The 57,356-nt window shown below is 68.4% G+C and carries 54 protein-coding genes (1 of these 54 running past the window's edge); 21 read left to right on the top strand and 33 right to left on the bottom strand.

Going from position 1 to position 57,356, the window contains the following annotated elements; translation table 11 throughout:
* The 13 genes from ABZ789_RS21070 to ABZ789_RS21010 all read right to left on the bottom strand — a co-directional run.
* Positions 1-136 carry the start of a DNA-3-methyladenine glycosylase gene (locus tag ABZ789_RS21070; RefSeq protein WP_358428050.1) on the bottom strand. It extends 515 nt beyond the left edge of the window, so the window shows 136 of its 651 coding nt (coding positions 1-136); its start codon is at positions 134-136; its stop codon lies off the left edge, out of view.
* Positions 121-342, bottom strand: coding sequence for a Trm112 family protein (locus ABZ789_RS21065; RefSeq protein WP_358428047.1), 222 nt, complete (start codon positions 340-342; stop codon positions 121-123). The genes ABZ789_RS21070 and ABZ789_RS21065 overlap by 16 nt, the downstream gene beginning before the upstream one ends.
* Before the next feature lie 57 nt (positions 343-399).
* Positions 400-3,399: an alpha/beta fold hydrolase gene (locus ABZ789_RS21060; protein WP_358428044.1), complete on the bottom strand. Its 3,000-nt coding sequence runs from the start codon at positions 3,397-3,399 to the stop codon at positions 400-402.
* A 120-nt stretch (positions 3,400-3,519) separates the two neighbouring features.
* On the bottom strand, positions 3,520-4,941 hold the full coding sequence (gene argH / locus ABZ789_RS21055) for an argininosuccinate lyase (protein ID WP_358428041.1): 1,422 nt from the start codon (positions 4,939-4,941) through the stop codon (positions 3,520-3,522).
* A 2-nt stretch (positions 4,942-4,943) separates the two neighbouring features.
* Complete coding sequence (locus ABZ789_RS21050; protein WP_358428038.1) at positions 4,944-6,143, bottom strand: argininosuccinate synthase; 1,200 nt, start codon at positions 6,141-6,143, stop codon at positions 4,944-4,946.
* Between the two features lie 47 nt (positions 6,144-6,190).
* Positions 6,191-6,700, bottom strand: a complete 510-nt coding sequence (locus tag ABZ789_RS21045) for an arginine repressor (RefSeq protein ID WP_358428035.1) — start codon at positions 6,698-6,700, stop codon at positions 6,191-6,193.
* Positions 6,701-6,702: 2 nt separating this feature from the next.
* Positions 6,703-7,632 (bottom strand): ornithine carbamoyltransferase, encoded by a 930-nt coding sequence (gene argF / locus ABZ789_RS21040; protein ID WP_358428032.1) that lies wholly within the window; start codon positions 7,630-7,632, stop codon positions 6,703-6,705.
* 6 nt (positions 7,633-7,638) lie between these two features.
* Positions 7,639-8,826, bottom strand: a complete 1,188-nt coding sequence (locus ABZ789_RS21035) for an acetylornithine transaminase (RefSeq protein ID WP_358428029.1) — start codon at positions 8,824-8,826, stop codon at positions 7,639-7,641.
* Positions 8,823-9,761: an acetylglutamate kinase gene (gene argB, locus ABZ789_RS21030; RefSeq protein WP_358428026.1), complete on the bottom strand. Its 939-nt coding sequence runs from the start codon at positions 9,759-9,761 to the stop codon at positions 8,823-8,825. Before argB ends, ABZ789_RS21035 begins: the two co-directional genes overlap by 4 nt.
* Positions 9,758-11,008, bottom strand: coding sequence for a bifunctional glutamate N-acetyltransferase/amino-acid acetyltransferase ArgJ (gene argJ / locus ABZ789_RS21025; protein WP_358428023.1), 1,251 nt, complete (start codon positions 11,006-11,008; stop codon positions 9,758-9,760). The genes argB and argJ overlap by 4 nt, the downstream gene beginning before the upstream one ends.
* The gene (argC, locus tag ABZ789_RS21020; RefSeq protein WP_358428021.1) at positions 11,005-12,078 is read right to left on the bottom strand and encodes an N-acetyl-gamma-glutamyl-phosphate reductase; all 1,074 of its coding nucleotides are present in this window, start codon (positions 12,076-12,078) and stop codon (positions 11,005-11,007) included. The genes argJ and argC overlap by 4 nt, the downstream gene beginning before the upstream one ends.
* A gap of 58 nt (positions 12,079-12,136) precedes the next feature.
* On the bottom strand, positions 12,137-12,568 hold the full coding sequence (locus ABZ789_RS21015) for a hypothetical protein (RefSeq protein ID WP_358428018.1): 432 nt from the start codon (positions 12,566-12,568) through the stop codon (positions 12,137-12,139).
* A 59-nt stretch (positions 12,569-12,627) separates the two neighbouring features.
* Entirely contained in the window at positions 12,628-13,002 is a 375-nt protein-coding gene (locus ABZ789_RS21010) for a DUF6223 family protein (RefSeq protein ID WP_358428015.1), read from the bottom strand.
* Between the two features lie 218 nt (positions 13,003-13,220).
* Between ABZ789_RS21010 and ABZ789_RS21005 the strand changes: the two genes are divergently transcribed.
* Both ABZ789_RS21005 and ABZ789_RS21000 read left to right on the top strand, forming a co-directional pair.
* The gene (locus ABZ789_RS21005) at positions 13,221-14,480 is read left to right on the top strand and encodes a sensor histidine kinase (RefSeq protein WP_358428013.1); all 1,260 of its coding nucleotides are present in this window, start codon (positions 13,221-13,223) and stop codon (positions 14,478-14,480) included.
* Entirely contained in the window at positions 14,477-15,169 is a 693-nt protein-coding gene (locus tag ABZ789_RS21000) for a response regulator transcription factor (protein WP_358428010.1), read from the top strand. Before ABZ789_RS21005 ends, ABZ789_RS21000 begins: the two co-directional genes overlap by 4 nt.
* On the opposite strand, the gene ABZ789_RS20995 is transcribed toward ABZ789_RS21000, so the two are convergent.
* Genes ABZ789_RS20995 through ABZ789_RS20985 form a run of 3 tightly spaced genes read right to left on the bottom strand, consistent with a single transcriptional unit; the run spans position 15,135 to position 18,357 of the window.
* Positions 15,135-16,130 carry an SDR family oxidoreductase gene (locus ABZ789_RS20995; protein ID WP_358428007.1) on the bottom strand — a complete coding sequence of 332 codons (996 nt, stop codon included), beginning with the start codon at positions 16,128-16,130 and terminating at the stop codon, positions 15,135-15,137. The genes ABZ789_RS21000 and ABZ789_RS20995 overlap by 35 nt on opposite strands.
* The gene (locus ABZ789_RS20990) at positions 16,127-17,038 is read right to left on the bottom strand and encodes a bile acid:sodium symporter family protein (protein WP_358428004.1); all 912 of its coding nucleotides are present in this window, start codon (positions 17,036-17,038) and stop codon (positions 16,127-16,129) included. Before ABZ789_RS20990 ends, ABZ789_RS20995 begins: the two co-directional genes overlap by 4 nt.
* Positions 17,035-18,357, bottom strand: coding sequence for an NAD(P)/FAD-dependent oxidoreductase (locus ABZ789_RS20985; protein WP_358428001.1), 1,323 nt, complete (start codon positions 18,355-18,357; stop codon positions 17,035-17,037). Before ABZ789_RS20985 ends, ABZ789_RS20990 begins: the two co-directional genes overlap by 4 nt.
* 77 nt (positions 18,358-18,434) lie before the next feature.
* Between ABZ789_RS20985 and ABZ789_RS20980 the strand changes: the two genes are divergently transcribed.
* Positions 18,435-19,490: an Lrp/AsnC family transcriptional regulator gene (locus tag ABZ789_RS20980; protein ID WP_358427998.1), complete on the top strand. Its 1,056-nt coding sequence runs from the start codon at positions 18,435-18,437 to the stop codon at positions 19,488-19,490.
* Here the strand turns inward: ABZ789_RS20980 and pheT are convergent.
* From pheT to infC, 6 genes are all read right to left on the bottom strand, one after another.
* The gene (pheT, locus tag ABZ789_RS20975; RefSeq protein ID WP_358427995.1) at positions 19,479-21,965 is read right to left on the bottom strand and encodes a phenylalanine--tRNA ligase subunit beta; all 2,487 of its coding nucleotides are present in this window, start codon (positions 21,963-21,965) and stop codon (positions 19,479-19,481) included. The genes ABZ789_RS20980 and pheT overlap by 12 nt on opposite strands.
* 59 nt (positions 21,966-22,024) lie before the next feature.
* Complete coding sequence (gene pheS, locus ABZ789_RS20970; RefSeq protein ID WP_358427992.1) at positions 22,025-23,095, bottom strand: phenylalanine--tRNA ligase subunit alpha; 1,071 nt, start codon at positions 23,093-23,095, stop codon at positions 22,025-22,027.
* 86 nt (positions 23,096-23,181) lie between these two features.
* Positions 23,182-23,994 (bottom strand): RNA methyltransferase, encoded by an 813-nt coding sequence (locus ABZ789_RS20965; RefSeq protein WP_358427989.1) that lies wholly within the window; start codon positions 23,992-23,994, stop codon positions 23,182-23,184.
* 38 nt (positions 23,995-24,032) lie between these two features.
* Complete coding sequence (gene rplT / locus ABZ789_RS20960) at positions 24,033-24,413, bottom strand: 50S ribosomal protein L20 (protein ID WP_006553977.1); 381 nt, start codon at positions 24,411-24,413, stop codon at positions 24,033-24,035.
* Between the two features lie 66 nt (positions 24,414-24,479).
* Positions 24,480-24,674: a 50S ribosomal protein L35 gene (gene rpmI, locus ABZ789_RS20955; RefSeq protein ID WP_006553978.1), complete on the bottom strand. Its 195-nt coding sequence runs from the start codon at positions 24,672-24,674 to the stop codon at positions 24,480-24,482.
* A gap of 70 nt (positions 24,675-24,744) precedes the next feature.
* Complete coding sequence (gene infC, locus ABZ789_RS20950) at positions 24,745-25,458, bottom strand: translation initiation factor IF-3 (RefSeq protein ID WP_358427984.1); 714 nt, start codon at positions 25,456-25,458, stop codon at positions 24,745-24,747.
* A gap of 318 nt (positions 25,459-25,776) precedes the next feature.
* On the opposite strand from infC, the gene ABZ789_RS20945 reads away from it, so the two are divergent.
* Complete coding sequence (locus ABZ789_RS20945; protein WP_358428059.1) at positions 25,777-26,142, top strand: DUF1844 domain-containing protein; 366 nt, start codon at positions 25,777-25,779, stop codon at positions 26,140-26,142.
* 31 nt (positions 26,143-26,173) lie between these two features.
* Here the strand turns inward: ABZ789_RS20945 and ABZ789_RS20940 are convergent, their stop codons facing one another.
* Both ABZ789_RS20940 and uvrA read right to left on the bottom strand, forming a co-directional pair.
* Positions 26,174-27,979, bottom strand: coding sequence for a pyruvate kinase (locus ABZ789_RS20940; RefSeq protein ID WP_358427981.1), 1,806 nt, complete (start codon positions 27,977-27,979; stop codon positions 26,174-26,176).
* 99 nt (positions 27,980-28,078) lie between these two features.
* Positions 28,079-31,081 (bottom strand): excinuclease ABC subunit UvrA, encoded by a 3,003-nt coding sequence (gene uvrA, locus ABZ789_RS20935; RefSeq protein WP_358427978.1) that lies wholly within the window; start codon positions 31,079-31,081, stop codon positions 28,079-28,081.
* A gap of 143 nt (positions 31,082-31,224) precedes the next feature.
* On the opposite strand from uvrA, the gene ABZ789_RS20930 reads away from it, so the two are divergent.
* Positions 31,225-31,914 (top strand): MBL fold metallo-hydrolase, encoded by a 690-nt coding sequence (locus ABZ789_RS20930; protein WP_358427975.1) that lies wholly within the window; start codon positions 31,225-31,227, stop codon positions 31,912-31,914.
* A 316-nt stretch (positions 31,915-32,230) separates the two neighbouring features.
* On the opposite strand, the gene ABZ789_RS20925 is transcribed toward ABZ789_RS20930, so the two are convergent.
* Positions 32,231-32,638: a hypothetical protein gene (locus ABZ789_RS20925; RefSeq protein WP_358427972.1), complete on the bottom strand. Its 408-nt coding sequence runs from the start codon at positions 32,636-32,638 to the stop codon at positions 32,231-32,233.
* Between the two features lie 73 nt (positions 32,639-32,711).
* Between ABZ789_RS20925 and ABZ789_RS20920 the strand changes: the two genes are divergently transcribed.
* From ABZ789_RS20920 to ABZ789_RS20895, 6 genes are all read left to right on the top strand, one after another.
* Complete coding sequence (locus ABZ789_RS20920; protein WP_358427969.1) at positions 32,712-33,071, top strand: hypothetical protein; 360 nt, start codon at positions 32,712-32,714, stop codon at positions 33,069-33,071.
* Positions 33,072-33,308: 237 nt separating this feature from the next.
* Positions 33,309-33,941, top strand: coding sequence for an ATP-binding protein (locus ABZ789_RS20915; RefSeq protein WP_358427966.1), 633 nt, complete (start codon positions 33,309-33,311; stop codon positions 33,939-33,941).
* Positions 33,942-34,324: 383 nt separating this feature from the next.
* On the top strand, positions 34,325-36,676 hold the full coding sequence (locus ABZ789_RS20910; RefSeq protein ID WP_358427963.1) for a xanthine dehydrogenase family protein molybdopterin-binding subunit: 2,352 nt from the start codon (positions 34,325-34,327) through the stop codon (positions 36,674-36,676).
* Positions 36,673-37,542 (top strand): xanthine dehydrogenase family protein subunit M, encoded by an 870-nt coding sequence (locus ABZ789_RS20905; RefSeq protein ID WP_358427960.1) that lies wholly within the window; start codon positions 36,673-36,675, stop codon positions 37,540-37,542. The genes ABZ789_RS20910 and ABZ789_RS20905 overlap by 4 nt, the downstream gene beginning before the upstream one ends.
* Positions 37,539-38,024 (top strand): (2Fe-2S)-binding protein, encoded by a 486-nt coding sequence (locus ABZ789_RS20900; protein ID WP_358427957.1) that lies wholly within the window; start codon positions 37,539-37,541, stop codon positions 38,022-38,024. The genes ABZ789_RS20905 and ABZ789_RS20900 overlap by 4 nt, the downstream gene beginning before the upstream one ends.
* Positions 38,025-38,121: 97 nt before the next feature.
* Positions 38,122-39,486: a cytochrome P450 gene (locus tag ABZ789_RS20895; RefSeq protein ID WP_358427954.1), complete on the top strand. Its 1,365-nt coding sequence runs from the start codon at positions 38,122-38,124 to the stop codon at positions 39,484-39,486.
* 9 nt (positions 39,487-39,495) lie between these two features.
* Here ABZ789_RS20895 and ABZ789_RS20890 read toward each other — a convergent pair whose 3' ends face one another.
* Entirely contained in the window at positions 39,496-39,735 is a 240-nt protein-coding gene (locus ABZ789_RS20890; RefSeq protein ID WP_358427951.1) for a hypothetical protein, read from the bottom strand.
* Positions 39,736-39,950: 215 nt separating this feature from the next.
* Between ABZ789_RS20890 and ABZ789_RS20885 the strand changes: the two genes are divergently transcribed.
* The 4 genes from ABZ789_RS20885 to ABZ789_RS20870 all read left to right on the top strand — a co-directional run bounded on the left by ABZ789_RS20885 (position 39,951) and on the right by ABZ789_RS20870 (position 45,832).
* Complete coding sequence (locus ABZ789_RS20885) at positions 39,951-41,648, top strand: alkaline phosphatase D family protein (RefSeq protein WP_358427948.1); 1,698 nt, start codon at positions 39,951-39,953, stop codon at positions 41,646-41,648.
* 164 nt (positions 41,649-41,812) lie between these two features.
* On the top strand, positions 41,813-42,841 hold the full coding sequence (locus tag ABZ789_RS20880; RefSeq protein ID WP_358427946.1) for a DoxX family protein: 1,029 nt from the start codon (positions 41,813-41,815) through the stop codon (positions 42,839-42,841).
* 235 nt (positions 42,842-43,076) lie between these two features.
* On the top strand, positions 43,077-45,341 hold the full coding sequence (locus tag ABZ789_RS20875) for an ATP-binding domain-containing protein (protein WP_358428056.1): 2,265 nt from the start codon (positions 43,077-43,079) through the stop codon (positions 45,339-45,341).
* Positions 45,342-45,412: 71 nt separating this feature from the next.
* Positions 45,413-45,832, top strand: coding sequence for a DUF732 domain-containing protein (locus tag ABZ789_RS20870; RefSeq protein ID WP_358427943.1), 420 nt, complete (start codon positions 45,413-45,415; stop codon positions 45,830-45,832).
* A gap of 4 nt (positions 45,833-45,836) precedes the next feature.
* Here the strand turns inward: ABZ789_RS20870 and ABZ789_RS20865 are convergent, their stop codons facing one another.
* The 3 genes from ABZ789_RS20865 to uvrB all read right to left on the bottom strand — a co-directional run bounded on the left by ABZ789_RS20865 (position 45,837) and on the right by uvrB (position 49,529).
* Positions 45,837-46,289 carry a universal stress protein gene (locus tag ABZ789_RS20865; RefSeq protein ID WP_358427940.1) on the bottom strand — a complete coding sequence of 151 codons (453 nt, stop codon included), beginning with the start codon at positions 46,287-46,289 and terminating at the stop codon, positions 45,837-45,839.
* A gap of 165 nt (positions 46,290-46,454) precedes the next feature.
* Positions 46,455-47,327, bottom strand: a complete 873-nt coding sequence (locus ABZ789_RS20860; RefSeq protein WP_358427937.1) for a hypothetical protein — start codon at positions 47,325-47,327, stop codon at positions 46,455-46,457.
* A 42-nt stretch (positions 47,328-47,369) separates the two neighbouring features.
* Positions 47,370-49,529, bottom strand: a complete 2,160-nt coding sequence (uvrB, locus tag ABZ789_RS20855; RefSeq protein ID WP_358427934.1) for an excinuclease ABC subunit UvrB — start codon at positions 49,527-49,529, stop codon at positions 47,370-47,372.
* Positions 49,530-49,626: 97 nt separating this feature from the next.
* Between uvrB and ABZ789_RS20850 the strand changes: the two genes are divergently transcribed.
* From ABZ789_RS20850 to ABZ789_RS20840, 3 genes are read left to right on the top strand one after another with little or no spacing between them, the layout of a single operon-like run.
* Entirely contained in the window at positions 49,627-50,136 is a 510-nt protein-coding gene (locus ABZ789_RS20850) for a DUF402 domain-containing protein (protein WP_358427931.1), read from the top strand.
* Positions 50,097-50,798, top strand: coding sequence for a hypothetical protein (locus tag ABZ789_RS20845; RefSeq protein ID WP_358427928.1), 702 nt, complete (start codon positions 50,097-50,099; stop codon positions 50,796-50,798). The genes ABZ789_RS20850 and ABZ789_RS20845 overlap by 40 nt, the downstream gene beginning before the upstream one ends.
* Entirely contained in the window at positions 50,795-50,926 is a 132-nt protein-coding gene (locus tag ABZ789_RS20840; protein WP_358427925.1) for a putative transporter small subunit, read from the top strand. Before ABZ789_RS20845 ends, ABZ789_RS20840 begins: the two co-directional genes overlap by 4 nt.
* A gap of 3 nt (positions 50,927-50,929) precedes the next feature.
* Here the strand turns inward: ABZ789_RS20840 and ABZ789_RS20835 are convergent, their stop codons facing one another.
* Positions 50,930-51,571 (bottom strand): response regulator transcription factor, encoded by a 642-nt coding sequence (locus ABZ789_RS20835; protein ID WP_358427922.1) that lies wholly within the window; start codon positions 51,569-51,571, stop codon positions 50,930-50,932.
* A complete protein-coding gene (locus ABZ789_RS20830; protein ID WP_358427919.1) occupies positions 51,568-52,668 on the bottom strand; it encodes a histidine kinase in 1,101 nt (366 codons plus the stop codon). The genes ABZ789_RS20835 and ABZ789_RS20830 overlap by 4 nt, the downstream gene beginning before the upstream one ends.
* 110 nt (positions 52,669-52,778) lie before the next feature.
* On the opposite strand from ABZ789_RS20830, the gene ABZ789_RS20825 reads away from it, so the two are divergent.
* Positions 52,779-53,531: an ABC transporter ATP-binding protein gene (locus tag ABZ789_RS20825; protein ID WP_358427916.1), complete on the top strand. Its 753-nt coding sequence runs from the start codon at positions 52,779-52,781 to the stop codon at positions 53,529-53,531.
* The gene (locus ABZ789_RS20820) at positions 53,528-54,301 is read left to right on the top strand and encodes an ABC transporter permease (protein ID WP_358427913.1); all 774 of its coding nucleotides are present in this window, start codon (positions 53,528-53,530) and stop codon (positions 54,299-54,301) included. Before ABZ789_RS20825 ends, ABZ789_RS20820 begins: the two co-directional genes overlap by 4 nt.
* 16 nt (positions 54,302-54,317) lie before the next feature.
* Here the strand turns inward: ABZ789_RS20820 and ABZ789_RS20815 are convergent, their stop codons facing one another.
* Both ABZ789_RS20815 and coaE read right to left on the bottom strand, forming a co-directional pair.
* Positions 54,318-55,460, bottom strand: a complete 1,143-nt coding sequence (locus ABZ789_RS20815; RefSeq protein ID WP_358427910.1) for an LLM class flavin-dependent oxidoreductase — start codon at positions 55,458-55,460, stop codon at positions 54,318-54,320.
* A gap of 98 nt (positions 55,461-55,558) precedes the next feature.
* Positions 55,559-56,776 carry a dephospho-CoA kinase gene (gene coaE / locus ABZ789_RS20810; RefSeq protein WP_358427907.1) on the bottom strand — a complete coding sequence of 406 codons (1,218 nt, stop codon included), beginning with the start codon at positions 56,774-56,776 and terminating at the stop codon, positions 55,559-55,561.
* Positions 56,777-56,992: 216 nt separating this feature from the next.
* Here coaE and ABZ789_RS20805 point away from each other — a divergent pair, with 216 nt between their 5' ends.
* Positions 56,993-57,205: a hypothetical protein gene (locus tag ABZ789_RS20805; protein ID WP_358427904.1), complete on the top strand. Its 213-nt coding sequence runs from the start codon at positions 56,993-56,995 to the stop codon at positions 57,203-57,205.
* Positions 57,206-57,356 lie beyond the last annotated feature (151 nt).

Here is a 57,356-nt window from a genome sequence, read left to right as displayed (position 1 = left end):
CGACCTCGGTGAGTCGGACGGCGGTCTCCCCCACCCGCACGGTCGCTCCGAGCAGCGCCTCGGCTGCCTCGATGGGAGTGAGTGCCTCGAGATCGGCTCGGACAGATCGGCAGCCGCGTTTCAGTCCGCGGTCCATCCGGCGACACCGCGCGAGGTGAAGTCGTCGTGCTCGGCGTCGGTGACCTCGCGGGCCTCGTCGACGAGGAGTACCGGGATGCCGTTCTCGATCGGATACGCCCGCCGCAGGCGCGGGTTGTACAGGACCGCGTCGTCGACGAGAAGCAACGGCCCCTTGTCCTCGGGACAGGCCAGAATGCTCAGCAACGTGGGATCGACAGCCACGGATGTCCTTTCGAAGGCGGAACCGAACCGGACCCCAGGCTACCGCGCGCCCGCCGGCTATCCTGCCGTGCCCGCCTTCCATGCGGCGGCGACGGCCTTGGTGAATCGCTTGTAGGTTCCGGTGTCCGGATTCAGGTACCAGGTGCGGACCGTCGGGTCGGGCAGTCCCTGTTCGCGGAGCCGATCGGCGGATGGGCGATACGAGGGCCCCAATGGGATGCGGGGAACGACGTGTACGAGATCCGGGCGTTCCTCGGGCGGTATCGCGTCGAATGCCGCGGTGATCTCGGCGGCTGTCGGCGCCCGGTTCTCGCGCAACGTACACGCGGCGACCGCGATGTGGCGGGGGCCGACAGTGAGGCCGTAGGCGACGGCAAGGTCCACACGGGGGATCGATTCGAGCACATCCGCCACGCACTGGGTGAACACCGGTCCGTGGACGGTCTGGATCACGGTTCGGCGGCTGTCGATCAGCCAGTAATCGCCGTCGGCGTCGCGCCGGAACAGGTAGTCGGTGGGCACCCACACGTCGCCGGGTTCGAACACTCCGCGCATCACGCCCACGATCGCCGAGTTGGCCGGGCCCGGCTTGCCCAGCAGCAGTCCGACCTCACCGACCTGTGCCTCTCGCACGAACCCGCGCGCGTCCTCCACGAGTCGGCCCGTTTCTGCGTCGTAGGTCGCGAGCCGCACCTCGGCACTGCCGGGCAGCGGCCGGCCCTTCGAGCCTATTTTGGATCCGGAGACATTCGCGAGTACGACGTTCCCCTCGGTCGAGGCGTAGAACTCGAGGACGCGGGCGGGCGCGAATCGTTCGAGTGTGCGTCGCCACAGCCCCGGAGGCATGCCGGAGCCGATGAACAATCGGATGGGATGAATGGTGTCGATGTGCAGTGAGGGGCTGTCGAGCACCTCGCGCATCATCGACCAGGTGTAGGTGACGACGGTGACGCCGTAGCGATGGACTTCTTCGCTGAAGAGCGAGGGGTCGAGTCCACGTGAGAGAGCGATGCGCGCGCCGCCCGCCAGGGCGCCACCGAAACTTACGAGCAGACCGGACGAATGATGCAGTGGCGCAAGGCAGTACATGGTGTCGCCACGACCGAGCGAGGCCGCGGTGGCCGTACCGAAGGCAGACAGCGCCCATCGATAGTTGGTGACCCGCCGCACCGCGAGGGTCTCTCCGCTGCCGGAGAAGAGCACGAAGGCGAGTTCGCGGGCGAGTCCGGGATCCGGGACGTACCAACCCGGCAACTGCACCGACGCGATGTCGAGTCGTTCGAGGTCGACGACATCCGCGCCGGGTTCGATGTCGAGATCGCGGACGTCTCCACCGCCGAGCACGAGCACGGGCAGTCCGGTCTCGACCGCCGCATCGAGGTTCTCGGGGTCGGCGATGATCTTCTCGACACCGCCGAGCCGGACGGCTTCCGGCACGTCCGGCCCTGGCGGGATCAGTACCGAGACTCCTCCGAGGCGGGAGATCGCCGCGACCGCCGCCATCGCGCTGGGGCGGACGTCCATGAGGACCCCCACATGCATTGCGGGACGGATACCGTTGTCGACGAGCCCGAGCACGATGTTGTCGATACGCCGGTTGACGGCGTCGAAGGTGTAGACGCGGTCCTCGAAGATGAAGCACTCACGCTTCGGCGACTTGCGGCCGATCTCGGCGAGCAGCCCGCCGACGGAGATACGGGTGCGCGATTGGATCTGACCGAGCCGCGCGAGCCGCGGCAGAGCGCGGGCCGCCTCACCGGTGAGGTCGCGTGCGCCGCGGACAGCGCCTACGGCGACTCCGGCGACTCCCCTACCGAAGTCGGTTCCCACATCCGCGAGGGTCGCGACGGTGTGGGTGAGCCGCGAGGCTACCGAGACACCGGTGCCCTCCTTCTCCGGATCGGGCATCACCATCGGCGCGATGCCGACGGGGCGATCCCCGGTGCCCTCGCGCCACTGCACCCATTCGGCGACCGACGGCCACGTCTGCTGACCTGCCAGGCTTCCCACGACCAGCCCGAAATGCCCTGCGCGCAATGTGTATTCGTAGACCTCGGCGCGGGGGGCCGCCTTTCGGATGCCGCGCACGGCGAGCGGTTGCCCGATGTCGTCGACCTCGCCGACGAAAGCGAGGACCGGACAGGTGATCTCGGCGAGGCTCACCGCCCTGTCGTTGATGACGAACCCGCCACTCATCATGCGGTTGTGGGCGATGAACTGGCGCAGCACTTCGGCGACGGCCGGTCCGGACCAGGCCACCCATCCTTCCGTGTCGAGGAACCGACGTTGCGGCTCCCGGGGCAGCAGTGCTTCCCGGTCGTGAAGCTGGAGGAGGAAATCGACGCGTGAGCGAAGCGTCTTGACGGGGTCGAGCAACTGGAAGCCGGTACGCGCCATCCATCCGGTGATCGCGAGCCGGTTGAAGACGTGGTCGGCGAGAAAATCCGCGGAGCGGGTCGCGACGATCTCGGGAATCCCGAAGGGCAGAGCGGCGAGTGTGTCGACCGGGCTGCCGAAGGTGATCAGACTCGCGATGCCACGGCTTCGCCGATAGGCCGCCGCCTGATAGCAGAACATTCCACCCTGCGAGTACCCGCCGAGATGGACGTCGCGGCCGGTATAGGCGCGCACGCAGTCGACGATCTCGTCGAGCGCGAGGAGGTGATCGGTGAGGGTGCGTTTCCAGCCACCCTCCTCCTGATCCGGCGAGCCGAAATCCACGACCCAGGGGTCGAGACCCGCTTCGTGGAGGGTGCCGACAGCGCCGGCGTCCCGGGTGACGTCGTACACCTCGGCGGAGACCATCATCGGCGGTACGAGGATGACCGGAAAACCGGTCGAGGCCGTGTCCGACTCGGGAAAGTACCGGCGGAGCCGGTACATGGGTGTGCGCTCGACGACCTGGTACGGGGAGGACGACGCGCCTGGTTCGAGGCCACCGAAACGCAGGACTTCGAGACCGTTCTGGGCCGTGGCGACCAGGCGTCGCACCGACTCGGTCACTACATCGCTGTCAAGTCCCACGGCCCACTCCCCTTTTCGACGACGTGTCCGCATCGGCCCCCGGCACCTGCGGTTCTACACCGGTACCCGCCGCATGCCGAGAGTATGTGCCAGCCTGCCACACCCTGGGGACCGTCCCGGGCAACTCGAGGTGTACCCGGGACGGGTGGCGTGTCAGCCGCGAACCCAGCCGCGCAACTGCGTCGCCGCTTCGCGAACGCGTCCGAGCTGTTCGGCGACCCGTACGCCGGCGGTGCCGCCGCGCGCATCGCGCGAGGCGATCGATCCTTCGACGGTGAGCACTTCCCGGACCTGCGGGGTCAGTGCGGGATCGACACCGGCCAGGTCGTCGTCCGTGAGGTCCTCGAGACCGACGCCGCGACCTTCCGCGACACGCACGCAGGCACCGGCTGCTTCGTGAGCGACCCGGAACGGCACGCCCTGACGAACCATCCATTCGGCGATGTCGGTGGCGAGGGTGAAGCCGGCGGGAGCGAGTTCGGCCATGCGCTCGGTGTGGAAGGTCAACGTGGAGACGAGGCCCGCGATGGCCGGAAGCAGCAGTTCGAGCTGCGCCACGGAATCGAAGACCGGCTCCTTGTCCTCCTGCAGGTCGCGGTTGTAGGCCAGCGGTTGTGCCTTGAGCGTCGCCAGCAGACCGGTGAGGTTACCGATGAGGCGACCGGCCTTACCGCGGGTGAGTTCGGAGACGTCGGGGTTCTTCTTCTGCGGCATGATCGACGAACCGGTCGACCATTCGTCCGCGAGGGTGACGTAACCGAACTCGGGGGTGCTCCACAGGATGACCTCCTCCGCCATGCGGGAGAGGTCGACGGCGATCTGCGCGAACACGAACGCCGCTTCGGCCGCGAAGTCGCGGGAGCTGGTCGCGTCGATCGAGTTGTCGGCGGCGGAATCGAAGCCGAGATCCGCCGCGATCGCGTCGGGGTCGAGACCGAGCGACGAACCGGCGAGTGCTCCCGATCCGTACGGGGACACCGCTGCCCTCTTGTCGAAGTCGCGCAGCCGATCGACATCGCGCAGCAGCGGATGCGCGTGGGCGAGCAGGTGGTGCGCGAGCAGCACGGGTTGCGCCGCCTGCAGATGCGTCTTGCCCGGCATCACGGCCTCGGGGTGGGCTTCGGCCTGCCCGGCGATCGCGTCGACGACGTCCAGGACACCGTCGGCGATCCGCCGCGCGCTGTCGCGCAGCCACATGCGGAACAGCGTCGCGACCTGGTCGTTGCGGGAGCGGCCCGCGCGGAGTCGACCGCCGACCTCGGGCCCGACCCGCTCGATGAGGCCGCGTTCGAGGGCTCCGTGGACGTCCTCGTCCGACTCGGCGGGACCGAACGCACCCGAGGCCACGTCGGCGGCGAGGCGCTCGAGGCCGTCGAGCATCGTGGCGAGGTCGTCGTCGGTGAGGAGTCCGGCGCGGTGCAGGACCTTGGCGTGGGCCTGCGACGCGCGCACGTCGTACGGGGCGAGTGCCCAGTCGAAGTGTGTGGACTTGCTCAGCGCCGCCATGGCGGCGGCCGGTCCGGACGCGAACCGGCCGCCCCACAGGGCACCTTCGTTGGTGCCGTGAGCAGTCATGGCTACAGGCCCAGATCGCGCTTTGCGGCGACCTTCGAGGACAGGCCGTGGATCTGCACGAAGCCCTTGGCGTTGGACTGGTCGAAGCTGTCGCCCTCGTCGTAGGTGGCGAGGTTGAAGTCGTAGAGCGACTCCGGGCTGCGACGTCCGTTGACGGTGATGTGGCCACCGTGGAGCACCATGCGGATATCGCCGGTGACGCGCTCCTGCGTGTTCTTGATGAAGGCGTCGAGGGCGTTCTTCAGCGGCGAGAACCACAGGCCGTCGTAGACCAGTTCGCTCCAGCGCTCCTCGACGCGCCGCTTGTAGCGGCCGAGTTCGCGCTCGAGGGTGACGTGCTCGAGTTCCTGGTGCGCGGTGATGAGGGCGATGGCGCCGGGGGCCTCGTAGATCTCGCGGCTCTTGATGCCGACGAGGCGGTCCTCGACCATGTCGAGGCGGCCCACGCCCTGGGCTCCGGCGCGCTTGTTGAGTTCCTGGATGGCCTCGAGGACGGTGACGTGCTTGCCGTCGATGGCGACGGGGCGGCCGGCCTCGAAGCTGACGATCAACTCGTCCGGTGCCTGCCAGTGTGCCGTGGGGTCCTCGGTGTAGTCGTAGACGTCCTTGGTGGGGGCGTTCCACAGGTCCTCGAGGAAGCCGGTCTCGACGGCGCGGCCCCAGACGTTCTGGTCGATGGAGAACGGCGAGCGCTTGGTGACGTTGATCGGCAGGCCGTGCTCCTCGGCGAAGGCGATGGCCTTCTCGCGGGTCCAGGCGTAGTCGCGAACCGGGGCAATGACCTGGAGGTCGGGTGCGAGGGCGCCGAAGCCGACCTCGAAGCGCACCTGGTCGTTGCCCTTGCCGGTGCAGCCGTGGGAGACGACGGTGCCGCCGTGCTCGCGGGCGGCCTGGACGATGTGCTTGACGATCAGCGGCCGGCTGATGGCCGAGACGAGCGGGTAGCGATCCATGTAGAGCGCGTTGGCCTGGACGGTGGGCAGGCAGTACTCGTTGGCGAACTCGTCCTTGGCATCGACGACGATCGATTCGACGGCTCCGCAGTCGAGGGCGCGCCGGCGCACGACCTCCATGTCCTCGCCACCTTGGCCGAGGTCGATGGCCACGGCGACGACCTCCTTGCCGGTCTCCTTGCCGATCCAGCTGATGGCGACGGAGGTGTCCAGCCCGCCCGAATAGGCGAGTACGACGCGTTCAGCCATTATCTTTGTGCTCCTTTGTATTTCGACGTGCGTCTATTAGTGGTAGGTCAGGCGAGTGATTCGATTTTCGCGGCCAGTTCGGCTCCCGTCGTCGGTTCGCGGGCGATGACCGCGATGGTGTCGTCGCCGGCGATCGTTCCGACCACCTCGGGTAATGATGCCCGATCGAGTGCGCTGGCCAGATAGTGCGCCGCCCCGGGCGGGGTGCGCAGCACCGCGATGTTGCCGCTCGAGTCCGTCGAGACCAGCAGTTCGCCGAGCAGTCGGGACAGCCGGTCGGTGCCTCCGGTCACTCCGCGGACCGGGCTGCCGTCCTCCGGGACGACGTACACCCCGGCTCCCCCGTCGGCCCCGCGGAGCTTGACGGCACCGAGTTCCTCGAGATCGCGTGACAGGGTGGCGGTGGAGACCTCGATGCCGTCGGCGGCGAGCAGGGTGGCCAGTTCGGTGTGGCTGCGTACCGGGTGGGTGGCGAGCAGCGCGACGATACGGGCCTGCCGCGCGGCGCGCGTCGGTGCGCTCGCCGTGCTGTCCGTGTGGTTCGCCGCGGTGCTCACGGTCAGCTCCGGCCGTGCTCGAGCAGCCACACGAGCAGGGCCTTCTGGGCGTGCAGTCGGTTCTCGGCTTCGTCCCAGACCACCGAGCGCGGTCCGTCGATGACATCCGCCGTGATCTCCTTGCCGCGGTAGGCGGGCAGGCAGTGCAGCACGATCGAATCGGGATCGGACAGGGAGACGAGCTCGTCGTCGAGCTGGAACGGCCGGAAGGGCGCCTCGCGGTCCTTGCCGTCGTCCTCCTGTCCCATCGAGACCCAGGTGTCGGTGACGAGCACGTCGGCTCCGGTGGCGCCGGCGCGCGGGTCGTCGGTGAGGGTGACGCTGCCGCCGGTCTGCTCGGCCCGCGCTCGGGCTGCGGCAACCACCTGTGGGTCGGGGGTGAAGCCCGCGGGCGACGCGACGGTCACGTGCATGCCGGCGGTCACGCCGCCGAGCAGGAGCGAGTGCGCCATGTTGTTGGCGCCGTCCCCGAAGTAGGTCATGCGCAGCCCCGCGGTGTCGCCCTTGTGTTCGCGGACGGTCTGCAGGTCGGCGAGGACCTGGCAGGGGTGGAAGGTGTCGGTGAGCGCGTTGACGACGGGCACGGTCGAGTGCGCGGCGAGCGTCTCGATGCGGTCCTGGCCGTAGGTGCGCCAGACGACCGCTTCGGTGAACCGGGAGAACATCCGCGCGGTGTCCTCGAGCGTCTCGCCCTTGCCGATCTGGGTGGCCCCGGTGTCGACGACGATGGCGTGTCCACCGAGTTGGGCGATGCCGGCATCGAAGGAGAAGCGGGTGCGGGTGGAGGTCTTGTCGAACAGTACGGCGACGCTCAGGGGGCCTTCGAGGGGCCGGCGGGACAGCGGCGCCTTCTTGAGTTCGGCGGCGAGTTCGAGCACCTCGGTCTGTTCGGCCGGGGTGAGGTCGTCGTCGCGCAGGAAGTGGCGGAGCACGGGTCGTCAGTTTCCTTCCCGGTCGGCGGTGTCGAGGATCGTCGGCAACGCGGTCACGAAGCTCTCGGCCTGCTGGTCGGTGAGGATCAGCGGGGGTGCGAGGCGGATGACGTCCGGCGCGGCGGCGTTGACGAGGAATCCGGCTTCGCGGGCGGCGGTTTCGACGGCCGGCGCCTTCGTGGCGGTGAGGACGACGCCGAGGAGCAGTCCGGAGCCGCGCACGTGCGAGACGAGCGGATGTCCGAGTTCTTCGATGCCGGCGGCGAGGGTCTTGCCGACGGCGTTCACGTGATCGAGCAGACCCTGTTCGTCGATGGTGCGCAACACCGCGAGGGCAGCCGCCGCGCACACCGGATTGCCACCGAAGGTGGTGCCGTGCTTGCCGGGCTGGAACAGTTCGGCTGCGGGGCCGGTGGCAAGGACTGCTCCGATGGGCAGGCCACCGCCGAGTCCCTTGGCGAGGGTCATCACGTCGGGGACGATTCCCGCCGCCTGGTGGGCGAAGAAGGTGCCGGTGCGGGCGATGCCGGTCTGCACCTCGTCGAGCACGAGCAGGGCGCCGCGCTCGGTGGTGATGCGACGCGCGCCCGCGAGGTAGCCCTCGGGCGGGACCACGACGCCGGACTCGCCCATGATCGGCTCGAGGAAGACGGCGGCGGTGTTCTCGTCGACGGCGGCGTCGAGGGCGTCGAGGTCACCGTAGGGCACGAATTCGACGCCGGCGGGCATGGGCTCGAAGGGTGCGCGCTTGTCGGGCTGGCCGGTCAGTGCGAGCGCGCCCATGGTGCGGCCGTGGAATGCCTTCTCGCACGCCACGATCTTCGGTCGCCCGGTCAGGCGTGCGATCTTGAATGCCGCTTCGTTCGCCTCGGTGCCGGAGTTGCAGAAGAAGGCTCGGCCCTCGTGCCCGAATCGGTCGAGGAGTTTCTCGGCGAGTTCGAGCACCGGCGGGGAGGCGTACAGATTCGAAACGTGCCCGAGCTGGTTCAGCTGTGCGGTCACGGCCTCGATGATGGCCGGGTGACGGTGGCCGAGACTGTTGACGGCGATGCCGCCGAGCAGGTCGAGATACTGCTTGCCGTCGGCGTCGGTGAGGACGGCGCCGTCGCCTGCGACGAGTGCGATCTTGGGCACGCCGTAGTTGTTCATCAGGGAACCCGCCCAGCGCTGCTGGAGGTCGGACGTGCCGGTCATGCGGGACCTTCCTGGTCGGAGGCCGGCACCACCATGGTGCCGATGCCTTCTTCGGTGAACAGTTCGAGGAGCACGGAGTGCGGTTGGCGGCCGTCGATCACGTGCGCGGTGGGCACTCCGCCGTGCACGGCGCGCAGGCACGCCTCCATCTTGGGGACCATGCCGGAGTCCAGCGAGGGCAGCAGCGCGGCGAGGGAGTCGGCGTCGATCCGCGAGGTGAGCGAGCTGCGGTCGGGCCAGTTCGTGTAGAGCCCTTCGACGTCGGTGAGCACGACGAGTTTCTCGGCGCCGAGCGCTTCGGCGAGAGCCGCCGCCGCGGTGTCGGCGTTGATGTTGTGCACCACGCCGTCCACGTCGGGTGCAATCGTGGAGACCACGGGGATGCGGCCGGCGGCGATGAGGTCGAGTACGGCGGTGGGATCGACGGACGTCACGTCACCGACGAGCCCGATGTCGGTCTCCTCACCGTCGACGACGACCGTGCGGCGGCTGGCGGTGAACAGTCCGGCGTCCTCTCCGGAGGTACCGACGGCGTAGGGACCGTGGCTGTTGATCAGCCCGACGAGTTCGCGGCCGACCTGACCGAAGAGCACCATCCGCACGACGTCCATCACTTCGGGGGTGGTGACGCGGAAACCGCCGCGGAACTCGCCTTGCATGCCGAGTCGCTTCAGCATGGCGTTGATCTGCGGGCCACCGCCGTGGACGACCACGGGGTGGATGCCGACGGTGCGCAGGAAGGCCATGTCGGCGGCGAAGGCGGCCTTGAGGGCGTCGTCGATCATGGCGTTGCCGCCGTACTTGACGACGACGATCTTGTCGCGGAACTTCTGCAGCCACGGCAGCGCCTCGGCGAGCACGAACGCCTTCTGGTGCGAGCTGAGGTCCGCGATCAGCGCGTCGGTCACGTCGTCTCCTGTGCTGGTTCCGGTCACGACGAGTACGCCGAGTTCTCTTCGACGTAGGCGTGCGAGAGATCGGTGGTGCGGATGGACACCTGTGCGTCGCCGATGCCGAGGTCGATGTCGAGGGCGATGTCGGCGGCCGAGAGGTCGACCTCGCGGGCGCCGGGCGCACCGACGCCGTCGACGCACACGGGGTTGCCGTTGAACGACACCGAGATCTTGTCGGGGTCGAGTTCGATCGGGGCGATGCCGATGGCGGCGAGGACACGACCCCAGTTCGGGTCGGAGCCGAACAGAGCGGTCTTGACGAGGCTGTCGCGGGCGACGGTGCGGGCACCGATCAGCGCGTCGGCTTCGCTCGCGGCACCGCGGACGGTGACGGTGACGCGCTTGGTGACACCTTCGGCGTCGGCCATCATCTGGTCGGCGAGGTCGTCGCAGACGGCGAGGACGGCGGCGTTCAGTTCGTCCTGGCTCGGGGCGATCCCGCTGGCGCCGGAGGCGAGGAGCAGCACGGTGTCGTTGGTGGAGGTCGCGCCGTCGACGTCGAGGCGGTCGAAGGTGAGCCGGGTGGCGTGGCGCAGCGCGGTGTCGAGCTGTTCGGCGGTGGCGACGGCGTCGGTGGTGACCACGCACAGCATGGTCGCCAGGGCGGGGGCGAGCATGCCGGCACCCTTGGCCATGCCGCCGACGTTCCACTTGCCGGCGTGATGCAGGGCCGCCTGCTTGGGGACGGTGTCGGTGGTCATGATGGCGTGGGCGGCGTCGGTGCCACCGGAGATACCGCCGGCGAGTTCGTGGACGATCTCTCGCACGCCGGACAGAACCTTGTCCATCGGCAGGCGGTCGCCGATCAGCCCGGTCGAGCACACCGCGACTTCACCGGCGCCGGTCTCGGTGCCCCAGTTGCTGAGCGCGGCGGCGACGGCCTCGGCGGTGGCGTGGGTGTCCTGGAAGCCGCCGGGCCCGGTGCACGCGTTGGCGCCACCGGAGTTGAGGATCACCGCACGCAGCGCGCCGGCGGTGAGGACCTGCTGCGACCACAGGACGGGGGCGGCTTTGACCTTGTTGGTGGTGAAGACACCGGCGGCGGTCAGTTCGGGTCCCTCGTTGACCACGAGGGCGAGGTCCTGCTTGCCGGAGGCCTTGATGCCCGCGGGAATGCCGGCTGCCCGGAATCCGGCGGGAGCGGTCACGCCCTGGCTGCGGATCAGCCGCCCGCCGGCGATCTCGGGGGCGCCGGTGTAGACGTCGTCGGCGTACTTGTTCTCGGTCACGGGGCCACTCCCACGGTGGACAGGCCGGCGGTCTCGGGCAGGCCGAGTGCCAGGTTCATCGATTGCACGGCGGCACCGGCGGTGCCCTTGGTGAGGTTGTCGAGCGCGGCGATGACGACGAGCAGGCCGGCATCGGCATCGACGGTGACGGCGATCTGCACGGCGTTGGAACCGACCACCGCGCCGGTGGCGGGCAGCGCGCCCTCCGGCAGCAGCTGGACGAAGGGTTCGTCGGCGTATGCCTTCTCGTAGACGGCGCGGGCCTCCGCGAGGGTCGCGGTGGTGGGTGCGGTGCAGGTGGCGAGGATGCCGCGCGGCATGGGGGCGAGGACGGGCGTGAAGGACACCCGCACGTCGGTACCGGCGAGCGCGGACAGGTTCTGCCGGATTTCGGGGGTGTGCCGATGGGCCCCGCCGACCCCGTAGGCGCGGACCGAGCCCATGACCTCGGAACCGAGAAGGTCGACCTTCGGGGACTTGCCAGCCCCGGAGGTACCGGAGACGGCCACGATCTGCACGACCGGTTCGACGATGCCGGCGGCGACGGCCGGGGCGAGGGCGAGCGAGGCGGACGTCGGGTAGCAGCCGGGGACCGCGATGCGGGTCGCGCCGACGAGGGCGTCGCGTTTGCCGGGCAGTTCCGGCATACCGTAGGGCCACGTGCCGGCGTGGTCGCTGCCGTACCAGCGCTGCCAGTCGGCGGCGTTCTCGAGCCGGAAGTCGGCGCCGCAGTCGATCACGACCGTGGTGTCGGGCAGCTGTTCGGCGAGGGCGGCGGAGTGGCCGTGCGGGAGGCCGAGGAAGACGACGTCGTGCCCGAGCAGGGTGTCGAGGTCGGTGGCTCCGAGGACACGGTCGGCCAGCGGCAGCAGGTGGGGGTGGAACTCACGCAGCGAGGCGCCGGCGTTGCCGCCGGCGGTGAGCGCGCCGATGACCAGGGATCCGTCCTGACAGGCGGGATGGCCGAGGAGCAGGCGCAGGATCTCGCCGCCCGCGTAGCCGCTGGCGCCGGCTACGGCGACCCGCAGCGGCGACTCGGGGGTGGCGGTGAATGCCGGTGAAATACCCATACGAATGATTATGCACTCTCATGCAAATCGTTTCATCGCGGGTGGCCCCTCCGGCCGTTCACTCCGAACGCAGCGACCGCCGGATCTCCGCGAGCCGATCCGCCGCGGCCGCCTTGCGATCCTCGTACTGCTCGTCGAGGGTCCGGCCGGGGCCGGTCACACGAGCGAGTTCCTCGGCGCCGAGCGCCGTGGCCGAGCGCTGGTCGATCTTCTCACGCACCGAATCGAAGGTCGGCACCCCGTCCGCGGTGTATCCGGTGATCTCCTCGATCGTGGGAGCGCGCACCCCGCCGGCCGGGTTCTCCCCCGGGTCCGGCACCGGCTCCGGCTCGATCGGGGGCACATCGGGGACGTCCGGACCCGGAGGCACGTCCGGCACCGTCGGCGTCTCCGGGCCCGCCGGAGTCACGTCGGGTACAGGTTGCTCCGGTGCATCCGGCCGGTCCGGGCTCGTGGACGAGGGCACGCGGTCGAGCTCATCCTCACTCATATCCTCAGGCTACGTCGCCCGCTGCGTCCTCGGGTATCGGCGCGGAAGTCCGCACCGGTTCAGGGCGTCGGCCTGTCGCCGAACCGCACGGCGCGGTGAGAGCGCACGACCGCAGACACCGCGAGGGCCGTGCCGGCGACGCCGAGGGCCACCGCGAGGACCGCCCCGACCATCCCGTTACCGGTGCCGGGGCCGCCGGCGGAGTTGGCCCCGTGCAGTGCGCCGACGATCACGCTCACCTGCCCGAGTGTCAGAGCGATGCCGACCCACGACCGCGCACCTCGACGGGAACGGGTCAGGGCGAGACCCCCGGCGACGACGGCGACGAACCCCAGCACGGCTGCCGTGGTGGGCACGGCCCGTCCCACGCCGAGTTCGTACGCGGCAGCGGTCGTGTCGGCGGGCCCCGGCACAGTGAATGCGAGCGACGACATGGCGGATCCTTTCGAGCGTTACGACGGCCGGCCGAGGCCTCCGTCATGGAGGGACACCCTCGATGGTCGCGTCTGGGCCCGGGGGCCGTCCTCACCCGCCGAGCGGCAGCGCATACGTCATCCGGCGTAGCGCCTGCCCGGGAATGTGCGCTCCTCGCCGTAGGCGGTGACAGCGGAGAACGGAGTCGTCACCGAGCCCGGAAATCTATGATCACGTCATGCGCGCTCGCGTCACGCAGGTCCGTCCGCCCGCGTGGGCACAGGACTCGATGGTGGCGGTTTTCGTCACCGTGATGCAGGTCCAGGGCACCGTCGTCCGCAATGACGGACAGCCCGAGTCGGTGCTGCGCCCGCTCTCCGATCTGGGGAATCTCGGCTACCTCCTGCTGATCGTCAGCGGCGCGGTCGTGGCGTTGCGCCGCGTGTGGCCCGTGCCGGTCTTCGTCGTCACCGCGGTCGCCAGCGCTGTGTACTACGCCCTCGGTTTTCCCGACGGGCCCGGCTGGCTGGGTCTGTTCGTGGCCATCTACACGGTGACCTCCCGCGGAGACGGCCACCGTTCGCTGCTGACGGTCTCGGCCGGGATCACCGTCCTGACCGTGATCTGGCTGATCGCTGCCGCCCACATCGAGCCGCCGGCCGCCGTGGGCTGGGTGTTCTTCCGGATCGGGGCCTCGGTCATGAGCGCTGCGCTCGGCGAGAGTGTCAGGTCGAGAAAGATCATTGCGGCCGAAGCGCTCGAACGCGCCGAGCAGGCCGAGCGCAGTCGCGAGGAACGAGCCCGCGCGCTCGTCGACGAAGAACGCCTCCGGATCGCGCGCGAAGTGCACGACACGGTCGCGCACGCGGTCGCCATCATCAATGTCCAATCCGGGGTCGCGGCGCATGTCCTCGACAAACGGCCGGAACGGACGAGACACACCCTCGAGGTGATCGAACAGACCAGTTCCCGTGCGCTGCAGGAGATGCGAACGATCCTCGGAGTCCTCCACGACGACGGTGGCGCACGCACCCCGCCCGCGGGACTCGGGCAACTGGACGAACTCACCGAACAGGCGCGTGAGGCCGGCCTCGAAGTCGATCTCGAGACGACCGTGCCCCCACCGCACATTCCCGATGCTGTCGGCAGAGCCGTCTATCGGATCCTGCAGGAGTCGATCACCAACGTGATCCGCCATGTGGGCCGGTCACGGGTTGCGATCGCGGTGACCTACGGTGTCGACACCGTCGACGTCCGCGTGACGGACGACGGCGGGCGCGTGGATGACGGGCGGGTGGCTTCGGAGATTCTCGGCGCGGGCGGGCGCGCGGCGCCGGACGGTGCGGTCGTCTCGGACGACGGTGGGCGCGGCATCGCCGGGATGCGTGAACGGTGCCGACTGCTCGGCGGCGACCTCCGTGCCGGTCCTGTTGCCGGCGGCGGTTTCGCCGTCGACGCTCGAATTCCGGTGATGCCCGGACGAACGGCGGCGCTGTGAACACCGGGGCCGGCGCAGCCCTCGAGCATCGGCCGATCAAAGTGCTCATCGTCGACGACGAGCATCTCGTGCGCTCCGGTTTCCGGATGTTGCTCGACGTCGAGGACGACATCGAGGTGGTCGGGGAAGCGACCACCGGAGCGGAGGCAGTGGAGCTGGCTCGTGCACTGCGACCGGATGTCGTGCTCATGGACATCCGGATGCCGAAGATGGACGGTATCGAGGCCACTCGCTCGATCGCCGCGACGAGTGGGCTTCACGGCGTTCGCATCCTGATCCTGACCACCTACGACACCGACGAGTACGTTGCCGAGGGCCTGGAGGCGGGTGCCGGTGGATTCCTGCTCAAGGACGCCGGCCCGGCCGAACTCCTGCACGGGATCCGCGTCCTCGCAGCCGGTGAATCACTGCTCGCGCCGCGGATCACCCGTCGGCTCATCGCCCGGTTCACCGCGCAGCGCACAGCGGACCGGCTCGCCGAGGATCGTCTTTCGGTGCTGACCGGCCGGGAGCGCGAGGTGCTGGCCCTGGTCGGGCAGGGATTGAGCAACGCGGAGATCGGCGCCGAGCTGTGCCTGAGCCCCGCCACCGCCCGCACCCATGTCAGTCGTGCCATGGGCAAGCTCGGTGCCCGCGATCGCGCCCAGTTGGTGGTCATCGCCTATCGGACCGGGCTGGTCCGGCCGTAGCGGCCGGGACGTCCTGTTCGGCGCGGGCGCGCAGATACGCTTCGAGGGCCTGCCGGCTCGTGTAGCGGGGCTGCGCTCCGAGTTCCTCGCACATCCGGCGGTTGTCGAGAACCGGGCGGTACTGCAGGAAGCCGACCCGTTCCGGGCCGTGCTCGGTCAGCCCGAGGGCGCGGCCCACCCGCAACGCGATCTTCAGGACCGGGGCGGGCACGGTCAGCGTCTTCCTGCCCGTCATCGCCGCGATCTCGGGCACGGTGACGACGCCGTCGCCCGCGATGTTGAAGATGCCGGTGACAGGACCGGCCACCGCTTCGGCGAAGGCCTCGGCGACGTCGGTGTGCCAGACGAACACGAACGGACTGTCACTGCCGGCCACGACGAGCAGCCGCTTGCGGTCGAGCAGCGCGGTGATCTGGTTGCGGACAGTCTCGCCGAGGATCGTGCCGATCCGCAGGATCACCTGTTCGAGTTCGGGGTGGGCAGCGCGGGTGTCGGCGAGCATCTCCTCGACGAGACGTTTGTTCCGGCTGTAGGAGAACTCGTCGTTGCCGCGGAGCGGGTGGTCCTCGGTGAGCGGGAGGGGATTGTCGGCGTGATAGCCGTAGGCGGCCCCCGAGGAGGCCACCACCAGGCGGCGCACGCCGTGCGCCAGCGCGGCGTCGACGACGTTGCGTGCGCCCTCGACGTCGACGGCGTATTCCTCCTCCTCGGTGGTGTCGCGTCCGGGGTTGACGATCGAAGCCAGGTGCACGACGACGTCCGGACGATGGGTGGCGATCACCTCGGCGATCCGGTCGCGGCGGCGGACGTCGGCGATCTCGTAGGTCACCGTGCTCGCGGGACGGGCCGGCTCGTAGAGGTCGGTACTGATCACCCGGACACCGCGGGAGCGCAGGGCGGTGACGACGGCGCTGCCGAGGAAACCGTTGCCGCCGGTGACGAGAGCGGTCGGAAGGGTCATGCGGCTACCTTTCGGGTTGCGGGGCGGCGGGACCACAGGGTGGCGAGGATCAGTCCGGCGACGATGTCCCAGATGCCCCACCAGCCGGCGACGATCGCCATGCCGCCGAGGCCGTCGAAGAAGGTCATCACGAGGCCGAGGCCGAGGCCGGCGTTGCGGATCCCGACCTCGAAGGACACCGCGCGACGGCTGTATTCGGGCAGGCCGCTCGCCCACCCGCACGCATAGCCGAGTCCGAGCGCGACCGCATCGTGCAAGAACACCGCGAGCAGCACGAGCCCGATGTAGTCGACGAAATCGGCGAAGTTGCCGGCGAGCCCGGCGACGATGAAGGCGACCAGCGCGAGCAGGGATCCGTTCTTCACCCACGGGTGGGCGCGGGACGCGAAGCCGGGGGCCTTCTGCGCGGCCCAGATACCGAGGACGAACGGGAGCCCGATGATCAGGGCGATCTGGATGATCATGTCGAGGCCGTCGAGTTCGACGGACCGCAACAGGGCGTGTGTGTCGTCGCTGCGGCTGCCCCAGAACGCGAAGTTGATCGGCATGAGGATGATCGCGAGTACGTTCGACACGGCCGTCATCGAGACCGACAGGGCGACGTCACCGCCTGCCCGGTGGGTCAGGACGTTGGAGATGTTCCCCGGTGGACAGCACGCCACGAGGATCATGCCGAGGGCGATCGACGGTGCCGGATCGAGCAGCAGGGTCAGCAGCCAGGTCACGGCGGGCAACGCGAGGAACTGTGCGGCGATGCCCACCGCCATGGCCTTCGGGGCCCGCACGGCGCGACGGAAGTCGTCGACGGAGGTGTCGAGGGCGATGCCGAGCATGATCGCGGCCAGCACGACGTTGAGGACGACGAGCGAGCCGGAATCGAAGGACAGCCGGACGTCGTCGACGTTCACGGTGCCTCCGTGCCGGCGAAGGCGTCGCGGAGTGCTCGGGTCTGCTCGCGCAGCGCGGTGCGATAGGCGTGCTTGTTGACGTAATAGGCCATCCGGCCGAGTTTCAGATAGCGGTAGCCGCCCGTGAGATCCGGCGGGGAGGCGGCCAGCGCGGCGCGCCACCGTCCGGCTGCCGCCGGGTCGGTGTCGGCGAGACGGATCGCGGCGGCGACGAGTTCGGCCTGCTCGTAGCGTCCCTGCCAACCCAGGCCGGAGGATTCGACCATGCCGAGCACGAACAGATTGTCGAAGCGCCGGCTGGCGATGTTCAGCAGCAGGTCGGGGCTGTGGGCCCTCCAGTCGAGCAGTGCGCGGTCCAGGAAGGGATAGTCCAGGACGTAACCGGTGGCGTGGACGACCATGTCGTATTCGGCGGCGGAGCCGTCCCGGAACCGGACGGTGCTGCCGTCGTAGCGGTCGATGTCGGGACGCACCTGCACGTCCCCGTGGCCGAGATGGTGCAGGATCAGCGAGTTCACCACCGGATGCGATTCGTAGAGACGGTGATCCGGGGCGGGCAGACCGAACCGGGTGGGGTCGCCGGTGAACTGGCGCAGCAGCAACGCGTCGAGTCGCTGTTTGATCGGTGCGGGCAGCGGCCTGCCGCGGGTGAGGGTGTCCGCGGGCCGGCCGAAGAGGTATTTGGGGACGAAGTGGTAGCCGCGGCGCACGCTCAGGTCGACCGAGCGGGCGTGATGCACCGCGTCGACGGCGATGTCGCAACCGCTGTTTCCGGCGCCCACGATCAGCACCCGCTTGTCGCGGAAGATCGCGGCGTGCTTGTAGGCGCTGGTGTGCAGGATCTCGCCGTCGAATCCCCCGGGGATCTGCGGGTGGTTCGGCCGCGCAAGGGTGCCGTTGGCGACCACGATGCCGCGGTAGCGTTCGGTGGTTTCGGTGCCGGCGCGGTCGGTGGTGCTCACGCGCCACAGGTCGCCGTCCGGTTCGGTGCGGGTGACGGTGGTGCCGAAGCGGTAGTGCTCGCGCAGCCCGAAGGTGTCGGCGTAGTCCTGGAAGTACCGGGCGAGCGCCGCGTGCCCCGGATAGTCCGGGGTCCGTGGTGGCATGGGGAATTCGGCGAACTCCGTCGTGGTCTTCGAAGAGATCAGGTGTGCCGACGCGTACACCGTGCTGACCGGATTGGTGATGTCCCACAGCCCCCCGACGGTGCTGTGGGACTCGAAGCCGACGAAGTCGATGCCGTGGCGGGAGAGCGCGCGGGCCCCGGCAAGTCCGGACGGTCCCGCCCCGATCAGCGCGTACTTCGCTTCCGTGTCCATGGACTCGTAGGTTGGCAGACTGTACGAATTCGGAGGTGGATCTGCAGGATAATGCCGAAATGGACGATCCTCAGTGCGTGAATGTGCGATTGATCGATGAAATCGACCTGAAGATAATCAATGCGCTGCAGTGGTCCCCGCGCTCGACCTGGGACGCCCTGTCCGGCCCGCTCGGTCTGGATGCGGCGACGGTGGCTCGCCACTGGCGCCGCCTCGAACGCGACCGTCTCGCGTGGACCACGATCACCCCGGGCCCGCGCATCCTCGACCAGGTGACCACCGCGCTGCTCGAGATCACCGTGATGTCCGGCGCGAGGGATGCGGTGACCGCGACGCTGAGCGAACGTCCTCATGCGGTGACCGTCGAGGTGCCGTCCGCGGGTGCCGATCTGCTCGTCACCGCCGCCACCGCGACCTACGACGGGATGACCCGACTGGTCGTCGACGAGCTGGCCCATCTGCCCGGCGTCGTTTCGATCCGCACGCACGTGGTGTCGGAGTGGTTCACCGAGGGCGGGGCATGGCGCCTGGACGCACTCGGCCCCGGCGAGCGGGGCGAGTTGACCGCGACGGCGAGTGCCCGCCGGGCGGTCGAGCGCCGCACCCGCACTGCAGTCACTGCGACCGACCGCGCGATCCTGTCGGCACTCGCGGTCGACGGCCGCACCCCGATGCGCACCCTCGCGGAGATCGCCGGTGCCGGGGCGGCCACGGTCAAACGTCGGGTCGAAGCACTGCTGGCTGCCGACGTGATCGGATTACGCTGCGAATTCGCCCATCCAGCAGCAGGTTTTGCTGTTCTCGTCACGTTGTGGTGTGCGGTGCCCGTCGAGCAACTCACCGCCACCGGCCGAGTCGTGAGCCGAGAGCCGGAGGTGCGCAACTGCTTCGCCGTCGTCGGCGCCGCGAATCTCGTGGTTCAGGCCTGGCTGCACTCACCCGCCGAGGCCCCCGAGTTCGAGGCACGACTACTCGCGCGCTGCGCGGACCTGACCGTCCGCGATCGGGCTCTCGTGCTGCGCATCCACAAACTCGCCGGGCACGTCCTCGACCGTGCGGGCCGCAAGGTCACCACCGTCCCGCCCGACATCTGGCTGCCGGGCGGGAGCGCCGAGGTGGGTTCAGGCGCGTAGCCGGGCCCCGACCGCGGCTTCCGCGGCGGCGACGGCGGCCTCGCGGCCTGCGCTGGCCTCGTCCTCGGTGAGGGTGCGATCCGGAGCGCGGAAGCGCAGCGCGAAAGCAAGCGACTTGCGGTTCTCCCCCACCTGGACGCCTTCGAAGACGTCGAACAGGCGGATGTCCTCGAGCAGTTCGCCGCCGCCCGAGCGCAGGGCGCTTTCGACGTCCGATGCCGGCACGCTCGCGTCGACCACCACCGCGACATCCTGCAGGACCGCCGGGAACGGCGAAACCCTCGGAGCCGGAAGCGATTCCACGATCGGCAGCGCGTCGAGGTCGAGCTCGAAGGCGCAGGTGCGTGCAGGCAGGCCGGCCCGCTCGATCACGGCGGGATGCAGTTCCCCGGCATGACCGACGACGACCCCGTCGACGAGCAGTTCGGCGCAGCGACCGGGATGCCAGGGCAGATACTGCGCGGCGCGGCGCTCGAGGTGCACCCCGGCCGCCCGGGCCACCGTCTCCGCGGCGGCGAAGGCATCGAAGGCGTCGGCTGCCCGGCCCGGACCCCACGGCCCTGCCGGTTCGCGCAATCCGGAGAGCACCCCGCCGACGTGGACGGGCTGCGAGGGAAGCGATCCGATCAGCTGTGCGATCTCGTCGTCGGTGGGCCGTCGATCGACCGGCAGGGCCTCGACCGCCGTGGTCTCGGCGGTGGGCTGCACGACCTGCGCGATCGCGTAGAGCGACAGGTCGCGCTGGCCGCGGGAGACGTTGCGTCCGAGGATTTCGAGCAGGCCGGGCAGCAGCGTGGTCGCCAGCTCGGGGCGGTCGGCTTCGAGCGGGTTGAGCACCTTGGTGGTCACGCGCCGCGGGTCGTCGGCGTCGAGCCCCCAGATGTCGAACACTCCGGCCGGCAGGAACACCGGGGCGAGCACCTCGGCGTAGCCGTCGTGGGCCAGCGCACGCGAGACGGAGCGGCGACGCCGCTGCGCGGACGTCAACCCGCGACCGGCCGGGGCGGTGGGCAGCACGGACGGGATCTGCTCGAGCCCTTCGAGACGCAGCACCTCTTCGACGAGATCGGCGGGCTGACGCAGGTCGGGGCGCCACGTCGGCGGGGTCACGACGAGCTGGCCGTGCCCGTCCTCGCCGACACCGACCTCGACGGTGCAGCCGATCTGGTTCAGGCGCCGCGCGGCGGTGCCGTTCGGGTAGGCCACCCCGGCGATACGGTCGGGCAGGTCGATGTCCATACGGATCGTCGGGGTCTCGGTGGGCACGACGATGTCGGTGAGTGTCGGCTCCACACGACCGCCGGCGATCTCGACGAGCAGGCTCGCGGCGCGATCGAGGGCGGCGCGGGCAACGGCGGGATCGACGGTGCGCTCGAAGCGCTTACCTGCTTCGCTGCTGAGCTTGTGGCGGCGGTTACCGCGGAAGACCGCGAGCGGATCCCAGGTCGCGGCCTCGAGCAGCACGTCGGTGGTGGTGTCGCTCACCTCGGTGGTGGCCCCGCCCATGATGCCGGCGAGCGAGATCACACCCGAGTCGTCGGTGATGACGACGTCCTCGGGATCGAGATCGCGTTCGACCCCGTCGAGGGTGGTGAGTTTCTCCCCTGCCCGGGCACGTCGCACGACCAGCTCACCCTGCAGGGTCGCGGCGTCGAAGGCGTGCAGCGGCTGCCCGAGTTCGAGCATCACGTAGTTGGTCACGTCGACGGCCGGCGAGATCGGGCGCACGCCCGCGGTGAGCAGGCGGCGCTGCATCCACCATGGGGTGACGGCCTTCGGGTCGATGCCGGTGACGCGGCGTGCGGCGAACCGGGTGGCGTTCGTCTCCGGTTCGAGCCGGATCGGGTAGGCCTCGCCGCCGTCGGCCGGCAGCGGCGTCAGGTTCGCCGGGTCGGCGAACTCGAGATCGAAACCGCACGCGAGTTCGCGGGTGAGCCCGCGGACGGAGAAGCAGTAGCCGCGGTCCGGGGTGATGTTGAGTTCGATGACGGTGTCCCCGAGGCCGAGCAGGTCGTTGGCGTCGGTGCCGGGGGCGGCGCTGCCGGGCTCGAGCACGAGGATGCCGGAGTGGTCCTTGCCGATGCCCAGCTCCGCCAGCGAGCAGATCATGCCGTCGGAGATGTGCCCGTAGGTCTTACGGGAGGCGATGGCGAAGTCGCCGGGCAGCACCGCGCCGGGCAGGGCGGCGACGATCAGGTCACCCTCGGCGAAGTTGCGGGCACCGCACACGATGCCGCGGGGCTCGGCTTCGCCGACATCGACCTTGCAGAAGCGGATGGGCTTCTTGAACTCGGTGAGTTCGGTGATCTCGACGACCCGCCCGACCACGAGGTTGTCGATGCGGACGAGGGTCTCGACGTCCTCGACCTCGAGTCCGACCCGGACGAATCCCGCGTCGAGTTCCTCGGCGGTGACGTTCCACTCCGGGGTGGCGCGCTGCAGGATCTCGGTCAGCCAGGACTGCGCTACTCGCACTTGTGCTCAGCTCTTTCGTTCGGTCGTCGGTCGGTGGGTCGGAATCGAGGGGTGGCCGGTCAGCCCTGCACGCCGAACGGCAGGGTGAAGCGCACGTCGCCCTCGACGATGTCGCGCATGTCGGGGATGCCGTTGCGGAACTGCAGGGTGCGTTCGAGACCCATGCCGAACGCGAAGCCGGTGTAGACATCGGGATCGATGCCGGACGCCCGCAGCACGTTGGGGTTGACCATGCCGCAGCCACCCCACTCGACCCAGCCGGCACCGCCCTTCTTGTTGGGGAACCACACGTCCACCTCGGCGGACGGTTCGGTGAAGGGGAAATAGTTCGGTCGCATCCGGGTGCGGGTCTCCGGCCCGAACAGCGCCCGCGCGAACGCGTCGAGGGTGCCGCGCAGGTGCGCCATGGTCAGGCCCTTGTCCACGGCCAGACCTTCGACCTGTGAGAACACCGGGGTGTGGGTGGCGTCGAGTTCGTCGGTGCGGAAGGTCCGGCCCGGGCACACCACATAGATCGGGATCTCGCGGTGCAGCATGGTGCGCACCTGCACGGGCGAGGTGTGGGTGCGCAGCACCTGCCGCGAGCCCTCCGGGGCGATGTGGAAGGTGTCCTGCATCGTGCGCGCCGGGTGGTCGGGCAGGAAGTTCAGGGCGTCGAAGTTGAAGTGCTCGGTCTCGACCTCCGGGCCCTCGGCGACCTCCCAGCCCATCGCGACGAAGACGTCCGCGATCTCGTCGGAGATGATCGAGATCGGGTGACGGGCGCCGAGCGGGCGGCGGGTCGCGGGCAGGGTGACGTCGACGGCTTCGGCGACGAGCACGGCGGCGTCGCGTTCGGCCTGCAGCACCGCCTTGCGCTCGTCGAAGGCGGCCTGCACGGCTGTGCGGTGCGCGTTGACCCGCTTGCCGGCGTCGGCGCGTTCGTTGCCGGGCAGCGTGCCGAGGGCACGCTTGGCGAGGGAGATGGGCGCCTTGTCGCCGAGGTGGTCGATCTTCGCCTGGGCGAGTGCGTCGAGGTCGGCCGCAGCGGCGAACGCCTCGATCGCGGACTTCTCCGCGGCGGTGAGCGCGTCCTCGGTCAGGGCGCTCGGATCGACTGCCGGCGGGGTGCCGCCCTCTTTCTTGGCCACGACCGGTGCATCTCCTTCTTCGGACGAAAGGGGTGTTCTCGGAAGGTGCGGCCCGGTCCGGAGTCCGCGGCGCACCCAGGGAAATCCTATGTGATGGGCCGAGCGGCCCGGTGTTGCACCCGCGCGCTCGCATACAGGCAGATCGATGCGGCGGTGGCGAGGTTGAGCGATTCGGCGCGGCCGCGGATGGGGATGCGGACGCGGTGGTCGGCGCGGGCCGCGACCGCCGGGTCGAGTCCGTGTGCCTCGTTGCCGAACAGCCACGCGGTGGGCGCGGCGAGTAGTTCGTCGGCCTCGTCGAGGTCGACCTCGCCGTCGGCGGCCGTCGCGAGGATCTGCACGCCGGCGTCCGCGAGGGTCGCGAGGACCAGGTCGGTGTCGCGTTCGCGCGCGACCGGCAGGTGGAAGATGCTGCCCGCCGACGACCGGACGCATTTGCCGTTGTGCGGGTCGACGCTGTCACCGGCGAGCACCACCGCGTCGGCACCGACAGCGTCGGATACCCGGATGAGGGTGCCGGCGTTGCCGGGTTCGGCGACGGCGACGGGCACGGCGACCAGCTGGGACTGTGCGGTCACGGCCTCACCGAGCGGCACGTCGAGGGTGTCGCACACGGCGACGAGGCCGGGCGGGGTCACGGTGTCGGACAAGCGGGCGGCCGCACGCTCGGTGACGACCGCGACCCGCACGCCGCGGCGCCGGGCGTCGTCGACGAGAGGTGCGTACCGGACGGCGGCGGCCTCGGTGACGAACAGCTCGTGCACCCGCGCGGCGGCGAGCGCCTCGGTGACCGAGTTCTCGCCCTCGGCGAGGAACCGCCCGGTCTTACGCCGCTCGGCGGTACGGAGCAGTTTCACAGCAGAAACGACCCGCGGTGTGCGCTCGGTGAGCGTGTCCACGGGTCGTTCCTGGGTGTTGTCGTTGCTCAGGGCAGCACTCAGGCAGCCGGAGCGTTGACGTCGGCCGGCAGTGCAGCCTTGGCGACGGCGACGAGACCGGCGAAAGCCTCGGCGTCGGAGACGGCGAGCTCGGCGAGGATCTTGCGGTCCACCTCGACACCCGCGGCCTTGAGGCCCTGGATGAAGCGGTTGTAGGTGATGTCGTTGGCGCGGGCAGCAGCGTTGATGCGGCTGATCCACAGCTTGCGGAAATCACCCTTGCGGGCGCGACGGTCGCGGTAGGCGTAGGTCAGCGAGTGAAGCTGCTGCTCCTTGGCCTTGCGGTACAGGCGCGAGCGCTGTCCGCGGTAGCCCTTCGAGGCCTCGAGAATCGAACGACGCTTCTTCTGGGCGTTGACGGCCCTCTTCACGCGTGCCACTGGTTATGTCCTGTCAGAGTTCGGGGGACGAAAGGTCCGTCCCCGGGGTGGATCGGTCGGAGAGGCTCAGAGCCCGAGCATGCGCTTGACGCGCGGGGCGTCGGCGTCGGCGACGACGGCCTTGCCGTCGAGGCGACGCGTCACCCGCGAGGACTTGTGCTCGAGCAGGTGGCGGCGACCCGCCTTCTGGCGCAGGACCTTTCCGCTACCGGACACCTTGAATCGCTTCGCGGTGCCGCTGTGGGTCTTCGACTTGGGCATGGAGTCCTCAGTTCTTGTCGTGTGCGTACATCGGTGCTCACGACAGCACCGGATGTGCTGCCTGAGCGGGCTAGTTGCTCGGGGCGTCGCCGGTCTCGGGAGCCGGGGCGGACTCCGCGGACGGGGCGGCGGAGGCTGCCGGGCGCGGAGCGGACTTCGCCGGTGCCGCCTGCGCGGCTTCCTGCGCCTTCGCACGGGTCTTCGCACCCTTGTGCGGGGCCAGCACCATCGTCATGTTCCGGCCGTCCTGCTTCGGGGCGGTCTCGATGAACCCGAGTTCGGCGACATCGGCGCCGAGGCGCTGCAGCAACCGGAAACCGAGTTCGGGACGCGACTGCTCGCGACCACGGAACATGATGGTGACCTTGACCTTCGAACCGGCTTCGAGGAAGCGCACGACGTTGCGCTTCTTGGTCTCGTAGTCGTGGTCGTCGATCTTCGGGCGGAGCTTCTGCTCCTTGATCACGGTCTGCTGCTGGTTCTTGCGCGATTCGCGCGCCTTCTGCGCGGCTTCGTACTTGAACTTGCCGTAGTCCATGATCTTGCAGACCGGCGGCCGGGCGTCGGGGGCCACCTCGACGAGGTCGAGGTCGGCTTCGTATGCCAGGCGGAGGGCATCTTCAACACGCACGATTCCGACCTGTTCACCACCCGGTCCGACGAGTCGGACCTCGGGAACACGGATGCGTTCGTTGATGCGGGTCTCAGCGCTGATGGGGCCTCCTAAGTAGAGCGGTGTGGTCTGTCTGACCGCACCGCAGCACGTGGCCCGATTCCTCGACAAGAAAACCCCGCAGTGGTGCCGAGGCTCCACGCGGGGTCCGATACCGACCGGTCGACGGCACCCAGCTCACGCTGCGTGATCCGCACCGCCCGTGAAGGGCGGACATCCGTGGCACATGTACCCGGAGGACCGGACCCCTGAGCTGCATCGATGTGCCGCCAGAGGTGGGAGTCGGACTCCACTTTGCTGCCCACGGAAAGTGCACCGCGGGCGGTCGTGGGAACGAGTCTAACAAAAATGCATGTCTACGACGAATCGGCGCTGCTGTTGCTCACCCGCGCGGCCGGGGAGGAAGGGCACGACCCTATGCTCGACCCTATGACGGATGCTCCCGAGACCCCCGACCAGGACGCTGCGGCGCAGGATGTGCGCGACCTCGCCGACATCCCGGCTGTCGAGGTGATCAGCCGCGCCGCCGTGATGCTCATGAGCTCGGCGGCCGAGAAGCTCGGTCTCGCCGATCCGGATCCCGACACCAGCGAACGACGCGACCTCGACGAGGCCCGCCGGGTGATCACCGCCCTCGCCGGGCTGATCACCTCGTCGGTCGAGTATCTCGGCCCGCACGCGGGCCCGCTGCGCGAGGGCCTGCAGGCGCTGCAGCGAGCCTTCCGCGAGGCGTCCGCGGTGCCCGACGAGCCCGGCAAGGGCCCGGGCGAGAAGTACACCGGCCCGGTCTACTGAGTTCGGCGCCCGCCGACCACCCACCGGGTGGTCAGCGGGCGGCAGGGGGTTCGTCCCACGACCGCAGCCGCCGCAACAGCGAATCCTTCTTCCGCTGATGTTCGCTCATCCGGTGCAGCACGTCATCGAGGAAGCGCACGGCGAGATCGACGTGCGGCCCCTTGTTGAGCATCACGCATTCGGCGCGACCCGACGCCGCGGCATCGGTGATCTCGGCGCGGGACGGCCGGCCGGTGCGGGCGAGCCGGTCGAGCACCTGCGTCGCCCAGATCACCGGCACGTGCGCGGCCTCGCACACCCACAGGATCTCCTCCTGCACCTCGGCGAGGCGGCCGTAGCCCGCTTCCACGGCGAGGTCGCCACGCGCGATCATCACGCCGACCCGCGGCGAATACATGGCCGCGAACAGGACGGCAGGGAGATTCTCGAACCCCGAGACGGTCTCCACCTTCAAGATCACTCCGAGGTGCTCCCCTCCGAGTTCGGCGAGCCGGTCCTGCAGCAGTGTCACATCGTCGGCGGAGCGCACGAACGACAGGCTCACTGCATCGGCGTGATCCACGACGAACGGCAGATCCCGGAGATCGTCGTCGGTGAGTGCCGACAACTGCAGGTCGGTATCGGGCAGGTTGATGCCCTTCTCCGCACGAAGCTTGCTGCCCCCGAGGTCCGCATCGGTGATGCGCACCCGCAGAGCGTCGGGTCCGGCGCTCTCGACCACTCCCCCGATGCGGCCGTCGTCGAAGAAGATCCGATGACCGACACAGGTGTCCTCGAAGACCTGCGGCAGAGTGCATCCGATTCGAAGGGTTTCGGCATCGGGATCGGCCGGGGCCGTGTGCCGGTCGAGCACGAGCTCGTCGCCGATCCTCAATGTCATAGCACGACGGCGTGTGGGAAGGTTCCCGACCTCGGTGACGTCCTCCCCCACCCGCAGCGGCGTGCCGGGCACGAGATAGGCGGTGTCCGCGAGGTCGACCGTGACCGCCGATCCGGTGTCGACCACGACGAACACCCGCTTCGAGCCACGACTGTCGGCGAAGACGATCCGGTCGCCTCGACGTCGCCGGCCCAGCCACGCCGCATCGGTCACGGGAATCGCGGGTGGAGCGTCCGAAGCCGGCGCAACACCGTCGGCCGCCGGGTGCACCAGGCGCGCCTGCACGGGACGAACCGTGCGCCCCAAAGCATCCCGGGTCGGCTTGAGTTTCACCACGGCGGGCCCCGGAACGATTGCGCCGGTACGCAGTTTCGGTCCGGCCAGATCCATCGTCACCGTCACCCGCCGACCGTGGACACGCTCGGCACGCCGCACGTGGGCGATCATCCGCTCCCACGCGTCCGGATCGTCGTGGGCACAGTTGATCCGCACGAGTTCGGCACCGGCGGCGACCACCCCCGCGACGACCGCACCGTCGTCGGCCGCCTCGGACGGGAGCGTCACCATGATCCGGGTCCGCCGGTCCCCGGCGGCAGCGCCGAGCAGGGCCTCCGCGTTGCGTTCGAGCAGGCGCTCACCGTCGTCGAAGTCCACCGGAGGTGGAGGAGAAGGGTTCTCGGGCAGGTCGGCGAGACTCGCCACCGCATGGCACACCGCGTCGACAGAGGCGAGGACGTGCGCTTCGGCCCGACCGAGCGACGACAGTCCCCACGAGGCGAGATCATTCTGCAGCGAACGGATGTCGTTATGCCGCAACGCGACGTAGTGGGCGAGGTTCTCGGCCGAGCCGCGATGGACCGGATGTGCACGGGTCCATCGGTCGTCGGCGGCCGCTGCCGCGACGAGGCTCTCGCGCAGGTCGTCGAGCGAGCGGGCGATCGCAGACAGGTCGGTCACGAAATCCACGATAGGCCCGCCGGGTAGCGGGACTGTTACAGCAGATCGACGACCTACCGGCACCCGATCCGCCCCGGGGCTCGGGTGCCGGTCCGGCGATCAGCCGGCCGCCGCCACCTTCTTCCGAGAGGTCTTCGCCGCGGTCTTGGTGGATTTCGCCGTACCCGCTGCCGTGGCACTCGACTTCGTCGCAGCCGATTTCACAGCGCGCTTCCGCGCGGGAGCGGGGGTGGATTCGGCAGCCCGGCTGTCGAGGACCTCGGCGAGGAAACGACCGGTGTAGCTCTCCTCCACCGCGACCACATCTTCCGGCGTGCCCTGCGCGACCACGGTGCCGCCGCCCGAACCGCCTTCCGGCCCCATGTCGATGATCCAGTCGGCGGTCTTGATGACGTCGAGATTGTGCTCGATGACGATGACGGTGTTGCCCTTGTCGACCAGACCGTTGATGACTCCGAGCAGCTTGCGGATGTCGTCGAAGTGCAGGCCGGTGGTGGGTTCGTCGAGGATGTACGCGGTGCGGCCGTTGGAGCGCTTCTGCAGTTCGGCGGCGAGCTTGACGCGTTGCGCCTCACCACCGGACAGGGTGGTCGCCGGCTGGCCGAGACGGACGTATCCGAGGCCGACCTCCACCAGGGTGTTGAGATAGCGGTGGATGGAGGTGACCGGCTTGAAGAACTCGGCGGCCTCCTCGATCGACATGTCGAGCACCTCGGCGATCGTCTTGCCCTTGTAGTGCACCTCGAGCGTCTCGCGGTTGTAGCGGGCACCGTGGCACACCTCGCACGGCACATACACGTCGGGAAGGAAGTTCATCTCGATCTTCAACGTGCCGTCACCCGAGCACGCCTCGCACCGCCCGCCCTTGACGTTGAACGAGAACCGGCCCGGCTGGTAGCCGCGTACCTTCGCCTCGGTGGTGGAGGCGAACAGGGTGCGGATCTTGTCGAACACACCGGTGTAGGTCGCGGGATTCGACCGCGGCGTGCGGCCGATCGGCGACTGGTCGACCCGCACGAGCTTGTCGAGCTGGTCGAGTCCGTTGATGCGGGTGTGACGGCCCGGCACCTGCCGCGCGCCGTTGAGCTTGTTGGCCATCACGGTGGCGAGGATGTCATTGACGAGGGTGGACTTACCCGAACCGGAAACCCCGGTGACACAGGTGAGGACCCCGAGCGGGAAGGAGACGTCGATCTCCCGCAGGTTGTTCTCACGGGCTCCGACGACGGTGACCTGCCGCCCCTTCTCCACCTGCCTGCGAACGTCAGGGATCGCGATCTCCTCGCGTCCGGACAGATACGCGCCGGTGAGCGAGTCGGGGTTGTCGAGCAGTTCCTTGTAGGTGCCGCTGTGGACGACGTTCCCGCCGTGCTCACCCGCCCGCGGTCCGATGTCGACCACCCAGTCGGAGGCACGCACGGTGTCTTCGTCGTGTTCGACGACGATGAGTGTGTTGCCGAGATCGCGTAGACGCGTGAGGGTGTCGATGAGGCGACGATTGTCGCGCTGGTGCAGACCGATCGACGGTTCGTCGAGCACGTACAGCACGCCGACGAGACCGGAACCGATCTGTGTGGCGAGACGGATGCGCTGTGCTTCACCGCCGGACAGCGTGCCCGCGGCACGCGACAGGGTCAGGTAGTCGAGGCCGACATCGAGCAGAAAACCGAGGCGCGCCTGGATCTCCTTGAGGACCTGGCCGGCGATTGCCGCTTCCCGCGTGCCGAGGACGAGGCCGTCGAGGAAGCGGGCGCACTCGGCGATCGACAGATCGCTGACCTCGGCGATGGACATGGACCCGAACTCGCCCGCGGACACCGTCACGGCGAGGATCTCCGGGCGCAGCCGGGCGCCGTCGCAGGCCGGGCAGGGGATCTCCCGCATGTAACCCTCGTAACGCTCCTTGGCCTGGTCGGACTCGGACTGGTCGAGGCGGCGGTGCAGGAACGGCATGACGCCTTCGAACTCGGCGTAATACGAGCGCACGCGGCCGTAGCGATTCTTGTACCGCACGTGCACCTGCTCGGTGCTGCCTTCGAGCACGGCCTTGCGCACCTTGGCGGGCAGTTTCCGCCAGGGTGTGTCGATGTCGAAGCCCATGACGTCGGCCAGACCGGACAGCAACCGGCCGAAGTACTCGGCGCTCTGTCCCATCGACCACGGTGCGATCGCACCGTCGGCCAGGCTCAGATCGGGGTCGGGCACGACGAGGTCGGGGTCGACCTCCTTGCGCACGCCGAGGCCCGCGCATTCGGGACATGCGCCGTAGGGCGAGTTGAACGAGAACGACCGCGGTTCGAGTTCGTCGATGGACAGCGGATGCGCGTTGGGACACGCGAGGGTCTCGGAGAACCTGCGTTCGCGGTCGGGCGCATCCTCCTCGCGATCGACGAAGTCGAGCACGACGACGCCCTCGGCGAGCCGGAGCGCGGTCTCGATGGAATCTGTGAGGCGTTGCTGCGCACTGGCTTTGACGGCGAGTCGGTCGACGACGACCTCGATGTCGTGCTTCTCCTGCTTCTTCAGCTTCGGCGGATCGGACAGCGGGTACACGACGCCGTCGACGCGCACGCGGGAGTAGCCCTGAATGGTCAGCTGCTCGAACAGGTCGACGAACTCGCCCTTGCGGGTGCGGACGACGGGTGCGAGGACCTGGAATCGGGCGCCGGCCTCCATCTCGAGCACCTGATCGACGATCTGCTGCGGCGTCTGCCGGGAGATCTGCTCACCGCACACCGGGCAGTGCGGGGTACCGGCGCGCGCGTAGAGCAGACGGAGGTAGTCGTAGACCTCGGTGATCGTGCCGACGGTGGACCGCGGGTTGCGGTTGGTGGACTTCTGGTCGATCGACACCGCGGGCGAGAGGCCCTCGATGAAGTCGACGTCCGGCTTGTCCATCTGCCCGAGGAACTGGCGGGCGTAGGCCGACAGCGACTCGACGTAGCGGCGCTGGCCCTCGGCGAAGATGGTGTCGAACGCGAGGCTCGACTTGCCCGAACCCGACAATCCGGTGAAGACGATCAGACTGTCGCGCGGCAGATCCAGGTCGACACCACGCAGGTTGTGCTCCCGGGCTCCTCGCACGATCAGGCGGTCTGCCACGCCACATCCTTCCTGTAGACAAGGCCGGAGTTCGGCCCTCGACCATGGTAGGCGCGGGTACCGACACGTTCCGGGTGTGCGGATCCACGGGCACCACTGCGGTGGCTACTCGCGAACGGCGCCGCAACGGTAGTTTTGGCGCCATGACGCAGCAGCCCGTGATCATCGAGGACAGCTACACCGGCGACGTGACTCCCGGCGGACCCGCACAACGCCGAAGGATTCCCGGAGCGAGCATCGTCAAACTCGCCGTCGGGGAGATGAACAACAACACCTATCTCGTCACCGACGACGCGACCGGCAGTTCCGTGTTCATCGACGCCGCAAACGAACCCGAGCGTCTCGTGCAGTTCCTCCGCGACAACGCGCCGAAGCTCGAGCTGATCGTGACCACCCACCAGCACTGGGATCACTGGCAGGGCCTCGAGCAGGTCGCTGCGGCGACCGGTGTCCCCACGGCGGCGCACGAGCTCGACGCCGGCCCCCTGCCGGTGAAGCCGGACCGCATCCTGGCCGAGGGCGACAGCGTGCAGATCGGTGAGCTGAATCTCGAGGTGATCCACCTCGCAGGGCACACCCCGGGTTCGGTGGCGCTGGTCCTGACGGAACAGGGCACCGGCCGCACGCACATCTTCACCGGCGACTCGCTGTTCCCCGGCGGGGTCGGCAAGACGCCCGACGACGATGCCTTCCGCTCCCTGCTCGGCGACGTCGAGTCCAAGATCTTCGATCGGTTCGACGACGAGACGATCTTCTATCCCGGGCACGGCAAGGACTCGACCCTCGGCGCCGAGCGGCCACATCTCGGCGAGTGGCGCGAGCGCGGCTGGTGATCGGTCCCATATGGGACCGGCAATGTTAGGGACTACGTGGCCTCACAACCCAACGGCGATCTGCCACCCTTCACCCTGTGCTCGGACGTCGACGGGACGAGGTACGTCATCGTCGACCCTGCGGATGCGGACATGTCCGGATGGGCCGTCGAGCTGATGGACGTGAACGTCCGTTGGAGGGATACGACGGCCCTGACGTCCCTCTCGTCGTTCGAGCAGGACACCTGGTTCTCGACCGGTGAGGGGCACTGGAACGGCCTCGGTTACGGCCCACCAAAGACAGCGTGGTGTGCGATTGCAGACCACGGGGACAGGATCAGCGCTTGGATCGGGCCGGACGGCGCTCGGCACGAGCCGTAGCCTGCGACACCCAGCACACTGACACCCCGGCAGCTTGAGCAATGCGGACCGCGTCGCTCCCGCGGCCTCTGGAACGCTTCGGTCGGTGTTCCTGGCGAGCACGAACGCCTCGGGCGGTGACCGCCCGCACCTTCCGGTCGGGCCACTCGTTCAGATCGCGGCTCCAAACCGTGCTCAGGTTCAGCCGCTTCCACAGCAGCAGCGCGCCGACGTCACCCTTCCCGATCGACCCGTCCCGTTCGGCCCCAGCCGGGACCTCGAGCAGCACCTCGTCGTAGAAGCAGCCGCCCTCGACGCTGGGGTACTGCGCATGGACCGCGACGAGGGTGGTGACGATGTCCTGTTGACTTCCGGGTGCTGTCATATCGGAAGAAGACTACGCGGCCATGGACTTTCGTTAGCTGGCGTCAGCGCTTCGGGTCGGGAATGATCGCGCTATGCGCCTCCACCTACAGCTCGGTGAGAAGATCGCCCCGAAGGGACGAACGCTGACAGTTACCGACCTCGACGTAGTCACTTTGACGGAACTACGCCCCTTGCTGATCGGCATCGCCCTGTCCGGCGGCACCATCCACTATTCGGCCCTCATCAAGGCTTTGGAACTGCCTCATGCAACGAACGGACTGGGGCGCGTACTCGACCTGTTGTCCGAAGACTGCAGACGCCGCCGCGAGCCCTCGCTGGCTGCGCTCGTCGTCTCCCAGTCGACCGGCGAGGTGGGGTCAGCCTTCTGGGGCAATCCGAGTTCCGAACGTACGGACGTGTACCAGCACTGGCGCGACGTCATCAGTACCTGAACAGGTCGTTCTTCGCCCTGGCTTACCGCAAACGATCGGTGCAGCGCCCCACCGCTGACTCGCCTCCCACACCGACTCACGCCTTGTCGACGCAGCACCACGCCAACCCTCAAGTTTGCGGAGGATCTCCATCCGCATCGATCGAGAGACGTTCGAGCGCAACGCATCGGTGATCTTCTGAACCTGAAGCATCATGCCTGCGCCGTCCTGGGTGTCCTGCCGGGCGTCCAGCATCGTTTGCCGCCTGGTATCAGCGGTCATGTATTTCCCCAGGTTGAGGGGTTCGTCCGTCACGTAACTGAATTCCTCCAAGCCCTGTGCGAGGACGAGATCGCCAGCCGGGAAACGGCGGCGTTGGCTGTCGCGGCATGTCAGGCCGGGTACTCGATCTACTTCACCACCCTCGACGACCTGATCCGCAAGCTCAAAGCCGCCGATGCGGTCGGGCGGTTTCCCAAGCAGCTGGGCAGCCTGATGCGCCTGTCACTGCTGGTGATCGACGAAGTCGGCTACCTGCCACTCGACCGGGAGGAAGCCAACATGGGGCACCTCCCTGCACGCAGTGCTTGGGGGAGTCTTCCAGTTGATCAGCCGCCGATACGAGAAGGCGCGACGATCGTCACCAGCAACAAATCATTTACCGAGTGGGGCTCGGTCCTCGGCGACGATGTTCTCGCCACCGCCATCTTGGACCGACTGCTGCACCACTGCGACGTGCTGACCATCAACGGGCCCAGCGACCGACTCATGAGGTCGTACCCACAACGACAAATAACGACAAATGGTCGTACCCGGACAGTGTCTCGGCTGGGCTCCCGATCGACCGATTCATCCTGCAGCCGCGGTGAAAGAGTCACGGGCTCGAGATGAAGACCAGCGAGGAACTCCTCGTCGAGCTACCGCCCGCCTCAGTTCGGCGTTACTCGTTTCCCATTCAGTTGCGTGATCGACACCCGCCGCGGGCAACTTCCGGATCCACAACTGCGACACCGGCGTCGGGCTCGGCGTGAGGACCGGATCCGAGCAGCGAAAGTCACCGGGCTGCAGAATCTTCCGCTGCACGGTTTCGATCAGAATCGGATCCGGTGAGCGCTCGTCCAACTCGTGTGTGAGCCGGTTTGCGCGTTTCGGTCACCAAACGCCCGTCAGCGTGTATGGTCTGCCCCAATCGAGAGTCTTATTCTCGATAACGACTATCGCTCGTCTCACACTGAAGTACCGCCCTCTGGTCGTTCGACGGAGCGAGGAGACGCATGACCGAGATCGCAGCACCGCCGGTCAAGGGCAGCGTGGGCACATCCGTCCCGCGGGTCGAGGACCTGCGATTGGTGACCGGAGCCGGGACATTCGTCGACGATGTCACCCGCCCCGGCATGGTCCACGCCTGTTTCGTGCGCAGCCCGTTCCCCCGCGCACGCATCGTCGACATCGACATCTCGGCCGCCGTGGAACTCGACGGAGTCGTCGCCGTGTACACCGCGGCCGAACTCGGGCCCGTCGCGCACCAGATCTCGTATGCGCTGGACATGCCCGGTCTGCCTCCCGTGCCCCGGCCCCCTCTGGCCGAGGAAGAGGTTCGATTCGTGGGCGACCCGGTCGCGATGGTGATCGCCTGCGACCGGTACGTAGCCGAGGATGCCGCCGAACTGGTCGATGTCGACTACGAACCGCTCGACGCGGTGGTGGACTACACCACCGCCGACTCGTCTCCTCACCTGGTCCACGCCGGTTTCGCGGGCAACTCGGCGGGCGAGATGGCCGGTCGCCCGGCATCGGATCTCGATCCGATCTTCGCGTCCGCCCCGCACGTCGTGGAGCAGACCATCTTCCAGCAGGCCTACATTCCCGCGCCGCTGGAGACCCGCGGGGTGATCGCGGAATGGTCTGCCTCGTCTCGGGAGATGACCGTGTGGATCTCGACGCAGTCACCCCACGAGGTGCGAGGCTTCTGTTCCAGGCTTCTCGGGATCGACGAGCATCAGGTGCGTGTGATCGCCCGCGATACCGGCGGTGGATTCGGGCTCAAGGTGGCACCACTGCGGGAAGAGATCTGCGTGCAACTCGCCGCCCGCAAGCTCGGACGCGCCGTCAAATGGATCGAGGACCGTCAGGAGAATCTGATGGCCTCGGGCATGGCGCGCCACGAACACGCCGATGCCCGAATGGCTTTCGATTCCGAGGGCAGGATACTGGCGGCCGGGATCGACCATGTGCAGAACGTCGGCGCGTATCCGACACCCTCACCGATCACCGCGGGCGTGGTGGTCGGCCTGTTGTTCCCCGGCCCGTACCGGATCACCGAGGCGTCGTTCAGTTCGAAGTTCCTGTACTCCAATACCGTCGGACGCCTCGCCTATCGCGGCCCGTGGCAGTTCGAATCGGTCGCCCGCGAACTCCTCCTCGACCGGGCAGCCCGTCGAATCGGCATCGACCCCATCGAACTTCGCCGTCGCAACATGCTGCGGCGGGACGAACTGCCGCTGATGAACCCGAACGGTATGCCGCACGACCACGTCTCCCCGCTGGAGACCCTCGAGCAGACCGTCGAGATGCTCGGCTACGACGACTTCCGCGCCGAGCAGCGCCGCGCCCTGGAGCAGGGTCGCTACATCGGCGTCGGAACGTGCACCTATCTGGAACCGACGACAGGCAGTACCGCATTCCACAGCACCGAAGGTGCGACCATCCGGATCGAACCGTCCGGCAAGGTCAACGTGTACGTAGCCGGTGGCTCGGCCGGCAACAGCCTCGAGACCACCGTCGTGCAGTTGACCGCGGACGCGCTCGGCGTGCCGCTCGCCGACGTCCGCACGATCCAGGGCGACACCTCGATCACGCCGTTCGGCGGCGGTACCGGCGGCAGCCGATCGGGTTCGATGACCGCGGGGGCGATCGCGGAAACCGCGTCCGTCCTGCTGGAACGGATCGTGGCGATCGCCGCGCACCGCCTGGATGTTCCCTCCGAGGAGATCGTCTTCGCCGACGGTGCCGCGACGGTCCGGGACGATCCCGGGACCCGGCTGACGCTCGCCGAAATCGCCGATATCGCCTACTTCCAAGGCGATGGTCTCCCGCCGGGGATCCCGTCGGGTCTCGAGGCGAGCGGTCGCTACCGCACCCCCCACATGTCGATCTGGGCGAATGCGACGCACCTGTGCACATGCGAGGTGGACATCGACACCGGGAAGGTGACCCTGCTGCGGTACATCGTCAGCGAGGACTGCGGCGCGATGATCAATCCGAGCGTCGTCGAAGGTCAGATCTGCGGTGGCACCGTGCAGGGAATCGGCGGGGCCCTCTACGAACACCAGGCCTACGACGACGCCGGAAACCCCATCGCCACGACCTTCATGGATTACCTGCTCCCCACCGCGACCGAGGCACCGACCATCGAGATCGGTCACGTCGAGACCCCGAGCCCCGGACCGGGCAATTTCAAGGGTGTCGGAGAGGGCGGCGCGATCGGCTCGACCCCGGCCGTGCTCAACGCGGTCGCGGACGCATTGAGCCCATTCGGTGTCGAGATCTCCCATCTACCGCTCTCACCGGCCAGGATCGTCTCGATGATCGATCGGGCCCGCGCCGACAGCACGGAGGCCCTGTGAAACCCGCGGCATTCGAGTACCACGCCCCGCACACCCCTGCCGAAGCAGTCGACCTCGTCTCCCGTTTCGGTGACGAAGCGAAGTTCATCGCCGGAGGGCAGAGCCTGATGCCGCTGCTGAACCTCCGGCTCGCGGCGTTCGAGCATCTCGTCGACCTTCGTCGACTCACCGAGTTGCAAGGTGTCCGTTCGGACGCGATCGCCGTGCAAATCGGGGCGACGACCACCCACGCCACGGTCGGCCGGGATGCCGACATCCGGAGGCTCGTGCCTCTCCTCGCGCGCGCCACCCCGCTGATCGGCCATTTCCAGATCCGTAATCGCGGAACCCTGGGCGGATCCCTTGCGCATGCCGACGCTGCCGCCGAGTATCCGGCAGTCGCGATGACGCTGGACGCCACGATCGGCACCCTGTCCCCCCGCGGACGGCGCAGCATCGCCGCATCCGATTTCTTCCGCGGCACATGGACCACCGCCTTGGATCCTGACGAGCTCCTCACCGACATCACCTTCCCCGCCCTGCACGGACGGTGGGGTTTCGCGATCGAGGAATTCACCCGCCGCAGCGGAGATTTCGCGATCGCCGGAGCCGCGGTCGCAGTGCATCTCGACGACGACGCACGGATCGAACGGTGCGCGATCACCGTCTTCGGTCTGTCACCCGCACCGATACGGGCCCGTGCGGTGGAATCCGACCTGGTCGGCCGCACCGCTGCCGAGACCGACGCAACCGATCTCGGTGTCGCGGTGACCGCCCCGCTCGACACGGTGCCGTCGGACATCCACGGCACCGCCGACTATCGACGACGAGTCGGTGCCGTGATAGTCGCTCGCGCATGGGCGCGAGCGTTGAAGGAGGCTCTGTGACCGACATCGACATTCGAGTTCGCATCAACGGCTCGAGTCGGACCGACCGAGTACCACCTCGCCTCACCCTGGCCGATTACCTTCGTGATCGCTGCGGACTGACCGGGACGCATCTGGGATGCGAACACGGGGTCTGCGGGTCGTGCACGGTACTGCTCGACGGGGAGGCCGTGCGGGCGTGCCTCGTGTTCGCCGTCCAGGCCGACGGATCAGAACTGACGACGGTCGAAGGAATCGCCGGGCCGGACGGAGAACTGTCCCCGGTCCAGGCGGCGTTTCGCGACCATCACGGTCTGCAGTGCGGCTTCTGCACGCCGGGATTCATCGTGTCCGCCACCGCCTTCCTGCGCGACAACCCCGATCCCAGCGACGACGACATTCGCGACGCGCTCTCCGGCAATCTGTGCCGGTGCACGGGTTATCAGGGCATCATCCGTGCCGTGCGCGCAGCGGCAGGATCGTGGACCGATCGCGATCGGTGACAGCCGACCGACACCGCATGCTCGCCGAGACCGCCGCGGAGCGGCACATTCCGATTCCGATCCCGAACAGCTACACCCAAGTACCAGAGGAGCAACCGTGACGATCGACGAATCCGCCCGCGACCGGGATCGCGAGAGGAACCGCTACCACTTCGATCGGCACGCCCCCGGATACCGCGACCGTTTCGAGGAGATCACTCACGAACTCCACGCCCGGTGCCCGCTGGCGTGGACCGACACCTACGACGGGCACTGGGTCGCGAGTGGAGCCGACGTCGTATTCGATCTCGCCCGAAGTCCGCACGTGTCCAACGACCACGATGTCCACGGCCAACGCCGTGGATACAAGGGCATCTCGATTCCCACCGCACGGCGCGCCGCGATGGTGCGTGGCGGCATCCTCGAGATGGACGATCCCGAGCATCGCATCTACCGGGCCGTCCTCAACCCGTACCTCTCCCCTGCCGCGGTGCGGCGGTGGGAGCCGTTCATCGACGAAATCGTCCGCGCCGCACTCGACGAGAAGATCGAGGACGGCCGTATCGACTTCGTCGACGACCTCGCCAACATCGTGCCCGCAGTTCTCACCCTCGCCATGCTCGGTATCCCTGTCGCCCGCTGGGCGACGTACAGCGAGCCCGTTCACGCGTCGGTCTACACCCCCGAGGACTCGCCGGACATGGAGCGTGTCGCTGCCATGCACCGCGAGATGGGTATCGACCTGCTCACCAATCTCGTCGAGATCAAGGAGAATCCGCGTCCGGGTCTCGTCCACGCGCTCACCGAGCTGCGCATCGATGGTGAACCCGCGCCGGACATGGAACTGCTCGGCATGCTCGGTCTGCTCATCGGTGGCGGCTTCGATACCACCACGGCACTCACGGCCCGCTCGCTCGAATGGCTCTCTCGACACCCGGACCAGCGTGAACTGCTCAGCCGCGAACGCAGCACTCTCCTCGATCCCGCCACCGAGGAGTTCCTCCGCTACTTCACGCCGGCGGCAGGCGACGGACGCACCGTCTCCGAGGACTGTGAGGTAGCCGGAACTCGGCTCGAGGAAGGTGACCGCCTCTGGCTGTCGTGGGCGATGGCCAACCGCGACCCCGCGATCTTCCCCGAGCCCGACGACGTCGTCCTCGATCGAAAGGGGAACCGGCACTTCAGCTTCGGTCTCGGAGTTCACCGCTGTGTCGGTTCGAACGTCGCGCGCACCGTCTTCAAATCGATGCTCACCGCAGTACTGGACCGCATGCCGGACTTCCGGTGCGACCCGGAAGGAACCGTCCATTACGACACGATCGGCGTGATCCAGGGCATGCGCAAGCTTCCGGCGACCTTCACCCCCGGACCCCGCCTGGGCCCCGGCCTCGACGCCACCCTCACCAGGCTCCAACGCATCTGCGACGAACAGGGACTCGCGGCACCCGTGACCGTACGGCCCGAGGCCGCCGTGGTGGATTGAGCCTGCGCGTCAGTCGGGTGACCCCTCCCCACTCGGATCGGCGTCGCCGCTCACCTCGTCGCCCGGTTCACCCTCCGCCATGTCCGCGAAAGCCGTCCCGGAGACCATCCCGTTCGTGCCCGGCACGACCGCGGTCGGCCGCGCGCCCGGTTCGTACATCCGGTCGATCTCCTCGGCCCGCTCCTGAGCACGTCGCTTCGATTCGTCGTCGAGTTGCTCCTCGCCTGCCGACTCCTCGGTCTCACTCATGTCGGTCCCCCTTCCCCCACGCGGTACGGACCCCGCACGGGCTGGCCCGGATGTGACGCTTCCAGAGTGCCCCCGATCGTGGCCCCGAAAGGGCCGAACGGTCATCGAAGTCGGCCGGAACCGATGTTCGCCGGAACGATCCTCGTCGGCCGTGTCGCGAGTAGGCTCGATCTCCATGACGAGCTCCCTCGGTCGGGCACGCAGGCGGTGACACCGTGGCGGAACTCGTACTGGGGCCCGTGCTCCGGCATATCGGCGACACGGACGCCACGATCTGGGTCGAGACGTCCGAGCCCTGCACGGTGCAGGTGCTCGGCAACTCGGAGCCGACGTGGACCGTCGCAGGGCATCACTACGCACTCGTCGTCGTCCGGGATCTGGAACCGGGATCGGCGACTCCCTACGAGGTGCACGCGGACGGGCGGGTCGTCTGGCCTGCGGCCGGCGAGGCGCCCTCACTGATCCGAACCTCGGGAGGAGCCGGCGACAGCTTCACCCTCGCGTTCGGTTCGTGCCGCGTGGCGACGACATCCGAAGGGGAGCCGCCGTCGCACGACCTCGGGACTGACGCCCTGGTCGCGTACGCGCAGCGCATGCGTGCTCTCCCTGCCGACGAATGGCCCGATGCCCTGCTGCTGCTCGGCGACCAGGTATACGCCGACGAGTTGTCCCCCGAGATGGAACGGCGGGTCGCCGAGCGACACGATCTGTCGGAGCCGCCGGGCGCGCAGGTCCGGAATTTCGAGGAGTACACCTGGCTGTACGCCCAGTCGTGGGCGGAGCGCGATGTGCGGTGGTTGCTGGCGAATGTGCCGACCTCGATGATCTTCGACGATCACGACGTGCACGACGACTGGAACACGTCGTACTCGTGGCGCGCCGAGATGGAGGCATCCGAGTGGTGGGAGGAACGGATCGTCGGGGCGTTGGCTTCCTACTGGATCTACCAGCACCTCGGGAACCTCTCGCCCGAAGAACTCGCCGGCGATGCGCTCTACGACCGGGTTCGCAGGTGCGCCGGTGACGCCGAGCCGATCCTTCGCGATTTCGCGTCCGGCGCCGACGAGGAAGCGGACGGAGCACCGGGCGCGCGGTGGTCCTACCGTCGCGATTTCGGGTCGGTGCGTCTGCTCGTGATCGATTCACGATGCGGCCGGGTGCTCGAACCCGACCGGCGGGACATGGTCTCCGACCCCGAGTTCGACTGGATCGAGGAGCAAACCGACGGCGACTACGACCATCTGCTGATCGGCACGTCACTGCCCTGGCTGCTCCCTCGCGCGATGCACGACATCGAAGCGTGGGACGAGAAGCTGGCCTCCGGTGCCCGCGGGAATCGACCTTCGCGGTGGGCCGAGAAACTCCGCCGCGCTGCGGATCTCGAACACTGGTCGGCCTTCCGCAACTCGTTCGAACGCCTCGCACGGTTGCTGGCCGACGTCGCCGGCGGACGTCGCGCGAGCGTGTCCGGCCGCGCGCCGGCGACGATATGTGTGCTCTCGGGCGACGTGCATCATGCGTACGTCGCCCGTGTCCAGTTCGAGGCGCCGACCGATACCGAGGTCTATCAGCTGACGTGCTCTCCGCTGCACAATCATGTTCCCGCAGCGATCCGGGTCGCCTTCCGTGCCGCGTGGAGTCGCGCGGCGGAGCGTTGCGTGCGGCTGATACTGGGTCGCGTGACGGCGGTTCCGCCGGCGTCGTTCTCGTGGACGAGATCTGCGGGCCCGAGTTTCGGGAATCAGATCGCTACTCTGCGCACGCAGGGTCGCCGCGCACATCTGACGATCGAAAGGTCTGTGGACGGGCCGGGAACGCGCTTGTTCGAGACCGTGGCGGATCTTTCACTGACAGGCGAGACGCAATCACCCGAGATCCCCCCGGCTCATGCGAATGTTCGCCCTTCGGGGTGATAGGCGGGGGGCAGGGAGTTCACGTCCTGTTCCGTATTTCACTGATTTCCGTATTGTTCGAAAACTCGGCCCAGGCTCCCGGTGTTCCGCTTCGTGCATATTCCCGTGACGGCCGGGGTACCTGTGTCAGGGTTTGGAAACGCACCCGACCACGGGAGGAACACATGCTCGTCCGGAGAATCGCGCGGCCCATGCTCGCGTCCATCTTCATCGCCGGGGGTATCGATGCCCTGCGGAAGCCCGAGCCGAAGGCCGGGGCCGCGCAGCCCGGGCTCGATCAGGCGGTGAACGCTCTGCCTGCCTCGGTCACCGACCGGCTGCCCAGCAATCCCGAGACTCTCGTGCAGATCAACGCCGCCGTCCAGATCGGCGCAGGCACCATGTTCGCTCTCGGCAAGGCCCCTCGACTCTCCGCTCTCGCCCTGATCGGCAGCCTCGTGCCGACCACGCTTGCGGGCCACGACTTCTGGAATGCCGAGGATCCGGCGACTCGCGCGCAGCAACGCACCCAGCTCATCAAGAACGTGAGCCTGGCCGGTGGGTTGCTTCTCGCCGCCGTGGACACGGAGGGCAAGCCGTCACTCGGCTGGCGCGGCCGTCGCGCGGCGCGTGCCGCACAGAAGTCGGTTGCAGCTGCCCTGCCGGGCGGATCCTCGGACAGCCACGCGGCAGAGACACTGCACACCGTCGCCGAACGCGTCAAGGCGCTCACCGACGAAGCCGGCGAGCAGGGCGGTCATCTCCTCGGCATCGCCAAGGAACGTGCGCCGGAACTGGCAGAGGCTGCGCGCGAACGCGGCACCGGTCTGCTCGAGGTGGCACGCGACCGCGCCCCGGTCCTGACGGAGCGGGCACGTGATCGCAGCGCCGAAATCCTCGGTGTCGCGCGCGAGCGCGCTCCCGAACTGGCCGAGGGCGCCCGCGAGCGGGGGACCGAACTGCTCGGGCTCGCACGCGAACGTACCCCCGAACTCGCCGAGGTTGCCCGTAAGCGCGGCTCGAAGCTGTGGGACACGACGGTCGATCGCAGCGCCGAGTGGGCGAAGCTCGCCGAAGACCAGTCCGCCGTCCTGAACGGCCGAGCGCATGTCGCGGCGGAGAAGGCCCTCCTGCGTGCCGAAGCGGCGCGTAAGCAGGCTGCGAAGGCGGAGAAGAAGCTCGCGAAGAATTTGAAGAGCCTCGAGAAGAAGTAGAAGTATTCGAGTACTGCTCAGCGCTGCGGGCGTGCGACCTGGTCGCACGCCCGCAGCGCTGTGAACAGGACTTCTGTCCGTTTCCGCTCCCCAACGACTAGACTTCTCGGGCACTTTCGTCGACGCGTCATCCCCCGGCGCGGATCGATGTTCGTCCTGTCTATCCCGAGGAGTCCCTGTGCCGGTTGATGGCGCGTCCCATCCGGAGCTCGATCACGAGCAGTCCTACGTGTCGATGCTCTACACGCACCTCGACGGGCTGCGCGACTACGCCCGGACCCGGCTGACCCGCGTCCTGAAGGAGACAGGCGGTACCCCTCAGGCGCGCAGTGAGCGCGAGTCGTTCACGCAGATGTACACCGAGGACATCGCGAAGTACGACGCCGCGGAGCACGGTCTGTGCTTCGGCCGCATCGACGTCCGGGTCGACGAGTCCGATCCTGACGGACCGGTCCCCGGCGAGGCCGGTGAGGAGACGCGGTACATCGGCAGGATCGGCATCCTCGACGAGGAGAACGACTACGAGTCGCTGCTGCTCGACTGGCGGGCTCCGCAGGCTCGCCCGTTCTATCTCGCCACCCCCGCCGCCCCGGACGGCGTCGTCCTGCGACGACACATCCGCAGCCGCTCCCGTACCGTCACCGCCCTGCACGACGAGTATCTCGACCTCGATGCCGCCCTCGAACATGCCGATACGCAAGCGTCCGGTGGTGTCGCCGGGGAGTCGGCGCTGCTCGCGGCCCTCAATGCCGCGCGTACCGGGCAGATGCACGACATCGTCGCGACGATCCAGGCCGAACAGGACACCGTCATCCGATCCGAGCATCGCAGCGTGCTCGTCGTCCAAGGCGGCCCGGGCACCGGCAAGACGGCCGTCGCGCTGCACCGCGCGGCCTATCTGCTCTACACCTACCGCAAGCAGCTGGCCAAGAGCGGTGTGCTCATCGTGGGCCCGAACACCCGTTTCCTCGATTACATCGGTCAGGTGCTGCCCTCGCTCGGCGAGACGGGGGTGCTGCTGTCCACCGTCGGCGACCTGTATCCCGGGGTGACACCGACCGTCGAGGACAGCCCGGAGGCCGGCGAACTCAAAGGCTCCCTGGACATGGTGAAGGTGCTCGAGAAGGCGGTCCGCGACCGGCAGGAGGTACCCCGCTCCCCCGTGCGTCTGAGCTTCGACACCTACGCGCTCACACTCGACCGCAAGATCGTCACCCGCGCGCGCGGGCGTGCCCGCTCGTCCCGACGGCCGCACAATCTGGCGCGCCCCATCTTCGTGAGCGGAGTCATCGACGCACTGGCCGACCAGCTCGCCGGGATCATCGGCTCGAATCCACTCGGTGGGGCAAATCTGTTGAGCAGAGAGGATATCCACGACATACGGTCGGAGATGCGTGCCGATCCCGAGATCGTCGCCGCGATCGACGCTCTGTGGCCGGAACTGTCTCCGCAGCAGGTCCTGTCGGATCTGCTCGCCTCCCGGGAGCGGATCGCATCGGCGGCACCGGCACTGTCCGACGAACAGATCGAGGCGCTGCACCGGCCCGGCACGCCGGGGAGTTTCAGCGCAGCGGACGCTCCGCTGCTCGACGAACTCGCCGAACTGCTCGGCGTCGACGACGCCGCCGAACGCGAGCGCGCAAAACGACGCTGGCGCAAGCAGATCGCCGACGCACAGGGGGCGCTCGACATCCTCACCGGTTCGGCGCCGCAGGATCTCGAGGACGATCTGGATCCGGAACTTCTCATGGCATACGACCTCATCGATGCCACCCAGCTGGCCGAGCGTCAGAGCCACCGCCGCCACGAGACGACGGCGGAGCGCGCCGCCGGCGACCGCACGTGGACCTATGGTCACGTGATCGTCGACGAGGCGCAGGAATTGTCCGCGATGGCGTGGCGAACGATCATGCGCCGCATCCCGAACCGTTGGATGACCCTCGTAGGAGACACCGCGCAGACCGGTGATCCGGCGGGAACGGAGTCGTGGCAGCAGATCCTCGAGCCATACGTCGCGAACCGGTGGAAGAAGACCGAGCTGACGGTGAACTACCGCACTCCGGCCGAGATCATGCGGATCGCGCATGCGGTGCTCGCGGAGATCGACCCCGGTCAGATGCCTCCGCAGTCGGTCCGCGACTCCGGTTTCGAACCGTGGGCGCAGCGCGTCGACCCGGACGCCGTACTCGCGACGGTGCGGGCCGCGCTCGATGCCGAGACCGGTCCGGGCACGACGGCAGTCCTCGCCCCCGCGCGGCTCGCGGCGGCCTGGGAGCATCTGGCGTCCGAGTCGGTCACGGTCGCGACCGTCAAGGAGGTCAAGGGCCTCGAGTTCGACGCGGTCCTGCTCGTCGAGCCTGCGGAGATCCTCGCGGATTCGTCGCGGGGCCTCAACGACCTGTATGTGGCGTTGACTCGTGCCACGCAGCGGCTGGGCGTGGTGCATTCGGCGCCGCTTCCGCATGTGCTCTCGGGGCTCGCGTCGGCGACACACTGCTGAGGCCGGCCACGCCCGGTCTTCGGGGCGGTACCTTCCTTCCGGGCGTTACGCATCCGCGGAGGGGACGAGCAGTGGCCGATCGGGCAGAGAGAAGCCGGGCACGCGCCGTGCTGTCCGCATGGATCGTCGCGGTGGCCGGGGCCGTTCCGGTCGCCGCGTGCGGATCGGCCGCACCGACGACGCCGGACGCGGCGGATGCTGCGATCTCCACTGCGCCTACGACGGACCTGCCGACCCCACCCGACGCGCGCTTCCTGCGCGTCAAGGAGGCCTTGGATTCGGCCGGTCTGGTCGCCGACGTGAACGACGACACGGTACTTGCGGTGGTGCGAGGTGTGTGCGACCAATTGGCCACGGGGGTGCCGGAGCCGGACGTGCTCGCCACGCTTCGGCCGATCGCGGCGTACGCCGCGGCGGCTTCGGGTACGCAGATGTCGGCGGACGATGCCGCCCTGCGCTATCTCGAGACCACCCGCGAGACGTACTGCTGATCTCTCAGCGGACCGTGTGTACCACCAGCACGTCGCAGAGCGCCTTCCGGGCCACGTCCGACGGCACGGAGCCGAGCAGGCGACCGGTGAGCGTGTTCAGTCCGCGATTACCGATGACGATGAGATCGGCATCGACTTCTTCGACCAGCGTGAGAAGCGAGTCGACAGGTGCACCGACGATGGGGCGTTCGGTGATCTTGTGCGCGCCGGCCACTATCGCCTTTTCGCGTGCGGTGCGCAGGATTTCGTAGGTCGGCGCCGACCCGGTGACCTGGTACGCCTCGTCGCGCAGCACATCGGCGGCCTGCGCGGTCTCCTTGGGATCGGCCGGATAATAGGCACAGGCGATCACCAGTTGGGCGCCGGCGTCCCCGGCCAGAGCAGCTGCCTTCTCCACGGCCCGATACGACGATTCGGAACCGTCGGTTCCGACGACTATGGTCCGGTAGGCGCTCATTCATCCTCCATCGAGTGTGTGGTCCATCGACGCGAGCCGCCGATGCCGCCACGGAGGATACCCGCGCTCCCCCGCCCTACGCTGCGTCGACAGTAGCTGGATCGACACTAGCGGGACGGACGCCCTCGGTGTGACTTTCGGGTCTCATCCCACGACCGGGCCGGATCACCGTGCGTCACCGTAGCGGGGGCCGAACAGCCCGTCGGGTAGAACACCGGAGTCGACGAATGTGTCTCGCCACGGCAACGCGAGGTCGAGGAGCCGTTCCAGACCGTCTTCGCCGAGCTCCCGCCACGGCGCGACGGCAAGGTCGTCGGTCAGATCCTCGACGAGTTCACGCACCTCGAAACCCTCGCCGGTGAGTTCTCCGCGCCGATCGAGCAGTCCGCGCTGACGCAGGCCCGCCTCCGCGGCCGCCCACTCGTCCTTCGTCCACCCGCGGAGTCTGCGCGCCGGTTCGGGGGCGAAGCCGATTCCGGTCGCCGTGTGGGTGACGAGTGCTTCGAGACCCGACAGCCCCGCCGTCTGGAGGGCGGCGATGTGCCCGTCACCGCGGTACTCCCGCAGCAGCGTCAGTGCGTGCCACAGCTGCAGGTGGGCAGGTTCGGGCCAGGGCAGGTCCGCGTGCGCCGCGTAGAGCGGCCGCCCCTCCGGTCCTGGAATCGCGCGAGCAGCGCGGGCGGCGAGGGCGGCGGCCTCGGCCATCTCGGCCGAATCCAGAGCCTCCTGTCCGAGCACTCGCCGGTAGGCGGCGTCCACTCCACGCAACCGCGCGGCGGTGATCGACTCCGGGTCGGCGACCGCCCAGACCTCCGGGACCGCGGATTCGATCACACGAGGGGCGAAGTTGTAGAACAGCGCGGTCACCACGCCTGCACCCACGGCACCTACCGCCGCGGAGCGCGAGCTCACGTACTGCGGCACCGGCTCGGTGACACCGAGCGTTGTGAGCTCGCCGGCGATCTCCGGGGCGAAATAGGCGACCGAGTGCAGCAGTTCCATCGAGCGGGCGGAACGCCCGGCCTGTGAGGGCTCCATGCCCGGGAGCCTACCGACACGACCGGCGGCGCCCGTCTTCCGCTACTTCAGTCCTGCCGCATCCATGCCGCGCAGTTCCTTCTTCAGATCGGAGATCTCGTCGCGCAACCGTGCTGCGAGCTCGAACTGCAGGTCGCGCGCTGCCTGCATCATCTGATCGGTGAGCTGCTGAACGAGGTCGGCAAGTTCGGCACGCGGCATCGAGGAGGTGTCGCGGCCTTCGACGACGCCCGAGCTGACCGCTCGCCCGGACTCGCCCTGGGCACGACGGCCACGCGATGCGTTGCGTCCGGAACCGCCCACTTCGACGACCTCGGTGTCCTCGGCCTCCTGGTAGACCTGATCGAGGATGTCGGCGATCTTCTTGCGCAGCGGTTTCGGATCGAGACCGTGTTCCTTGTTGTAGGCGATCTGCTTCTCGCGGCGCCGTTCGGTCTCCTCGATCGCCCGCGCCATCGAATCTGTGACCTTGTCGGCATACATGTGGACTTCGCCCGAGACGTTGCGGGCCGCACGGCCGATGGTCTGGATCAGCGATGTCGTCGAGCGCAGGAAACCTTCCTTGTCGGCGTCGAGGATCGCCACGAGCGAGACCTCCGGCAGGTCGAGACCCTCGCGGAGCAGGTTGATGCCGACGAGCACGTCGTACTCGCCGAGCCGGAGCTGGCGCAGCAGTTCGACGCGGCGCAAGGTGTCGATGTCGGAGTGCAGATAACGCACCCGGATGCCGAGTTCGAGCAGATAGTCGGTGAGATCCTCGGACATCTTCTTGGTGAGCGTGGTGACGAGCACGCGTTCGTCGCGTTCGGCGCGTTCGCGGATCTCGTGCACGAGATCGTCGATCTGCCCCTTGGTGGGCTTGACCACGACCTTCGGATCGACGAGACCGGTGGGCCGGATGACCTGCTCGACGAACTCGCCGCCGGTCTGCCCGAGCTCGTACGGGCCGGGTGTGGCCGACAGGTACACCGTCTGACCGATGCGCGCGGCGAACTCCTCCCAGGTCAGTGGGCGGTTGTCGACCGCAGACGGCAGCCGGAACCCGAAGTCGACGAGGTTGCGCTTGCGCGACATGTCGCCCTCGTACATCGCGCCGATCTGCGGCACGGTCACGTGCGACTCGTCGATGACCAGAAGGAAATCCTCCGGGAAGTAGTCGATGAGCGTCGCCGGGGCGGAACCGGCCGCACGGCCGTCGATATGACGGGAGTAGTTCTCGATGCCGGAGCAGAAGCCCACCTGCCGGATCATCTCGATGTCGTACTGGGTGCGCATGCGCAGCCGCTGCGCCTCGAGCAGTTTGCCGCGGTTCTCGAGATCAGCCAGGCGCTCCTCGAGTTCGGTCTCGATGTCCTTGACCGCCCGTTCCATGCGCTCCGGGCCGGCGACGTAGTGGGTGGCCGGGAAGATCCGCAGGGAGTCGACCTTGCGCACGACGTCGCCGGTGAGGGGATGGAGATAGTACAGAGCGTCGATCTCGTCGCCGAAGAACTCGATCCGTACCGCGAGTTCCTCGTAGGCGGGGATGATGTCGACAGTGTCGCCCTTGACACGGAAGGACCCGCGGGTGAAGGCCGTGTCGTTGCGGGTGTACTGGACGTCGACGAGCAGGCGCAAGAGCGCGTCGCGGGGAACCTCGACGCCGACTTCGAGCTGGATCGACCGGTCGAGATAGGACTGCGGGGTGCCGAGACCGTAGATGCACGACACCGATGCGACCACGACGACGTCACGACGGGACAGCAGCGCGGAGGTCGCCGAGTGCCGGAGACGCTCGACGTCGTCGTTGATCGACGAGTCCTTCTCGATGTAGGTGTCGGTCTGCGCGATGTACGCTTCCGGCTGGTAGTAGTCGTAATACGACACGAAGTATTCGACCGCATTGTGCGGCAGCATCTCTCGCAGCTCGTTCGCGAGCTGTGCGGCGAGAGTCTTGTTGGGCGCCATCACGAGGGTGGGTCGCTGGACGCGCTCGATGAGCCAGGCGGTGGTGGCGGACTTGCCGGTACCGGTGGCACCGAGCAGCACGACGTCCTTCTCCCCCGCCTTCAAGCGGCGTTCGAGTTCGTCGATGGCGGCCGGTTGATCGCCGGCCGGCTCGTACTCGCTGACGACCTCGAAGCGGGCCTCGGTGCGCTCGATCTCGCCCACCGGCCGGAACTCGGAGTGGGCGACGACGGGATGTTCACTTGCGAACGCCATGAGAACCAGAGTAGGCGCTCGCACCGACACGCCGCCCCGGGCACAGCCGCGAGAATGCCGCTGCCACGGATGCGACCGGGCCGCTAGCGTGCATCTCGTGTCCACGACCCCGCATCCGGTGAAGACCGAGACATTCGACGTCCCCGCGAAGACCAACACCGACCCGAAAGGCTTCGTGCGTGCGGTCGACGAGTATCGCGTCGAGGAGTGGGGCCTGTACATGGCCCGTTCTTCGGACCACCCGAAGTTCCACTATCTCGAATCCTGGTTGCTGCCGCAGTTGCGGCTGCGGGCCTCGATCTTCCACTTCACTCCGGGTAACGAACGGGATCAGGACCGCTATGTCGACGTGGGCGAGTTCCGGCGCGACGGGCAGGTGTGGCATTCGTACGATCACTATCTCGATCTGATCGTCCGCACCGGTCGCGACACCGCCGTCGAGGACGTGGACGAATTGGTCGTCGCCGTCACCACCGGCCTGATCGACGCGGCCGTCGCGGAGACGGCGATCCACACGGCCGTGCGAGCGGTGGACGGCATCGCGGCGCACGGCCACGACCTCGACGCGTGGCTCCGCGAGCGGGGCGCGCCCGTCTACTGGCGCTGACCGGCAGGACCCCGCAGCGACGCCGCAACCTGCACAGAAGTGCGAGTAGCTGGGCCGGCGGTGCCCGGCACGCCGATCCCAAGCGCATGCTCTTCGTCGGGCGCGCCACCATGGTCGTCGCGACCGCCGCGGCGGTGGCCTTCGCCAGCATGCGGCTCAGCATTCTCGATCTGCTGGTGTTCGTCGGCGCGCTGTGGGGTGCACTGGTCTTCCCCGTCATCGCGAGCTTCTACTGGAACAAGGTCACCAACAAGGCGTTCACCACGTCCGTGCTCGTCGCCCTTGCGGCATTCGTGCCGGTGCGCTTCGGCTGGATCGCGATGGACGGGGTGGTCGCGTGGGCGGTGGACATCGCCTCGGTCATCGGTGTCGGCGTGATCGCGGGCCTGATGGCGTTCGGCTTCTTCGGACTTCGGGTCGCCCGGATCGTCGGTACCGTCGCTGCCCTCGTCGCTGCTCCCTTCGCCCTCGGCGCGGTCCACGACTATGCGGTGCTCAGCGCGTCGCTCATCGCCTACGCCGTCAGCACCGTGGTGTGCTGGGCGATGTCCGTGAACTCGGACGAGAACTTCGATTTCGACGTCGTCTCCCAGCGAATCGGCGATTTCGACGCACCGGAGAACGCCTCGGACGCACGCGATCTGAAGGAGGAGAACCGATGAGCTCGCTCGCGTTGACGATCTACGTCCTGATCTGGCCCGTGCTGGTCGCGGGTGTCCTGGCCGTGCTCTGCCGGGGATTCGTCAAGGAGTGGTTGCAGGCTCGGCGCAACGGCGAGGATCTGATCTGACCGTCACCGCAGGATCCCTTCGCGCAACGCACGCAGGACCGCATTCGTGCGATCCCGCGCGCCGAGTTTGAGGAGGATCGACGAGACGTGGTTCTTGACCGTGCCCTCGGCGAGGAACAGCGCCTCGGCGATCGTACGGTTGCCGAAGCCTTCCGCCATCAACCGCAGCACCTCGAGTTCGCGTTCGGTCAGGTCCTGCACGCCGCCGGCGTCGTCGGCGGCGTGCGGGGCGGACCGGATCGCGCGCAGCAGGCGGTCGGTGATCGAGGGCGCGACGAGTGTGCCGCCCTCGTCGAGGGTCCGCACCGCACGGGCGAGCTGTTCCATGGTGACGTCCTTGAGCAGATATCCGCGAGCACCGGCCCGCAGTGCAGCGAGGACGAGTTCGTCGTCGTCGAAGGTCGTGAGCACGAGCACGGGGACCTCGACGCCCTGTTCGCGGAGGCGGTCGAGCGTCCAGATGCCGTCGAAACCGGGCATACGCAGGTCCAGGAGCACGACGTCCGGGGACGTCGCGGCGATGACGTCGATCGCGACCCGGCCGTCGTCCGCCTCCCCGACCACCTCGAAGTCGGCCATCTGCAGCAGAGTTCGGATGCCCTCCCGCACGAGGGTCTGATCGTCGACCACCACGAGACGGGTCACGGCGCGGGCACCCGTGCCGTCACGCGGAAGCCGTCGCTCCCGTCGACGGTCACCCGGCCGCCGAGCGCCTCGAACCGCTCGCACAGCCCCCGCAGGCCGTTGCCGATCACCGGCGTGCGGGCGCCGGATCCGTCGTCGACCGCCGACATCACCGTCCCTGCTCCGTCGTCGGTCACGTCGACCCTGAGCCGACGGGCGTCGGCGTGGCGGAGGGTGTTGGTGACGATCTCCTGCAATGCCCGCACGAAGGCGACGACCTCCTCGTCGCCCACCCGCACGTCGGGATCGACGGCGATCGACACATCCAGGCCGGGAAGATCCCGCACCACCCGCAGCAGAGCCTCCGCGAGATCACGCGGCTCGGCGCGCAACTCCCCCACCGTGGCCCGGACGTCGGCGAGGAGCTCGCGGGCGACACCGGCCGCCCGTTCGACGTGCTCGTGTGCCCCGGCGCCGTCCCGATGGCGAGCGGCCTCGAGTTCGAGGGCGAGCACGGTGAGCTGGTGACCTATCAGATCGTGGAGGTCGCGGGAGATGCGCAAACGTTCGGCGGTGCGCGCGGATTCGGCCAGCAGCACCGTCGCGGCCCGCAGTTCGACGTGGGTTTCGGCGAGTTCCCGGCGCATGCGTTGTTCCCGGAGCAAGGACACCGAGCCGAAGACGGTGGCCAGTTGGATCAGCAGGTAGAAGCCGACCATCAATGGAACCTCGCCGGTTCCACCCGGGATCGCGGCGGACGCGGCGAGCACCACCGTGTTCAGCGCGACGATCCCCAGGCTCACCCGCACCGGCACCAGGTAGACACTCACCGCGGCGGTGACGACCAGCAGGATCGGGAGCAGCCCTATCGCCGGCGCGGTCGCGACCACCGCCCACGACGATCCGACGGCGACGGCGAGTGCGAAACCGGCCTTCCGCGAGCGCTGTTCGACCACCGCTGCCCAGAACAACGCCGTCACGGTCACGACGAAGAGCAGGGCCCACACGGCCCGTGGAATCCTCGGTGTCGCGGCGCCGAACAACACCGGAAAGCCCACCGCCACCACGATCACGAGCATCGCCAGGCCCGACAGCTCGTCTGCAGTCCATCGACGCACATCACCACTGTAGGGCTCGGCGCTCTCGGCGGAGCGTGCCGGAAGTCATGGGCACCGATCCTGACCTTCGGCACACGCGCTTCCGGTCCACCGCTCGTAGCGTCGAGGGCATGGACGGCCTCGAGCACGGGCAGGGCACCTCGGCGATCGTCGCCGAGCACCTGTGCAAACGCTACGGCGACACCGTCGCCGTACACGATGTGAGTCTGACGGTCGGTGCAGGAGAGATCGTCGGGATCGTGGGTGTGAACGGCGCCGGCAAGACCACCACGGTCGAGTCGATCGCCGGTCTGCGGGCACTCGACCGTGGCACGGTGCGTGTGCTCGGCCTCGATCCGCGACGGGATCGACCTGCGCTGCGGCAGGTGCTCGGCGTCCAGCTGCAGCGGGCCACCTTCCACCACGCGCTGACCGCCCGGGAACTCGTCGACCTGTACCGCAGCTTCTATCCCGATCCCGTCCCGACGGCGGAACTCCTGCACTCGGTCGCCCTGTCCGATCGGGGCGACACGCGATTCGAGAATCTCTCCGGCGGACAGCAGCAACGCCTGTCGGTGGCACTCGCACTCGTGGGCAGGCCCCGCGTCGTGATCCTCGACGAACTCACCACCGGCCTCGATCCACGCGCGCGGCGCCGGATGTGGTCGACGATCGGACGGTTGGGCGCCGAAGGCGTGGCGGTGCTGCTGGTCAGCCATGCGATGGAGGAGATCGAGCATCTGTGCGCCCGGGTGGTGCTCTTGGACCGCGGGCGCGTCGTCACGGTCGGCACCCCCGCAGGGATCGTCGAGAGCACGGGGGCCGCGAACCTGGACGACGCCTTCGTCGCACTGACCGGTCGTGACCTCGGGGAGACGCAGTGACGACGACATCGAGAGTTCACCGTCCGGGTGCCGCGGCGTGGCTGATGCTGATCCGCTGCGAGGCGAAGATGGTGGCGCGGGACACCGCCGGGCTCGTCGTGCCGATCGGGCTACCGTTGCTGATCCTGGCGATGAGCGCCTCGACGGTGAGCACCGAGACGGTGGTGAACGACCGCACGGTGCTCGATGTGTTCGTACTGCCCTTGGTGATCACTGTCGTGGTCGCCACGATCGGGATCGTCAACATGCCGAGCTTTCTTGCCTACTACCGGTTGTCGGGCATCCTGCGCAGACTCGCCGTCACGCCCGCCTCGCCCGCGATGGTGCTCGTGGCCCAGGTCGTGGTCGGGGCCGCGCAGGCACTGCTCGGTGTCGGCGCGGCTCTGCTCACGGCGTGTCTGTTCTTCGGCGCTCACCTTCCCGTCGATCCCTTCGCCGCCGTGGGCGTGTTCGCACTGATCATGGGAGCGATGTCTGCGGTGGGGATGATCGTCGCGGCGATCGCTCCGACTCCCAATGCGGCGGTGGCGATCGGACTCGTCGTCTTTTTCGCCCTGGGAGCGTGCGGGGGCTTGTTCGGTAGTCCCGACGCGCTACCCGATCCGGTCGCGCAGATCGGTGGGTGGCTCCCCTTCGGAGCCGCCGTCGAGGCACTGTCCGCGACATGGGCGGGCACAGCGGTCGCGCCTGCCGACCTGATCGGCCTCGTTGCCGCGATCGGGGTGGGCACGCTGGTCGCCGCCACGGTCTTCCGGTGGGATCGCTCGTGACCGCGATCGCGAGGGGTTACCGGTTGTCCACGTCTTCGGGCACGAGGTCGACACGGGCCGGGATCACCTGCCGGTGCGAGGAGTCGGGGCCTTGTGCAGCGAGGGAGCTGTGTGTGGGCGGATCGGACGGCACGTGGGCGGGGCGACGGCGTTCGAACTCCGTCCGCAGCACCGGTACGACCTCGCGACCGAGGATCTCGATCTGCTCGAGCACGACGTCGAGCGGCAGACCCGCGTGGTCCATGAGAAACAGCTGACGCTGATAGTCACCGGCGTAATCGGCGAAACCGAGGGTGCGTTCGACGACCTGCTCGGGTGTTCCGACGGTCAGCGGCGTCGTCGCGGAGAAGTCCTCGAGCGACGGACCGTGACCGTAGACGGGGGCATTGTCGAAGTAGGGGCGGAAGATCCGCTTGGCCTCTGCTTCGGTCTCGGCCATGAACACCTGCCCGCCCAGCCCGACGATGGCCTGTTCGGCGGCGCCGTGTCCGTACTGCTCGAACCGCTGCCGGTACAGCGTGATCATCTGCTGGATGTGTTCGCGATTCCAGAAGATGTTGTTGTGGAAGAAGCCGTCGCCGTAGAAGGCGGCCTGCTCGGCGATCTCGGGGGAACGGATCGAGCCGTGCCACACGAACGGCGGGGTGTCGTCGAGCGGCCACGGGGTGGAGGTGTAGCCGTGCAGCGGCGTGCGGAACTTGCCCTCCCAGTCGACAACACGTTCGCGCCAGAGTCGGCGCAACAGATGGTAGTTCTCGATCGCCAGCGGGATGCCCTGGCGGATGTCCTTGCCGAACCACGGGTAGACCGGTCCGGTGTTCCCACGACCCATCATGAGGTCGACGCGACCGCCGGCCAGGTGTTGCAGCATCGCGAAGTCCTCGGCGATCTTCACGGGGTCGTTGGTGGTGATGAGTGTGGTCGCGGTCGAGAGGATCAGTTTCTCGGTTCTCGCCGCGATCCAGCCGAGCATCGTCGTCGGCGAGGAGGGAACGAAGGGCGGGTTGTGATGCTCGCCGGACGCGAAGACGTCCAGACCCACCTCCTCGGCCTTCAGCGCGATCTTCGTCATCGCCACGATGCGCTCGTGTTCGGTGGGGACCCGGCCCGTGGTGGGGTCGCGCGTCACGTCGCCGATGGTGAAGATGCCGAACTGCACGATCGAACCTCCGTCAAGTAATTGAACTGTCAACTACTCTAACGGATGGTGCCCCCGGCGCATTCCCCACCGGAAACACGCCGGGGGTCCGGCAGTAGCTAGGCCGACCAGCCCGTGGTCTCGGCCCATTCCCAGGCCCGGTGGTGAGCCTGATCGAACCACGGCGCCTTGAGCGACTGGTACGCCGCTGCCGCTTCCGCACCGTCCGGCCGCCGCCCCGCTTCGGCTGCCGCATCGGCCTTGACGCCTGCGTACTCCTGCTTGGCGGTGTCCACCGCGGACAGCCAGTCACGCAGCAACAATGCGAACCGTTGGGCCGGCCAGCCGTCCACCCGGACCGCCACCCGCGCGGGCCGGCCGGGATCGGCGCTGCCGTGCAGCCGCATCTCCCACACGCCCGGATCGGTCTCACCGCCCGCGCCGTAGGACGGTTTCGGTTCGTCGGTGACCACCTCGGCGATTCGGGGGAAGCCCGCCGCGGTGAGAGCAGGTACGAGCGCGTCGGCCGCCGCGAGATCGGCGACCGTGATCTGCAGATCGATGACATCCACTGCAGCCAGACCGGGGACTGCGGTGGACCCGACATGGTCGATCCGCTTCGCCGCACCTCCGGCCGCGAGGGCGAGCCGCGCGATCAGCCGCTGCGCCTGGCGGTGCCAGTCGTCCCGCGGGGGCACCACCACGGGTTCGGGCTCCACCGCTACGCCGGTGCGCAGATTCTCCTCGAAGGGCAGCAGACGCTCGGTCCACAGACTCCGCACCTGCTCGACCAGCGCCTGCTGATCGCCGGTGTTGTCGAGCCAGACGTCGGCGACCTCCCGCCGCTGCTCTTCCGTGGCCTGCGCCGCGATTCTCGCCCGGGCGTCGGCCTCGGGCATGCCGCGCAGTTCGACGAGCCGGCGGATCCGCTCGGACTCGTCGGCGTGCACCACCGCGACGAGATGGAAGGCCGGGGCCATGCCACCTTCGACGAGCAGTGGGATGTCCTGCACGACCACGGCGTCCTCAGGCGCCGCGGCGACCAACTCGGCGGTGCGGCGTCCGACCCGGGGATGGGTGATCGCGTTGAGGGCGGCACGTGCGTCGTCGCTCGCGAACGCCTTCGCCGCGAGCGCGGGGCGATCGAGTGTGCCGTCGGCCTGGAGGATGTCCTCACCGAAAGCGTCGACGAGTTCGGCGAGACCGTCGGAGCCGGGAGCGACGATCTCCCGGGCGACGACATCGGAATCGACGATCACCGCCCCGAGTTCGACGAGCTCCTTGGCGACGGTCGACTTGCCCGCACCGATTCCTCCGGTCAACCCCATTCGCAGCACGCCGCCCAGTCTCGCACCTCACCCCGGGCCGGACGTGCCCGACCCACCGCGATCACGGCTTCGTCACAGAGGAGTCACGGGCCGGTCGCGGTGAGCACCTCACGCTGACACACCCCCTCCTACCTGGGGCAAATGCGCAGAGTTCGTCGTCGTCTCCGATATCGTTCGCTTCGAAGCGTCCGACCCGGCTCGTCCGGAGATCCGAGAAGGCAGGCCATGCGATCCTCCACCTCCACCACAGGTCGGCATCGCCTCGGCATGGAACACGGTGTTCACTGCGTCCTCATCCCCGAGGTCGCCACCGCCCTCGCCGAGCACCGGCGGAACTGGTTCACCGCGCTGCTGACGAACGCGCGGCACAGTCACGCGGCCATGCGCAAGCGTGCGGCAGCCCTGCCCGCACAGTGGGCGACCCCGGCCGTGGGGTGAGCATCCGTCTCCGTTCCGGAACAACGTGGCGCCGGAACGCGGACGGCCCCGCACCGTGGGCGGTTTCAAGGGGTCGACGCAACACCGCTGTTAGTTGGTGGTGATTAGATCACGCAGACGCTCGGCTGGGGTATCCCAGCCGAGCGTTTTG

It is taken from the genome of Rhodococcus sp. NPDC047139 (assembly GCF_040643435.1).
Taxonomy (GTDB): Bacteria; Actinomycetota; Actinomycetes; order Mycobacteriales; family Mycobacteriaceae; genus Rhodococcus.
This window is presented reverse-complemented; position numbering and strand designations above follow the sequence as displayed.

What these genes read in the sequence shown, in the direction of transcription:
- uvrB (WP_358427934.1), bottom strand. Translation starts at nt 49,529, where the DNA reads ATGGCGTTCGCAAGTGAACATCCCGTCGTCGCCCACTCCGAGTTCCGG.
- ABZ789_RS20930 (WP_358427975.1), top strand. Translation starts at nt 31,225, where the DNA reads ATGACGCAGCAGCCCGTGATCATCGAGGACAGCTACACCGGCGACGTG.
- ABZ789_RS21060 (WP_358428044.1), bottom strand. Translation starts at nt 3,399, where the DNA reads ATGCGGACACGTCGTCGAAAAGGGGAGTGGGCCGTGGGACTTGACAGC.
- ABZ789_RS21050 (WP_358428038.1), bottom strand. Translation starts at nt 6,143, where the DNA reads ATGGCTGAACGCGTCGTACTCGCCTATTCGGGCGGGCTGGACACCTCC.
- ABZ789_RS21015 (WP_358428018.1), bottom strand. Translation starts at nt 12,568, where the DNA reads ATGAGTGAGGATGAGCTCGACCGCGTGCCCTCGTCCACGAGCCCGGAC.
- ABZ789_RS20920 (WP_358427969.1), top strand. Translation starts at nt 32,712, where the DNA reads ATGCGCCTCCACCTACAGCTCGGTGAGAAGATCGCCCCGAAGGGACGA.
- ABZ789_RS21035 (WP_358428029.1), bottom strand. Translation starts at nt 8,826, where the DNA reads ATGACCGGCACGTCCGACCTCCAGCAGCGCTGGGCGGGTTCCCTGATG.
- ABZ789_RS21010 (WP_358428015.1), bottom strand. Translation starts at nt 13,002, where the DNA reads ATGTCGTCGCTCGCATTCACTGTGCCGGGGCCCGCCGACACGACCGCT.
- rpmI (WP_006553978.1), bottom strand. Translation starts at nt 24,674, where the DNA reads ATGCCCAAGTCGAAGACCCACAGCGGCACCGCGAAGCGATTCAAGGTG.
- ABZ789_RS20805 (WP_358427904.1), top strand. Translation starts at nt 56,993, where the DNA reads ATGCGATCCTCCACCTCCACCACAGGTCGGCATCGCCTCGGCATGGAA.
- ABZ789_RS20860 (WP_358427937.1), bottom strand. Translation starts at nt 47,327, where the DNA reads ATGGAGCCCTCACAGGCCGGGCGTTCCGCCCGCTCGATGGAACTGCTG.
- argH (WP_358428041.1), bottom strand. Translation starts at nt 4,941, where the DNA reads ATGACTGCTCACGGCACCAACGAAGGTGCCCTGTGGGGCGGCCGGTTC.
- ABZ789_RS20945 (WP_358428059.1), top strand. Translation starts at nt 25,777, where the DNA reads ATGACGGATGCTCCCGAGACCCCCGACCAGGACGCTGCGGCGCAGGAT.
- argC (WP_358428021.1), bottom strand. Translation starts at nt 12,078, where the DNA reads ATGGGTATTTCACCGGCATTCACCGCCACCCCCGAGTCGCCGCTGCGG.
- ABZ789_RS21005 (WP_358428013.1), top strand. Translation starts at nt 13,221, where the DNA reads ATGCGCGCTCGCGTCACGCAGGTCCGTCCGCCCGCGTGGGCACAGGAC.
- ABZ789_RS20875 (WP_358428056.1), top strand. Translation starts at nt 43,077, where the DNA reads ATGCTCTACACGCACCTCGACGGGCTGCGCGACTACGCCCGGACCCGG.
- ABZ789_RS20880 (WP_358427946.1), top strand. Translation starts at nt 41,813, where the DNA reads ATGCTCGTCCGGAGAATCGCGCGGCCCATGCTCGCGTCCATCTTCATC.
- ABZ789_RS20910 (WP_358427963.1), top strand. Translation starts at nt 34,325, where the DNA reads ATGACCGAGATCGCAGCACCGCCGGTCAAGGGCAGCGTGGGCACATCC.
- ABZ789_RS20995 (WP_358428007.1), bottom strand. Translation starts at nt 16,130, where the DNA reads ATGACCCTTCCGACCGCTCTCGTCACCGGCGGCAACGGTTTCCTCGGC.
- ABZ789_RS20890 (WP_358427951.1), bottom strand. Translation starts at nt 39,735, where the DNA reads ATGAGTGAGACCGAGGAGTCGGCAGGCGAGGAGCAACTCGACGACGAA.
- ABZ789_RS20865 (WP_358427940.1), bottom strand. Translation starts at nt 46,289, where the DNA reads ATGAGCGCCTACCGGACCATAGTCGTCGGAACCGACGGTTCCGAATCG.
- ABZ789_RS20925 (WP_358427972.1), bottom strand. Translation starts at nt 32,638, where the DNA reads ATGACAGCACCCGGAAGTCAACAGGACATCGTCACCACCCTCGTCGCG.
- ABZ789_RS20825 (WP_358427916.1), top strand. Translation starts at nt 52,779, where the DNA reads ATGGACGGCCTCGAGCACGGGCAGGGCACCTCGGCGATCGTCGCCGAG.
- ABZ789_RS20985 (WP_358428001.1), bottom strand. Translation starts at nt 18,357, where the DNA reads ATGGACACGGAAGCGAAGTACGCGCTGATCGGGGCGGGACCGTCCGGA.
- ABZ789_RS20840 (WP_358427925.1), top strand. Translation starts at nt 50,795, where the DNA reads ATGAGCTCGCTCGCGTTGACGATCTACGTCCTGATCTGGCCCGTGCTG.